The organism is Leucobacter faecis (assembly GCF_054456635.2).
On record NZ_JBTJEP020000006.1, the window covers coordinates 114577 to 172247 of the forward strand.

At 65.5% G+C, this 57671-nt stretch carries 49 protein-coding genes and 1 riboswitch (2 of these 50 only partly in view); of the genes, 36 read left to right on the forward strand and 13 right to left on the reverse strand.

Annotated elements, in window-relative coordinates:
• The 4 genes from ACXR2T_RS06990 to ACXR2T_RS07005 all read left to right on the forward strand — a co-directional run.
• On the forward strand, positions 1-452 hold the end of the coding sequence (locus tag ACXR2T_RS06990) for an RNA/DNA-binding domain-containing protein (protein ID WP_458838623.1). Its footprint begins 1150 nt before the window's first position; only the last 452 of its 1602 coding nucleotides appear in the window; its start codon lies off the left edge, out of view; the stop codon is at positions 450-452.
• Between the two features lie 137 nt (positions 453-589).
• Positions 590-1159, forward strand: coding sequence for a type IV toxin-antitoxin system AbiEi family antitoxin domain-containing protein (locus ACXR2T_RS06995; RefSeq protein WP_458838624.1), 570 nt, complete (start codon positions 590-592; stop codon positions 1157-1159).
• Complete coding sequence (locus tag ACXR2T_RS07000; RefSeq protein WP_458838625.1) at positions 1146-2084, forward strand: nucleotidyl transferase AbiEii/AbiGii toxin family protein; 939 nt, start codon at positions 1146-1148, stop codon at positions 2082-2084. Before ACXR2T_RS06995 ends, ACXR2T_RS07000 begins: the two co-directional genes overlap by 14 nt.
• 129 nt (positions 2085-2213) lie before the next feature.
• Positions 2214-3431, forward strand: a complete 1218-nt coding sequence (locus tag ACXR2T_RS07005) for a glycosyltransferase (protein ID WP_458838626.1) — start codon at positions 2214-2216, stop codon at positions 3429-3431.
• Here ACXR2T_RS07005 and ACXR2T_RS07010 read toward each other — a convergent pair.
• Positions 3428-4186: a GntR family transcriptional regulator gene (locus ACXR2T_RS07010; protein WP_458816857.1), complete on the reverse strand. Its 759-nt coding sequence runs from the start codon at positions 4184-4186 to the stop codon at positions 3428-3430. The two genes, ACXR2T_RS07005 and ACXR2T_RS07010, sit on opposite strands and share 4 nt — an antisense overlap.
• Positions 4187-4362: 176 nt before the next feature.
• Here ACXR2T_RS07010 and iolC point away from each other — a divergent pair, with 176 nt between their 5' ends.
• The 8 genes from iolC (at position 4363) to ACXR2T_RS07050 (ending at position 14358) form a co-directional block, all read left to right on the forward strand.
• Positions 4363-5322: a 5-dehydro-2-deoxygluconokinase gene (gene iolC / locus ACXR2T_RS07015; RefSeq protein ID WP_458838627.1), complete on the forward strand. Its 960-nt coding sequence runs from the start codon at positions 4363-4365 to the stop codon at positions 5320-5322.
• Entirely contained in the window at positions 5319-6218 is a 900-nt protein-coding gene (locus ACXR2T_RS07020; protein WP_458816853.1) for a class I fructose-bisphosphate aldolase, read from the forward strand. Before iolC ends, ACXR2T_RS07020 begins: the two co-directional genes overlap by 4 nt.
• 102 nt (positions 6219-6320) lie before the next feature.
• Entirely contained in the window at positions 6321-7850 is a 1530-nt protein-coding gene (locus ACXR2T_RS07025; RefSeq protein ID WP_458838628.1) for a CoA-acylating methylmalonate-semialdehyde dehydrogenase, read from the forward strand.
• A gap of 184 nt (positions 7851-8034) precedes the next feature.
• A complete protein-coding gene (gene iolB / locus ACXR2T_RS07030) occupies positions 8035-9030 on the forward strand; it encodes a 5-deoxy-glucuronate isomerase (protein ID WP_458838629.1) in 996 nt (331 codons plus the stop codon).
• Positions 9027-10967: a 3D-(3,5/4)-trihydroxycyclohexane-1,2-dione acylhydrolase (decyclizing) gene (gene iolD, locus ACXR2T_RS07035; protein WP_458838630.1), complete on the forward strand. Its 1941-nt coding sequence runs from the start codon at positions 9027-9029 to the stop codon at positions 10965-10967. The genes iolB and iolD (ACXR2T_RS07035) overlap by 4 nt, the downstream gene beginning before the upstream one ends.
• Positions 10968-11233: 266 nt before the next feature.
• A complete protein-coding gene (locus ACXR2T_RS07040; RefSeq protein ID WP_458816845.1) occupies positions 11234-12160 on the forward strand; it encodes a sugar phosphate isomerase/epimerase family protein in 927 nt (308 codons plus the stop codon).
• 150 nt (positions 12161-12310) lie between these two features.
• Entirely contained in the window at positions 12311-13327 is a 1017-nt protein-coding gene (locus tag ACXR2T_RS07045) for a Gfo/Idh/MocA family protein (protein WP_458816843.1), read from the forward strand.
• A 158-nt stretch (positions 13328-13485) separates the two neighbouring features.
• Positions 13486-14358, forward strand: coding sequence for a sugar phosphate isomerase/epimerase family protein (locus ACXR2T_RS07050; RefSeq protein WP_458838631.1), 873 nt, complete (start codon positions 13486-13488; stop codon positions 14356-14358).
• Between the two features lie 74 nt (positions 14359-14432).
• Here ACXR2T_RS07050 and ACXR2T_RS07055 read toward each other — a convergent pair whose 3' ends face one another.
• The 3 genes from ACXR2T_RS07055 to ACXR2T_RS07065 all read right to left on the reverse strand — a co-directional run bounded on the left by ACXR2T_RS07055 (position 14433) and on the right by ACXR2T_RS07065 (position 17164).
• Complete coding sequence (locus ACXR2T_RS07055) at positions 14433-14822, reverse strand: hypothetical protein (protein WP_458838632.1); 390 nt, start codon at positions 14820-14822, stop codon at positions 14433-14435.
• 82 nt (positions 14823-14904) lie between these two features.
• Complete coding sequence (locus ACXR2T_RS07060) at positions 14905-16368, reverse strand: SulP family inorganic anion transporter (RefSeq protein ID WP_458838633.1); 1464 nt, start codon at positions 16366-16368, stop codon at positions 14905-14907.
• Positions 16369-16402: 34 nt separating this feature from the next.
• On the reverse strand, positions 16403-17164 hold the full coding sequence (locus ACXR2T_RS07065) for a sulfite exporter TauE/SafE family protein (RefSeq protein ID WP_458838634.1): 762 nt from the start codon (positions 17162-17164) through the stop codon (positions 16403-16405).
• Between the two features lie 224 nt (positions 17165-17388).
• On the opposite strand from ACXR2T_RS07065, the gene ACXR2T_RS07070 reads away from it, so the two are divergent.
• Together ACXR2T_RS07070 and ACXR2T_RS07075 are read left to right on the forward strand one after the other, a co-directional pair.
• Positions 17389-18831, forward strand: a complete 1443-nt coding sequence (locus ACXR2T_RS07070; protein ID WP_458838635.1) for a sugar porter family MFS transporter — start codon at positions 17389-17391, stop codon at positions 18829-18831.
• A 163-nt stretch (positions 18832-18994) separates the two neighbouring features.
• Positions 18995-20467 (forward strand): sugar porter family MFS transporter, encoded by a 1473-nt coding sequence (locus ACXR2T_RS07075; protein WP_458838636.1) that lies wholly within the window; start codon positions 18995-18997, stop codon positions 20465-20467.
• Positions 20468-20485: 18 nt separating this feature from the next.
• On the opposite strand, the gene pnuC is transcribed toward ACXR2T_RS07075, so the two are convergent.
• The 4 genes from pnuC to ACXR2T_RS07095 all read right to left on the reverse strand — a co-directional run bounded on the left by pnuC (position 20486) and on the right by ACXR2T_RS07095 (position 24325).
• The gene (gene pnuC / locus ACXR2T_RS07080; protein ID WP_458838637.1) at positions 20486-21208 is read right to left on the reverse strand and encodes a nicotinamide riboside transporter PnuC; all 723 of its coding nucleotides are present in this window, start codon (positions 21206-21208) and stop codon (positions 20486-20488) included.
• Positions 21209-21284: 76 nt separating this feature from the next.
• Positions 21285-21413: riboswitch (FMN riboswitch) on the reverse strand.
• A gap of 79 nt (positions 21414-21492) precedes the next feature.
• Positions 21493-21861 (reverse strand): hypothetical protein, encoded by a 369-nt coding sequence (locus ACXR2T_RS07085; protein ID WP_458838638.1) that lies wholly within the window; start codon positions 21859-21861, stop codon positions 21493-21495.
• A gap of 140 nt (positions 21862-22001) precedes the next feature.
• Positions 22002-23009 carry a sugar phosphate isomerase/epimerase family protein gene (locus ACXR2T_RS07090; protein ID WP_458838639.1) on the reverse strand — a complete coding sequence of 336 codons (1008 nt, stop codon included), beginning with the start codon at positions 23007-23009 and terminating at the stop codon, positions 22002-22004.
• A gap of 128 nt (positions 23010-23137) precedes the next feature.
• The gene (locus ACXR2T_RS07095; protein ID WP_458838640.1) at positions 23138-24325 is read right to left on the reverse strand and encodes a Gfo/Idh/MocA family protein; all 1188 of its coding nucleotides are present in this window, start codon (positions 24323-24325) and stop codon (positions 23138-23140) included.
• 185 nt (positions 24326-24510) lie between these two features.
• Here ACXR2T_RS07095 and ACXR2T_RS07100 point away from each other — a divergent pair, with 185 nt between their 5' ends.
• The 4 genes from ACXR2T_RS07100 (at position 24511) to ACXR2T_RS07115 (ending at position 28846) form a co-directional block, all read left to right on the forward strand.
• Positions 24511-25542: a LacI family DNA-binding transcriptional regulator gene (locus ACXR2T_RS07100; protein WP_458838641.1), complete on the forward strand. Its 1032-nt coding sequence runs from the start codon at positions 24511-24513 to the stop codon at positions 25540-25542.
• A 301-nt stretch (positions 25543-25843) separates the two neighbouring features.
• Complete coding sequence (iolG, locus tag ACXR2T_RS07105; protein WP_458838642.1) at positions 25844-26851, forward strand: inositol 2-dehydrogenase; 1008 nt, start codon at positions 25844-25846, stop codon at positions 26849-26851.
• Between the two features lie 34 nt (positions 26852-26885).
• Positions 26886-27662: a TIM barrel protein gene (locus ACXR2T_RS07110; RefSeq protein ID WP_458838643.1), complete on the forward strand. Its 777-nt coding sequence runs from the start codon at positions 26886-26888 to the stop codon at positions 27660-27662.
• A gap of 77 nt (positions 27663-27739) precedes the next feature.
• Positions 27740-28846, forward strand: coding sequence for a LacI family DNA-binding transcriptional regulator (locus ACXR2T_RS07115; protein WP_458838644.1), 1107 nt, complete (start codon positions 27740-27742; stop codon positions 28844-28846).
• Here ACXR2T_RS07115 and ACXR2T_RS07120 read toward each other — a convergent pair.
• Positions 28830-29729 carry a sugar phosphate isomerase/epimerase family protein gene (locus tag ACXR2T_RS07120; protein ID WP_458838645.1) on the reverse strand — a complete coding sequence of 300 codons (900 nt, stop codon included), beginning with the start codon at positions 29727-29729 and terminating at the stop codon, positions 28830-28832. The genes ACXR2T_RS07115 and ACXR2T_RS07120 overlap by 17 nt on opposite strands.
• 194 nt (positions 29730-29923) lie before the next feature.
• Positions 29924-31069, reverse strand: a complete 1146-nt coding sequence (locus tag ACXR2T_RS07125) for a LacI family DNA-binding transcriptional regulator (protein ID WP_458838646.1) — start codon at positions 31067-31069, stop codon at positions 29924-29926.
• 142 nt (positions 31070-31211) lie between these two features.
• Between ACXR2T_RS07125 and ACXR2T_RS07130 the strand changes: the two genes are divergently transcribed.
• From ACXR2T_RS07130 to ACXR2T_RS07180, 11 genes are all read left to right on the forward strand, one after another.
• Positions 31212-32681 (forward strand): aldehyde dehydrogenase family protein, encoded by a 1470-nt coding sequence (locus ACXR2T_RS07130; RefSeq protein WP_458838647.1) that lies wholly within the window; start codon positions 31212-31214, stop codon positions 32679-32681.
• 109 nt (positions 32682-32790) lie between these two features.
• On the forward strand, positions 32791-34740 hold the full coding sequence (gene iolD / locus ACXR2T_RS07135) for a 3D-(3,5/4)-trihydroxycyclohexane-1,2-dione acylhydrolase (decyclizing) (protein WP_458838648.1): 1950 nt from the start codon (positions 32791-32793) through the stop codon (positions 34738-34740).
• A complete protein-coding gene (locus ACXR2T_RS07140; protein ID WP_458838649.1) occupies positions 34737-35582 on the forward strand; it encodes an HpcH/HpaI aldolase family protein in 846 nt (281 codons plus the stop codon). Before iolD (ACXR2T_RS07135) ends, ACXR2T_RS07140 begins: the two co-directional genes overlap by 4 nt.
• Positions 35579-36619 carry an NAD(P)-dependent oxidoreductase gene (locus tag ACXR2T_RS07145; RefSeq protein ID WP_458838650.1) on the forward strand — a complete coding sequence of 347 codons (1041 nt, stop codon included), beginning with the start codon at positions 35579-35581 and terminating at the stop codon, positions 36617-36619. The genes ACXR2T_RS07140 and ACXR2T_RS07145 overlap by 4 nt, the downstream gene beginning before the upstream one ends.
• Positions 36620-36713: 94 nt before the next feature.
• Positions 36714-37694 (forward strand): sugar ABC transporter substrate-binding protein, encoded by a 981-nt coding sequence (locus ACXR2T_RS07150; RefSeq protein WP_458838672.1) that lies wholly within the window; start codon positions 36714-36716, stop codon positions 37692-37694.
• A 22-nt stretch (positions 37695-37716) separates the two neighbouring features.
• Entirely contained in the window at positions 37717-38763 is a 1047-nt protein-coding gene (locus ACXR2T_RS07155) for an ABC transporter permease (protein ID WP_458816498.1), read from the forward strand.
• Complete coding sequence (locus ACXR2T_RS07160; RefSeq protein ID WP_458838651.1) at positions 38760-39677, forward strand: ATP-binding cassette domain-containing protein; 918 nt, start codon at positions 38760-38762, stop codon at positions 39675-39677. The genes ACXR2T_RS07155 and ACXR2T_RS07160 overlap by 4 nt, the downstream gene beginning before the upstream one ends.
• 426 nt (positions 39678-40103) lie before the next feature.
• A complete protein-coding gene (locus tag ACXR2T_RS07165) occupies positions 40104-41342 on the forward strand; it encodes a Gfo/Idh/MocA family protein (protein WP_458838652.1) in 1239 nt (412 codons plus the stop codon).
• Between the two features lie 37 nt (positions 41343-41379).
• Positions 41380-42264, forward strand: coding sequence for a sugar phosphate isomerase/epimerase family protein (locus ACXR2T_RS07170; protein ID WP_458838653.1), 885 nt, complete (start codon positions 41380-41382; stop codon positions 42262-42264).
• Positions 42261-43319, forward strand: a complete 1059-nt coding sequence (locus ACXR2T_RS07175) for a Gfo/Idh/MocA family protein (protein ID WP_458838654.1) — start codon at positions 42261-42263, stop codon at positions 43317-43319. Before ACXR2T_RS07170 ends, ACXR2T_RS07175 begins: the two co-directional genes overlap by 4 nt.
• Before the next feature lie 72 nt (positions 43320-43391).
• Positions 43392-44231 (forward strand): SDR family oxidoreductase, encoded by an 840-nt coding sequence (locus tag ACXR2T_RS07180; protein WP_458838655.1) that lies wholly within the window; start codon positions 43392-43394, stop codon positions 44229-44231.
• Between the two features lie 111 nt (positions 44232-44342).
• Here ACXR2T_RS07180 and ACXR2T_RS07185 read toward each other — a convergent pair whose 3' ends face one another.
• Positions 44343-44516, reverse strand: coding sequence for a hypothetical protein (locus ACXR2T_RS07185; protein ID WP_458838656.1), 174 nt, complete (start codon positions 44514-44516; stop codon positions 44343-44345).
• A 3-nt stretch (positions 44517-44519) separates the two neighbouring features.
• Complete coding sequence (locus ACXR2T_RS07190) at positions 44520-46106, reverse strand: helix-turn-helix domain-containing protein (protein WP_458838657.1); 1587 nt, start codon at positions 46104-46106, stop codon at positions 44520-44522.
• A gap of 236 nt (positions 46107-46342) precedes the next feature.
• Here ACXR2T_RS07190 and ACXR2T_RS07195 point away from each other — a divergent pair, with 236 nt between their 5' ends.
• The 7 genes from ACXR2T_RS07195 (at position 46343) to ACXR2T_RS07225 (ending at position 56536) form a co-directional block, all read left to right on the forward strand.
• Entirely contained in the window at positions 46343-46936 is a 594-nt protein-coding gene (locus tag ACXR2T_RS07195; RefSeq protein WP_458838658.1) for an RNA polymerase sigma factor, read from the forward strand.
• 271 nt (positions 46937-47207) lie between these two features.
• A complete protein-coding gene (locus ACXR2T_RS07200) occupies positions 47208-48491 on the forward strand; it encodes an RNA polymerase sigma factor (protein ID WP_489945504.1) in 1284 nt (427 codons plus the stop codon).
• Positions 48492-48590: 99 nt separating this feature from the next.
• Positions 48591-49916 (forward strand): Ig-like domain-containing protein, encoded by a 1326-nt coding sequence (locus ACXR2T_RS07205; RefSeq protein WP_458838660.1) that lies wholly within the window; start codon positions 48591-48593, stop codon positions 49914-49916.
• 318 nt (positions 49917-50234) lie between these two features.
• Complete coding sequence (locus ACXR2T_RS07210) at positions 50235-52841, forward strand: CshA/CshB family fibrillar adhesin-related protein (protein WP_458838661.1); 2607 nt, start codon at positions 50235-50237, stop codon at positions 52839-52841.
• A 72-nt stretch (positions 52842-52913) separates the two neighbouring features.
• Positions 52914-54401, forward strand: a complete 1488-nt coding sequence (locus ACXR2T_RS07215) for a SpaH/EbpB family LPXTG-anchored major pilin (RefSeq protein WP_458838662.1) — start codon at positions 52914-52916, stop codon at positions 54399-54401.
• Between the two features lie 104 nt (positions 54402-54505).
• On the forward strand, positions 54506-55462 hold the full coding sequence (locus ACXR2T_RS07220) for a class C sortase (protein ID WP_458838663.1): 957 nt from the start codon (positions 54506-54508) through the stop codon (positions 55460-55462).
• Between the two features lie 249 nt (positions 55463-55711).
• A complete protein-coding gene (locus ACXR2T_RS07225; protein ID WP_458838664.1) occupies positions 55712-56536 on the forward strand; it encodes an RNA polymerase sigma factor in 825 nt (274 codons plus the stop codon).
• Here ACXR2T_RS07225 and ACXR2T_RS07230 read toward each other — a convergent pair.
• Positions 56526-57671 carry the 3' portion of an amidase gene (locus ACXR2T_RS07230; RefSeq protein WP_458838665.1) on the reverse strand. The gene runs 306 nt beyond the window's last position, so only the last 1146 of its 1452 coding nucleotides appear in the window; its start codon lies off the right edge, out of view — the gene reads right to left on this strand; it ends in the stop codon at positions 56526-56528. The genes ACXR2T_RS07225 and ACXR2T_RS07230 overlap by 11 nt on opposite strands.

The following is a 57671-nucleotide window of genomic DNA, read 5'->3' on the forward strand; positions in this document are numbered from 1 at the left end:
TGTTTCGCGCAGCGAGTGAATACGGTCTGCCGACCCCCTCGCTCACCAACACCGGCGTGCAGTTTAAGGCCACCCTGTGGCTCCCCGTCGCAGGCGAGCTGCCCCGCGATGCGACCCCGCGCCCCAGTGGGGTCGCGGCCCATACGGCCGCAGAAACGACTGCTCAATCACCCGCGACCAAGGGCGCTCAAGAGCCTGGCCCCGCGGTGCAGCGGGTTGATCCGGATCGCCATGAGCCGCAGCGCCCCGCCATTCAGGGCGGTGGCAACGATGCCGCGGTGTTGGCGGCGATCGCACGCGCGGGCGAGGTGACCGTGAAGGAACTGCAGTTGGCGCTGGGGCTCACGGTGGGGCAGGTGCGGTACTCGCTCAACAAGGCGCTGCGCAGCGGCGAGGTCGAGATGGTCGGAGGCCAGGGCCGAAAGCGCACGGTGTATCGACTGGGGCGATAATGTCGGCGGCATAGGGCATTATGCGGTCACACTCCCCGTCAGAGTGAGGTGACGGGGCCGGTCGGCTCGATGCTCCTCCCGTTACGCCCTCGTACCGAAGTGGTGTCAAAACCTTTCCTTTTTGGTAAGGTTTTGACATGTCTACAGTGACTAAGCTCGATGTATTGCGCGAGATCGCGCTGGATCAGCATGGGTATGTCACGACGGCCGAGGCGCTTGGCGAAGGCATCACGCACGCCGATCTGTCGAAGATGGTGACGCGGGGGCGATTGTTCAGAGCAGGACACGGCGTGTATCGGGTGCCGCAGATTCCCGTAACCGAGTTCGACCAGTATCGCCTCGCACTGCTCTGGTCGGGCGTCGACGGTGCGGTGCTGAGTCACGATACGGCGCTGCAAGCCTGGGAAATCTCGGACATCAACCCGGCGCGCATCCATCTCACGGTCCCTCGGCGACGTCGATTGCGCCGCACTGGCGGCGACGGCTACGTCATCCATTACGAAGACATTGTGCCGGGGGAGGTCACGTGGTGGCAGGAATTGCCCGTTACTGACGTGCCGACGACGATTGCTCAGTGTATTCGGTCCGGTGTGCCCACCTATCTATTGAGACAAGCGATTGACCGTGCTGGGCGAGGCGGGCAGCTCGACCCCGAGCGGCAGATCGAACTCGTGCGCACAATGGAGGAGCGAGATGGACGCCGATGACGTGGAGAACCTTGCGGCTTCGTTGAAGAACTTGGACCCCAAGGATAAGGAACCCACCAACGCTCGTGTGCTCGACGGCTGGATTGCGCAAGCACGCGACCGTCTCGATTCATACGGGCCGCGACTCGGGTGGCTCGTTGCAGCCACCGTCGTGACCGCCGCGCTGCAACGTGCCGTTGATGAAGACGGGCGCTCACTGTTCCTACTCAAGGGTGGGACGATGCTGCAGTACCGCCTGCCAGGGATGTCCCGTACGACACAGGACATCGACGGCCTCGTACGTGGAGACCTCGACGACTTCCTGCAAAAGCTCGACGCTGCGCTGGCCCATCCCTGGGGTCCACTCGTGATGACGCGCGGTGAGGTGCTGGAAGAGATCCTGGTTCCTGCCCGGATTGTGAATCCTCGTCGCTTCGACATCAAGGTCACCTTCAAGGGTGTGACGTGGCGACGCGTGAAGGTTGAGATCTCGCACGACGAGGGCGGTGCTGGTGCTCGACCGGAAGAGATACCCTCACCATCACTCGCGGGGTTCGGCCTGCCGACCCCAGATCGACTCATCGGCCTGTCGATGGCGTACCAAATTGCCCAGAAGATCCACGCTAGCACTGACCCGCACGATCCGCCGCGCCTGGTTAATGACCGGGCTCGTGACGTTGTAGATCTGCTGTTGCTGCGCGACCTCACGACTCGCACCGGGCACCCTGCGCTGAGGGAGATCCGAAACGCGGTGATGGACATCTTCACTGCACGAGCGGTCGAAGCGGAAGTCGCAGGCATTCCGCCGAGGACATGGCCAACGATGTTGACAGCTCATCCCCATTGGCGCGAGAGCTATGCCGACGCCGCAGGGTCTGCGGGAGTCGCGCTTGATCTGGAAGACTCGGTTGTCGAACTCAACGAATGGCTGCTTACGCTGCACTGACCACTCAAACATGAGCGGGAATTGGGGTGTGCGTCTGCCGCTGGAAGTTGCACCCGGGCGGCGCCCCGCCCAATACGCCCACAGAGAGCGTCGCACCGGCACCGGCGCGCACCAGATACGCTGGAGGCTATGAACTCAGCAGCGTTGACGATCGGTTTTGTGATGCTGCACACGTCTCCGCTCGATATTCCGGGTACCAAAGACGCGGGCGGCATGAACGTGGTCGTGCGCGCTCAGGCCGAAGCGCTTGCCCGCGCGGGGCACGACGTGCGCATCTACACACGCCGCAGTGACGAAGAATCCCCCGCCCGCGTCGAAGTGGAGCCCGGGCTTGTGGTGATTCACCTCGACGCCGGCCCCGCCCGGCTGCTCGCGAAGGGCGAGCATGAAGGCGTGATGGACGACTTTGGGCACCAGCTCGACAAGGCTCTCGAGGGCGACAGAGTCGACCTGCTGCACGCCGAGCACTGGTTCTCAGGCATCGCCGCCCTGTCGGTCGCCCGCGGCCGCGGGATCCCGCTCGTGCAGAGCTATCACTCCATCGCCGCCGAGCCCGACTCGCCGCTCACCGACGGCGAGCGGCCCGAATCTCCCGGCCGTCTGGCCGGTGAGAAACTGCTCGCCCGCGAAGCCGATCTCGTGATCGCGGTGAGCGAGGCCGAACGCCAGACGGTGATCGAGCGGCTGGGAGGGGATCCGGATCGAGTACGCGTGGTCGCCCTGGGTGTCGACACCGAGCTTTTTTACCCGTGCGCCACCCGCGAGTGCGCCGAGCAGCGTGACTGGATCGGCCGCGGCGGCCGCCCCGAGGTAATCATGGTCGGTCGGTTGCACCCGCTCAAGGGTTTCGACCTGATCATCGAGGCGATGGCGCTGCTGCCTGCGGCTTCGCGGCCCGTGCTGCGCGTCGTCGGGGCACCACCGCCCGACGGTGACGACTACGCGCGCGGCCTGCACGAAGCGGCCGCCCGCCACGGCATGCTCGGCACGACCGCGTTTGATGGCGCGCTGCGACGCTCTGAGCTGTCAGAGCGCATTCGTTCGGCTGCGGTCATGGTCGTCCCGTCGCACTCTGAGACCTTTGGGCTCGTGGCGCTCGAGGCTGCTGCGTCGGGCGTGCCCGTGATCGCGCGTTCAACGGGAGGCCTGCGGGAGGCCGTGATCGACGGCGAGACGGGTGTGCTCGTCACCGGCGATGACCCGCAGATGTGGGCGACCGAGATCGCGCAGTTGCTGGGCGATGCCGACCGCCTCGCCCGTATGGGCCAGGCGGCGCGTGTGCACGCGCTCGAAAGTAGCTGGGCCGCGTCGGCCGAGCGGCTCATCGAGACGTACGCCGCGATCTAGCGAGCGACGAGGGTTGTCGAGAACGAGTAGAGGTCGGGGCGGTAGCAGTGGTGCCCCGCCTCGATGACCCGGCCACCCTGGTCAAACGCCACGCGATCCATCGTCAGTAGCGGGCTGCCCTTGGCGATATCGAGCAGTTCGTGCTCGTCGCCCTGGGTGCGTCGCGCACCGATCGTCTGGTTAGCGATCTTGATGGTCACACCGCGGGCGCGCAGCATCTCGTAGAGCCCCTGGCGCTCAAGCTGCTCGGCCGTAATGTCGGCAAACTCGGGCGGCAGTAGGTTCTCGAGCACCGCCATGGGGGTGCCGTCGGCGCTGCGCACTCGCCTGATGCGTGTGACCTCGGTGCCCACCTCTACGTTGAGGCGCTGCGCGGTCTCGGCGTCGGCCGCCACACGTTCAAGTGACAGCACGCGCGTGGTTGGCCGCATACCGGTGTGGCTGAGATCCTCATGCAGGCTCGTCAGCTCGACGGGCCTACTCACTCGCGCCTGCACCACCTGCGTTCCGATGCCACGGCGGCGCACCAGCAGCCCTTTGTCGACGAGTTCCTGGATCGCCCGCCGCACGGTGGGGCGTGATAGCCCCAGCTTCTCGCCAATCGAGATTTCGTTCTCGAGGCGTGCCCCCGACGGAATCGTGCCGTTGCGAATCGCCCGTTCGAGGCGACTCGAGATCTGGTAGTACAGCGGCACAGGGCCGGTGCGGTCAAGATCGGTGAATAGCTCTGCGGGCCACACTGGCTCGGTGCTCATAAGGTGCTCCTTGAGTGGACCAGCGCGACGTCGGGCGGCCCGTTTTCATGCATTGTACTGACAACATTACAGCGAATGTGCGCGATCTTCAGGCGTAACGCCTCATTCGTGCTATTGTTAGGACAAATGCAGCGACGCACCTGGCGTCGTAACGCGCAAGGAAAGGCGGCGGCTGAATGTCGGAACAACGACGTCCTGATGACGTGCTCGTAATGGGACGCCTCGGCGTCGATGTCTACCCTCTGCAGGGAGGTGTCGGCCTCGAAGACGTGACGAGCTTTGGCAAGTACCTCGGCGGCAGCGCGGCCAACGTGTCGGTGGCCGCGGCCAAGTACGGCCACAAGAGCGCGCTGATCTCGCGCGTCGGTGACGACCCCTTCGGCAAGTACCTGCTGCGCGAACTCGACCGCCTCGGCGTCGACCCCCGCGAGGTCAAGACCGACCCGCAGTACAAGACGCCCATCACGTTCTGCGAGATCTTTCCGCCCGACGACTTTCCGCTCTACTTCTACCGCGAGCCCAAGGCTCCGGATCTCGAAATCGCGCCCGAGGATCTCGACGCAGAAGCGATCCGGGCCGCGAAGATCCTGTGGCTCACCGTCACGGGCCTGAGCCAAGAGCCGAGCCGGGCGGCGCACCACGCGGCGCTCGCGGCGCGCGGCCGCCGCTCGCACACGATCCTCGATCTCGACTACCGCCCCATGTTCTGGGAGCACCCCGAGGAGGCGAGCGCCCAGGTCGCTCAGGCTCTCGAGGGCGTCACTGTTGCCGTGGGTAACAAGGAGGAGTGCGAGGTCGCTGTCGGCGAGACTGAACCAGATCGTGCGGCAGATGCGCTGCTCGAGCGCGGTGTCGAGCTGGCGATCGTGAAGCAGGGCCCCAAGGGCGTCATGGCCAAGACGCGCGACGAGCGCGTCGAGGTGCCGCCCTACTTCGTTGATGTGGTCAACGGGCTCGGCTCGGGCGACGCGTTTGGTGGCGCGCTGTGCCACGGCCTTCTCGAGGGCTGGGACCTCGAGCGCATCTTCAAGTTCGCCAACGTGGCCGGCGCGCTCGTCGCGACCCGCCTGGAGTGCTCGACGGCGATGCCCACCGCGCAAGAGATCGAAGAAATCCTGAAGGGATCGGCCGCATGACGCTCGAACGCTCACCGCTCGACTTTGCTTCGCTGCGCGAACTGCGCGCCGCACACCCCGCCGCGATCGCCGAGAAGCTTGCGACCCGCAAGCGTCGCGACGTGATTCAGGGCGACGGCAGGCTCTTCATCGTCGCCGCCGACCACCCGGCCCGCGGCGCGGTCGCGGTCGGTGCAAACCCGACCGCGATGGCTAACCGCTACGACCTGCTCGAGCGCATGGCGATCGCACTGTCACGCCCCGGCGTCGACGGCGTGCTCGGCACCCCCGACATCATCGACGACCTCGCGGCGATGGGCCTGCTCGACGACAAGATCGTCGTGGGTTCCATGAACCGCGGCGGCCTGCGCGGCGCGAGCTTCGAGCTCGACGACCGCTACACGGCCTACGACATCGACTCGATGGTGCGCGACCGGCTCGACTTCGCGAAGACGCTCATTCGCGTCGACCTGAACGATGCTGGCACCGCCTCGACTCTCGAGGCGACGGCCCGCGCCGTCGACGATGCCGCGGCCGCCGGGCTGCCCATTATGCTCGAGCCGTTCATGAGCCGCCGCCTCGACGGCAAGGTTGCGAACGACCTCACCGCCGACGCCGTGATCCTGTCGACCGCGATCGCGTCGGGCCTCGGCAACTCCAGCGCGTACACGTGGATGAAGCTGCCCGTCGTGCCCGAGATGGAGCGCGTCATGGAGGCCACCACGATGCCGACGCTGCTGCTCGGCGGCGACAACGGCGGTGACCCCGACGAGACGTTCGCGTCGTGGGAGGCGGCCCTCGCGCTGCCCGGCGTGCGCGGCCTGACGGTCGGGCGCACGCTGCTCTACCCCGCCACCGGCGACGTTGCACAGGCCGTCGACACCGCGGCCCGGCTCGTGCATACTGGCCTCGCGTAGGTCTCTTCCCAACAACTTCCGGATCGCGCTCACCCGGCGCCCCGCCCCCTGTAGGCGCGATCCGGCACCCACCAAAATTCACTCGACAGAGAGGCACAGATTATGAGCACCGAGAACGTCACCGTCGTTCCCCACTGGATCGATGGCGCGCGCAGCGAGTCGACGTCGGGCCGCACCGCGCCCGTGCACAACCCCGCGACCGGAGAGGTGGTGCGCGAGGTTGCGCTCGCAAACGACGATGAGATCGCAGCGGCGATCGCGTCGGCCCAGAAGGGCTTCGAGACCTGGAGCGCGCTGTCGATGGCGCGCCGCCAGGCCGTGATCTTCAAGTTCCGTGAGCTGCTGAACAACAAGAAGACCGAACTCGCCGCGATCGTCACCGAGGAGCACGGCAAGGTGCTCTCGGACGCGATGGGCGAGATCGCCCGCGGCCAGGAGGTCGTGGAGCTCGCAACCGGGTTTCCGCACCTCATCAAGGGCGGCTTCTCAGAGAACGTCTCGACCGGCATCGACGTCTACACGCTGAAGCAGCCGCTCGGCGTCGTGGGCATCATTTCGCCCTTCAACTTCCCTGTCATGGTGCCGATGTGGTTCTTCCCCATCGCGATCGCCGCGGGCAACGCTGTCATTCTGAAGCCCTCAGAGAAGGACCCCTCGGCCGCGATCTGGATGGCAGAGCTGTGGAAGGAAGCGGGCCTGCCCGACGGCGTCTTCACCGTGCTCAACGGCGACAAGCAGGCCGTCGATGGCCTGCTGAACGCCCCCGAGGTGCAGTCGATCTCGTTCGTCGGTTCGACCCCCATCGCGCAGTACATCTACGAGACCGCCGCCAAGAACGGCAAGCGCGTGCAGGCGCTCGGTGGCGCGAAGAACCACATGCTCGTGCTGCCCGACGCCGACCTCGACCTCGTCGCTGACCAGGCAATTAACGCCGGCTACGGCGCCGCGGGCGAGCGCTGCATGGCGCTGTCGGTCGTGCTCGCGGTCGAGCCCGTCGCTGACGAGCTGATCAGCAAGATCGAAGAGCGCATCGCGAATCTCGTCGTGGGCAACGGCGCGACCGGCGCTGACGGTTCGACGCGGGAGCCGGATCTGGGCCCGCTGATCACCGCCGAGCACCGCGCGAAGGTGTCGAACTACGTCGACATCGCCGAGGCCGACGGTGGCCGCATCGTCGTCGACGGCCGCAACTGCCAGGTGGACGGTCACGAGGACGGGTTCTTCTTCGGCCCGACCCTGATCGACAACCTGTCGACCGACTCGCGCGCCTACACCGAAGAGATCTTTGGGCCGGTGCTGCAGGTCGTACGCGTGGAGACGTTTGAAGAGGGCGTCGCGCTCATCAACTCGGGCCAGTTCGGCAACGGCACCGCGATCTTCACGAACGACGGTGGCGCTGCGCGCCGGTTCCAGCACGAGATCCACGTGGGCATGGTGGGCATCAACGTGCCGATTCCCGTGCCGGTCGCGTACCACTCGTTCGGTGGCTGGAAGGCGTCGCTGTTCGGTGACGCGAAGGCGTACGGCGTGCAGGGCTTCGACTTCTTCACCCGCGAGAAGGCGATCACGAGCCGCTGGCTCGACCCGGCCAAGCACGGCGGCATCAACCTGGGCTTCCCCCAGAACGACTAAGCATCACCCTGGATCCTGCGACTCGTGCCTCGCGCAGGATGACGTAGAAGTGGTCACCCCCTCCGTCATCCTGCGGGAGCGGCCCACCCCGTCATCCTGCGGGAGCAGCTCACTCCGTCATCCTGCGGGAGCGGAGCGAGTCGCAGGATCCAGACCAGCAAGCAGTAACGAGAGGTAGAAGCACATGACTGAGCAGGCAACGCAGGCCGAGCGCTGGTTTCATCGCCGCGGCGCACTCGCCGAGGCTGGTTGGGAGACCGTCGTCGACGAGCGCACCCCCGGCTGGGCGCACACGGGCCTGCGGGTCGCCCGCCTCGCCGAGGGCGAGTCGATCGAGCTTGCGGGCACCGGCGTAGAGCGGCTGGTCGTGCCGCTGTCGGGGTCGTTCGAGGTCACACACGGTGTCGCTGTCGCCGACTCGACTGTCGCTAGCGGGCAGGCTGGCGACACCACTGGTGCTCCCGAGACGACCGTGCTCGCGGGCCGCCGTTCGGTGTTTGATGGCCCCACCGATGTGCTTTACCTCTCGGCCGCAAGTGAGGCGACCGTCACCGCCCGCACCGCAGGCGAGACCCGCTTTCTCGTGGCGACCTCTCCCACCGACATCGTGCGCCCGTCGGCGTACATGCCGGTGGAAGAGGTGCCCGTCGAGCTGCGCGGCGCCGGCGCCTCGAGCCGCCAGGTGCACAACTTTGGCCGCAAGGAGTCGCTCGACGCAGCCCGGTTTATTGTCGTCGAGGTGATCACGCCGTCTGAAAACTGGTCGTCGTACCCGCCTCACAAGCACGACGAGCACCTGCCCGGCCACGAGTCAGAGCTTGAAGAGATCTACTACTTCGAGGTCGCGCCGACGAAGGGCGCCCCCGCCGAGGTGAGCGAGGAGCACGCCTTTGGCATGTTCAGCACCTACTCGTCTCCCGCGGGCCCCATCGACATTGACGCCCGGGTGTTCACCGGCGACGTCGCCCTCGTGCCCCACGGCTACCACGGCCCTGCTGTGGCAGCCCCCGGCTACGACATGTACTACTTGAACGTGATGGCCGGCCCCGACCCCGAGCGCAGCTGGCTGATTAGCGACGACCCGGCCCATGGCTGGGTACGCGACACGTGGGAGGGGCAAGAGTTTGACTCGCGCCTGCCCTACGGCACCACCCCCGAAACTTCCGAGGAGACCCGATGAACACCCGCCGCATGACGGTCAGCCAGGCGCTGGTCGAATTTCTCGCCAACCAGTGGACCGTGGACCGCGACGCCCAGGGCAACGAGATTCGTGAGCGCACGATTCCCGGCATGTTTGGCATCTTCGGTCACGGCAACGTCGCCGGCATCGGCCAGGCGCTGAAGCAGGCCAACGCCCTCAACCCCGAGGCAATGCCCTACTTTCAGGCCCGCAACGAGCAGGCGATGGTGCACCAGTCGGTCGGCTACGCCCGCATGCACCGCCGCCGCGGCACCTACGCCTCGGCCGCCTCGGTCGGCCCCGGCGCGACCAACCTGCTGACGGGTGCCGCGCTCGCGACCACCAACCGCCTGCCCGCATTGTTGCTGCCCAGCGACACGTTTGCGACCCGGGTTGCTGATCCGGTGCTGCAGCAGCTTGAGCAGCCCCACGACATTGGCCTCACGGTCAATGACGCGTTTCGGCCCGTGTCGAAGTTCTTCGATCGCGTGCAGCGCCCCGAGCAGCTGTTCTCGATCGCGCTCGCCGCGATGCGCGTGCTCACCGACCCGGCAGAGACGGGCGCCGTGACCATCGCGCTGCCCGAGGACGTGCAGGCCGAGGCGATGGACGTGCCCGAAGAGTTCTTGCAGCCGCGCGAGTGGCGCATCAGGCGGCCGCGGCCCGACCGCGACGCGTTCGCGCAGGCGCTCGAGGCGATTCGCGGCGCGAAGCGGCCCATGATCATCGCGGGCGGCGGCGTGCTGTACTCCGACGCCGAAGAGCAGTTGCGTGAGTTCGTCGAGGCGACCGGAATTCCGGTGGCCACCTCGCAGGCGGGCGGCGGCGTGCTCGCGTGGGATCACCCGCAGTACCTCGGCGGCGTGGGCGCGACCGGCACCCTCGCGGCGAACCGCATGGCGGCAGAAGCCGACGTGATCATCGGTATTGGCACCCGCTACAGCGACTTCACCACGTCTTCGCGCACCGCGTTTCAGCACCCGGGCGTGAAGTTCGTGAACATCAACGTCGCGTCGTTTGACGCGTACAAGCACGGCACGCAGATCGCTGTCGTGGCCGACGCCCGCGAGATGCTCGTCGAGCTGATCGGTGCCCAGGGTGAAGGCTCCGAGAGCGACCTGCGTGTCGAACCTGCCTACGCCGAGCGCATTGCCGCGCTGAAGGCGGAGTGGGACGCGCTCGTCGATCAGGCGTTCGAGCCTTCGGGTCTCGACCTGCCCGGCCAGCCCGAGATCATCGGGGCGGTGCAGCGCTCGTCTGACCCGCAAGACGTGATCGTGCAGGCGGCCGGATCACTGCCCGGCGACCTACACAAACTGTGGCGCGTGCGCGACCCGCTCGGCTACCACGTCGAATACGCGTTCTCGTGCATGGGGTACGAGATCGCGGGCGGCATGGGTGCCAAGCGCGGGCTCACGGCGGCTGGCGATGACCGCGACGTGATCGTGATGGTGGGTGACGGCTCGTACCTGATGCTCAACACCGAGCTCGTGACCGCGGTCGCCGAGGGCATCAAGATCATCGTCGTGCTCATTCAGAACCACGGCTACGCGTCGATCGGGCACCTGTCTGAGACGGTGGGCTCCGAGCGCTTTGGCACCTGGTACCGCGCCTACGACCCCGAGACGAAGAACTTTCAGGGCGACGACATTCTGCCCGTCGACCTCGCCATGAACGCCCGCAGCTACGGCATGGACGTCATCGAGGTCGAGCCCGGCGCGAACGCGATCACCGATCTCGAGGCGGCCATGGCGGTGGCGAAGGCGTCAGATCGTTCGACGTTCATTCACATCAACAGCGACCCGCTGCTCTACGCGCCCGACGGCGCGGGCTGGTGGGACGTGCCGGTGCCGCAGGTGTCTGAGCTCGAATCGACGCAGCGCGCTCGCGGTGAATACGAGGAGCAGGTCGCGGCTCAGAAGCCGCTGCTGGGCTAGGCCCGCGTTCGTACGCTCCGGATCAGTGCCGTGCGGCCAAAAGTGGGTGTTATCAGGACCGATAACACCCACTTTTGGCCGCACGGTGTCTTGGTGTCACCAGACAACCACGCGGGGGCGCACGGCATTTTGCACCCAAATGCACGAGCGCAGCGTGCTGCGGGCGTGTGGGGGTGGCACGATCCGGCCTTTTGGCCTATTGTCATATCAAAGGTGCGACCGCAGGGGCCGCGCCACGTATGAGCGCAAACGATGGAGTTTAAATCGTGAATGATCAACTGGCCAAAAACTCGGGCCTGCGCATTGGCACCGCCCCCGACTCGTGGGGAGTCTGGTTCGCAGACGACCCGAAGCAGGTGCCGTGGCAGCGGTTTCTCGACGAGGTCGTCGAGGCGGGCTACGAGTGGATCGAGCTGGGCCCCTACGGCTACCTGCCCACCGACCCCCACCAGCTGGAGGATGAGCTCGGCAAGCGCGGGCTGAAGCTGTCGGCTGGCACCGTGTTCACCGGGTTTCACAAGGGCGAAGACGAGTGGCAGCGCGCCTGGGACCAGGCACTCAACGTGGCGGGTCTCGCCTCAAAGCTCGGCGCCGAACACCTCGTCGTGATCCCCGACCTGTGGCGCAGCGACGCGACGAGCGAGGTACTCGAGTCGCGCACGCTCACCGACGAGCAGTGGAAGAAGCTGGGCGCGGGCCACGACCGCCTCGGTAAGGCACTGCTCGAAGAGTTTGGCATGAAGCAGCAGTTCCACTCGCACGCCGACAGCCACATCGGCACCACCCGTGAGGTCGTGCGGTTTCTCGACGAGACCGACGAGCGCTACACGAACCTGTGCCTCGACACGGGCCACTTCGCGTACTACGGCGGCGACAACGTGAAGCTGATCGAAGAGCGCCCCGAGCGCATCGGCTACCTGCACCTCAAGCAGGTCGACCCGACCCTGCTGTTTGACGTGCTGAAGAACGACACCCCGTTCGCCGACGCGGTCAGCCAGGGCATCATGATCGAGCCGCCGCACGGCATCCCCGATCTGGCGCCCGTGATCGAGGCCGTCGCCAAGATCGACTCCGAGATCTTCGCGATCGTCGAGCAAGACATGTACGGCTGCTCTGTCGACACCCCCGCACCCATCGCCAAGCGCACCCGCGAGCACATCTTCGGCTGCACGCACCTCGCGCGCATCAGCTAACCACCCGGTCACTCCGCGCGAGCGGGTTACTGAAACTGTCATCCTGCGCGAGCGGGTTACTGAAACTGTCATCCTGCGCGAGCGGGTTACTGAAACTGTCATCCTGCGCGAGCGAAGCGAGTCGCAGGATCCATACCAAAGGAACTACCTATGACTAACGAACTGCGCGTCGCCGTCGTCGGCGCTGGCATGATGGGCGCCGACCACATTAAGCGCATCACGCACCGGATCGCCGGGGCCCGTGTCTCGGCCGTCGTTGAGCCCGATGCTGGCCGCGCTGCTGCGGCCGCCGCAAACGCTCCCGGTGCCCTCGTGTTTGCGAGTGTCGAAGAGGCCATCGCCGCCGATGCGCTCGACGCCGTGCTCATCGCGGTGCCCGGCCAGTTTCACGCGCCAGTGCTGCGCCCCGCGCTTGAGGCGCGGCTGCCGATCCTGTGCGAGAAGCCGCTGACGCAGGATTCAGCGAGCTCCTGGGAGGTGCTCGAGCTCGAGCAGCAGCTCGACAAGCCGCACATTCAGGTGGGCTTTATGCGTCGCTTTGACGCGGAGTACCAGCAGCTGCGCGAGCTCGTTGAAGCGGGCACGAGCGGCGACCTGCTGATGGTGCGTGCGCTGCACCGCAACCCGTCGGTGCCCGACAGCTACACGAACGACATGCTCATCACCGACTCGGTGGTGCACGAGTTTGACGTGGTGCCGTGGCTCGCGGGCTCGCGCGTGGTGAGCGTCGAGGTGAAGTACCCACGACGCAACTCGCACGCCCCCGAGCGACTCAAGGAGCCGATCCTCGTGATCATGGAGCTCGAGAACGGCGTGCTCGTCGACGTCGAGATGAACGTCAGTGTCGCTTTCGGTTACCAGGTTGCCACCGAGGCAGTCTTCGAGCAGGGTGTCGCCCGGATCGGCCAGCCGGCTGGCATGCAGCGCTGGGAGGCTGGCAACTTCATCGTGAAGGAACACGAGAGCTTCGTCACGCGCTTCGCGGCCGCCTACGACGCACAGATTCAGCGCTGGGTCGATGCGGTGCGCCGCGGCGACCTGGTCGACGGCCCGAACGCGTGGGACGGCTACCTGGTTGCGCTGTCGTGCGAGGCAGGCGTGAAGGCCATGCACGAGGGCGGCGTCGTGCCGGTCGAGGCACCCGAGCGCCCCGCGTTCTACGCCTAAACAGCCGGCTCACCCGCCTCCCCGTCATTCTGCCTTCCCTCCCCGTCATTCTGCGTGCGCGGATTGCATAGGAAAACGCGTCAGCGTTTTTCGCAATCCGCGCTGGCGCTACAGCGCCAGGCGAGTCGCAGAATCCAACCCCTTCCTAAGGAGTCACGATGGTACGCATTGCACTTGACCCAACGCCGTACAACAACACGGTGCACCTGCTCGACTTCCCTGACCTTGTTGCCCGCCTGGGCTATGAGTACTTGCAGCTCACCCCCAACCCCGACTTTGGGCGTCACTTTCACTACCCGAAGGTCGACACCGGAATGCTGCAGACACTCAAGAAGAGGGCGGCAGACGCCGGCGTGACGATCACGTCGGTGCTACCCGTGCAGCGCTTCTCGTGGCCCGAGGAGCCGCAGCGTGAAGCCGCAGTGCGCAACATGAAGCGCTACATTGAGGTCGCGTCAGAGCTCGAGGTGCCGATGGTCAACACCGAGTTTTCGGGTCGGCCCGAGCGCTCGGAAGACTCCGAGGCTGGCTTCTACAAGTCCATGGAGGAGCTGATTCCCGTGCTTGAGCGCGCGGGGGTCCAGCTCAACATTGACCCGCACCCCGACGATTTCGTCGAGGACGGCCTTGAAGCGTGGCGCATTATTCGTGGGCTTGACTCGACGCAGGTGGGTTTTGTTTACGTTGCCTCGCACTCATTCCATATGGGCGACCGGGCTACGACGCTCATTCCCGAGCTGGGGGATCGCCTGGGCGCGGTCTACGCCGCAGACACGTTTGACCACAATCGTTCGAACGGGCTGCGCTACATCACGAATCCGCCCGGTAACGCGGTGCGCGTGCACCAGCACCTCGCGATCGGCGACGGCGACGTGAACTGGGACGAGCTGTTCGGCACGCTCAAAGCGAGCGGCTACCTCGACCGCGAGGACGCGCTGATCGTGTCGAACGTTTTTGCAGAGGACGAGCGCGCCGACGAGTACTCACGCTCGCAGCTGGTGAAGCTACGCGAGCTGATCGCGGGCGCGTAACGGCACCCAGCGCCACTCGCGGGCGGTGCTGATGTGGGTGTACTTGAGGGCCTGCCCCGTTACGGGGTGGGCCCTTAGTATTTCCAGCCGCGCTCGGCGGTGCCTGCCATCGCGGCGACCGCGAAGGACTCTTCGGTGCAGTCGCCACACGCTGGCGTGAATATGCGCACGGGGGCATCTAAGCCGTGGTGGGCGGCAGCCCAGGCGCGATGGTTCCCATCGATGAGCTCTAGACCTTGTGGGCCGTGGGTGGCGAGGATCGGCTCGAGGATCCCGTCAGCAAGCACAGAAGCGATCACTCGCTGAAACCAGCCCGACGGTTCGAGTGGCTTGTGCGCACCCACCTCCGCGTACTGAACGTCTGACACGGGCCGCAAGTCATAGTCGCGTGAGCGCAGGGTGGCAACGGCGTGCGCAGGCAGCACGCGCTCGGTTACGCACTCGCTGCACGAAGCCTGTGGCATGATGGCAGGCCCCCCTTTGATTAAGTCTGTGTGTTGGTCGATCGAGAACACTACGCGACGATGCCTGTGGCTTCCTGAAAAGTCACCCGAGAAATCCGCTGAGGCGATCGCGCAAACCGCTTGAGCGCGCGTCAAGTCCAACGAAAGTCACCTGAATGCCGTGCTCTGCATACTTCGACTGCACCGAATCCAGAGCCGCAACGGTGGAGGCGTCCCAGATCTGCGCCGCCGAAAAGTCGATGGTGACCGGCAACGCGTCGTCCGTGTAGGTGAACTGTTCAACCAGGTCGTTGCTGCTGCCAAAGAAGAGCGGGCCGCGCACCGCATATATAACCGCATCGGCATGTGCGACGCGCGTGACCGTAACGACGTGGGCCACCCGGCGCGCAAACAGTACCATCGCGATCAGCACCCCGGCACCCACGCCGATTGCGAGATTGCCCGTGGCGACGACGATGGCCACGGTGGCCAGCATCACGAACGTCTCCGAACGCGGCATGCGTTTGAGGGTCGCGGGCCGCACACTGTGAAAGTCGATGGTCGTTACGGCGACCACCATCATGATCGCCGCGAGCGCGACCATCGGAATCCGCTCCATCACATCGCTGAACACGGTGATGAGCGCGAGCAAGAATACTCCCGCCACAAACGTTGAAATTCTGGTGCGCGCCCGCCCCAGTTTGACGTTCACCATGGTCTGCCCGATCATGGCACAGCCCGCGATGCCGCCCCAAAAGCCCGCCAGAATGTTGGCGATGCCGAGGGCCCACGACTCGCGGCCCTTGTGTGAGCGGGTGCCCGTCATGTCGTCGACGAGCTTCGCGGTGAGGAGCGTCTCCATGAGGCCCACGAACGCGATACTCAAGGCGGTCGGCCACACGATCGACAGGGTCTCAAGGTTGAGCGGTGCAAGCCACGGCGTGATCCCGGGGAGACCGCCAGAGACGGCGCCCTGGTCACCGACCGTCGGCACGGTCAGGTGGGCAACCATTACGATGGCGGTCACGACCACGATCGCGACGAGCGGCGCCGGCACGGCCGAGGTGACACGAGGCAGCACGATCACAATGAGCAGGGTGAGCGCAAACAGGGGGTACACGAGCCATGGCACGCCAATCACGTGCGGCAGCTGCGCGGTAAAGATCAAGATGCCCAGTGCGTTCACGAAGCCGATCATCACCGAGCGTGGAATGAACCGCATGAGGCGTGCGAGCCCCAGCACGCCAAACAAGATCTGCACGAGGCCCGCCAGCACGACGGCGGGCAGTAGGTACTCGACCCCGTGTTCACGGGTGAGTGGGGCGACGACGAGCGCAACGGCGCCTGCGGCGGCCGTGATCATGGCGGGCCTGCCGCCCAGGATCGACATCGAGACGGCGAGCACGACTGAGGCGATGAGGCTCACTTTGGGGTCGACGCCGGCGATTACCGAGAACGAGATCACCTCGGGAATCAGGGCGAGCGTCGTCACAACGCCCGCGAGCACCTCGGTGGTGAGGAGCCGCGGCTTGCGCAGGGCTTGGAGCGTCGAGGGGGTTGAGGTCACCGCTCCACCCTACGCGCGATCCTCGTCTCGCGGTCTACGCGACCAGCAGGTACACCGCCCCGAGTACTGTGCACACGATGACGGCCCAGTCAAAGGTCTGCTGCTTCATGCGCGCCGCGATCCGGCGCCCGGCGAGTGCTCCCACGATCACGGCCGGGACGAGTACGGCGTCAAGCACGAGTGCGCTCGGGGTGATGAGCCCCAGGCCGATCGAGACGGGCACCTTCGCGAGGTTGATGACGGCGAAGAACCAGGCCGCGGTGCCCAAAAATGCCTTCACGGGAAACCGCGCCGCAAGAAAGTACATCGACATCACGGGGCCCCCGGCGTTCGCGACCATGGTCGTGAACCCGCCCAGCGCGCCGTAGCCACTGCGCGCGACAGGCCCTGATCCGGTGCCTGAAGCGCCGGATCCACGCGCCGATCTTGCCCGCTGCCAAAGCGTGACTGTGATCACGAGCAGCAAGATCACGCCGATGACGCGGCGCACTGAGCCGTCGTCGGCGAACGCGAGAAAGACGGCGCCGAGTGCGACGCCCGCGACGACCGCGGGGATCAGCCGCACGAGCGTGCCCCAGTCGGCGTGGCGGCGGTAGGTGATGAGGGCGAACACGTCGCCGACGATCAAGAGCAGCAGAAGCGCGCCCGTCGACGCGCGGGCGGGCAGCACCGCCGCAAAGATCGCGATCGAGATCGTGTTGATGCCGGGCACCGCGGTTTTCGAGAAGCCGACGAGCAGCGCGGCGACGGCGAGCAGGGCCCACGCGACGGCGGGAAGGGTGGGCAGCATCGTCATCACCCGTACAGCCTAGAGCTGCCGACAACTTTGTTCAATTGTGTGAACAAATCAGCTAAGGGTCAAGGGTCGCCGTGGCGCGAGCGTGTCGCCCCATTTTGTTCGTTTGACAGGACATTGTTATGCTGCGGGAAAGCGCTACGAAATAAGCTCGTCGGCGTGAGTACGACGAAGCGCGGCCCGGCAGTTCTCCTGCGGCGCCGGGCACGACGAAGGAGTCAGTAATGGCCGCCCACACCCAGCCCCAGGGGGGTCCGCTGCCCGCGCTCACGAATGGGCCGCACAAGAAGCGACTCGGAGTGGTCGCACTGATCGCGACGTTCGGCGGCTTGCTGTTTGGTTATGACACGGGCGTGATTAACGGCGCACTGCGCCCGATGGCGGCCGAGCTGGGGCTCACCCCGTTCACCGAAGGCGTCGCCACGAGCGCTCTCGTGTTCGCCGCGGCGATCGGCGCAATGCTGTGCGGTCGACTGTCAGACGGGTGGGGTCGTCGCAAAGCCATCATCTTGCTGGCGGTCATTTTCTTCGTCGGCACGATCTTCGTGGTTGCCGCGCCGGGCCTCGGCATGCTCGTGCTCGGACGCGTCTTCTTGGGTCTTGCGGTCGGCGGCGCCTCGACCGTGGTGCCCGTTTTTCTCGCAGAGATGGCGCCCTATGAGATTCGCGGCTCCCTCTCGGGGCGCAATGAGCTCATGATCGTTGTGGGCCAGCTGGCGGCCTTCATTATTAACGCCATCATCGGTAACACGCTGGGGCACATCGAGGGCGTGTGGCGCATCATGTTCGCAATCTGCGCGCTCCCGGCGATTGTGCTCTTCTTCGGCATGCTGCGCATGCCCGAGTCGCCCCGGTGGCTCGTCGACAAGGGTCGAGTCGATGACGCTCTTGCGGTACTCAAAACCGTACGCCCTGAAGACCGGGCGGTCGCCGAGTTCACCGAGCTTACGAGTGTCACGGTGGCCGAGAACGGCGGCTCGCAGCTGGGCTGGCGAGCAATCTTTGCGAACAAGAACCTGTTGAAAATCGTGCTCATCGGCATTGGGGTGGGCATTGCGCAGCAGCTCACCGGTATCAACTCGATCATGTACTTCGGCCAGACGGTGCTGGTTGAATCTGGCTTTGATGAGAGCGCGGCGCTCATCGCCAACATTGCACCGGGGGCCATTGCGGTGATCGGTGCTGTCATCGCGCTTGCGATGATGGATCGCTTCGACCGGCGCAAGACATTCATAGCGGGCTTCTCTCTGACGACCGTGAGCCACCTGCTGATTGGGGTCGCGTCGATGACGCTCGCGATTGATAACCCAGCTCGGCCCTGGGTGATTCTCACCCTCGTGGTCATCTTCGTTGGGTCTATGCAGACGTTCTTGAATGTCGCGACCTGGGTGTACCTCTCAGAGATCTTCCCACTGCACATGCGCGGGTTTGGCATGGGGGTCTCGGTGTTTGCCCTCTGGGTTACGAACGGCTTCTTGTCGCTCTACTTCTTGTCGCTCGTCGCCGCAGTTGGCATCACTGGCACCTTCTTTCTCTTTGCCGCCGTCGGCGCGCTCGCCCTGCTGTTTGTGTGGCGCTGCCTGCCAGAGACGCGCGGCCGCACGCTTGAGGCGCTCGAGGAAGACGTGCGCACCGGTGCGATCTATGTCGCCAGACCCAAACGATAAATTTGAGGCCGTTCGCGTGCGCTAGAACACAAGACCCACCCGTGTGCGCGGCCGATTCGCAAAATAATGCGCGACTGGCTATTTTGTCCTTTTGACATGACATTGTTAGGGTGGGGGTGCCCGTGCGTAACCCGCTGGGCGCAACAGACAAAGGAGTCCCCTCATGTCAGCAGGTGCACCTAGCGCATCCCGCAAGACGCTGCCGCCACTCAGTACCGGTCCACACAGCAGGCGCCTGGGCGTCATTTCCATCATCGCCTGCTTCGGCGGGTTGCTCTTCGGTTACGACACCGGGGTGGCAAATGGTGCAGAAGGACCCATGCAGCTCGAGCTGGGGCTCTCAAACATTCAGCTCGGCCTGGTGATCAGTTCGCTCGTATTTGCCGCAGCCGTGGGTGGGCTCGTCGGCGGCCGCCTCTCTGACAGTGTGGGGCGACGCAAGACCATTATTCTGTTGGCCGTGCTGTTCTTCCTCGGCACCATGCTCGTCATCTTCTCGCCGGGCGGGCCCGAGCACGGCTCCCACACCACGCTTGGGTTTTCGATGCTGGTGGGCGGGCGCATCATGCTCGGGCTTGCCGTGGGCGGCGCCTCAACCGTGGTGCCCGTGTATCTTGCCGAGCTCGCCCCCTTTGAAATTCGCGGCTCGATCACTGGGCGCAACGAACTAGCGATCGTCTCGGGCCAGCTCGCCGCCTTTGTGATCAACGCCATCATTGCCACGACGCTCGGCGGCCACCTCGACGGAGTGTGGCGCATCATGTTCGCGGTGTGCGCGGTGCCCGCCGTCTTCTTGTTCTTCGGAATGCTGCGCATGCCCGAGTCGCCGCGCTGGCTGGTCGAGAAAGGCCGCCACGCTGAGGCGCTCGCGGTGCTCAAGACTGTGCGCCCCGCCGATCGCGCAGCCGCAGAGCTCGCCGAGGTGAAGGCGATCGGCGAAGCCGAGAAGACTGCCGCTCACACGGGGCTCAAGGCGATCCTGACGAACAAGTGGCTGTTTCGAATCGTGCTGATCGGCATCGGCGTGAGCATGATGCAGCAGCTCACCGGCATCAACTCGATCATGTACTACGGCACCCGCGTGCTCGAACAGTCGGGCATGTCTGAGCAGCAGGCCGTGCTCGCCAACATCGCGTTCGGTGTGGTCGCTGTGATCGGCGGCATCATCGCGCTGCGCAACATGGACCGGATCGACCGCCGCAAGACCTTCCTCATCGGCCTGTCACTCACGACCACGTTCCACTGCCTCGTCGGCGTTGCCTCCATGCTGCTCGCCGACGACAACCCGGCACGCCCCTACGTGATCCTCGTGCTCGTGGTCGGCTTCGTCGCTTCGATGCAGACGTTCTTGAACGTCGCCGTGTGGGTGTGGCTCGCCGAGATCTTCCCGCTGCACATGCGCGGCATGGGCATCGGCATCTCGGTGTTCTTTGGCTGGGCGACGAACGGATTTCTCGCGCTCTACTTCCCGTCACTCGTGGCCGGCATTGGCATCACCGGATCGTTCTTCATCTTCGCCGCGATCGGCCTCGTGGCGCTCACGTTCGTATGGCGCTTCGTGCCCGAAAGCCGCGGCGTGAGCCTCGAGAAGCTCGAGGAAGACGTCACCACGGGCGCAATCTACGTGCAGTCGTAGGCTGCTTCGCGATCCGGATCAGTGGGCCCGGGCGTCTTCGCGCGCCGGGCTCACCCTGGGGTCGGGCATGACCCGGTCGATGCGGGGCTTCGCGCCCTGTTGGGCGCGGGCCCACACGACGAAGCCGACCGCGGTGAACGCGCCGTAGAAGACATACATGAGACCGGTCGCGTAGTAGCCCGAGCTAAACAGCAGGGGCACACCGACGATGTCGACGGCGATCCAGATCAGCCAAAACTCCGTCCACCCCTTCGCCATGCCGTAGGTGGCGAGCAGCGAGCCCACGAAGGTCCACGCGTCGGCCCACACCGGATCCCATGACCCGAGCGCGCGAAACAGCGGGGTCAGCGCGACCGTACCCAACACGAGCGCGAGCACGAGCCCCACGCGGGTGCCGTTCGACGCCCAGCGCGGTGTCACCTGGCCGCCACCGCTACTGTCGCGGGCGGCCTGGCGCCAGCGCACCCAACCGTAGATCGCGACCGTGATGAACATGACCTGCCTGCCAGCCTGGCCGAGCAGGCTCGGTAGGGCATGATCCGGGGCCAGAATTGAGCCGAGAAACACGGTGAGCAACAGCAGATTGCCCACGATGCCCACGGGCCACGCCCAGATCTTGCGGCGCATCCCGCCGAACGCGCTCGCGAGCCCGAACGCGTTGCCGACCACCTCGCGCACGAGCAGGGTCTGCCCGCCGGGCAGCACCCAATGGGAGTTGAAGGCGTCGATCAGCCAGTGCAATGTTTCTCCTCTCGTCGATGCAGCCGAGGAGAACGCGGGTGCGCGCAGGGTCGTGCCTACGCCAATTGCTCCCACGCCCGTGCTTCTCTCATCCAGACTGTAACTGTCGGTACCGGAGTTTCACCGGTTCAACCTCGGCCCTTGCGGGCCTCGGGTCGCGGACTATCACCGCCGGTTCGGAATTTCACCGACCCCGGAGCACGTTTGTGTATCAAGTAGAACTGTAGCCCACGGGTTCTATTCCCGGGCCGTTGCAGGCGCGAGGCGAGGTGAGCGAGACCGCGCTACTCCGCGGTAGCGTCGACGACGCCTGTGAAGCGTGAGCCAACGCCGTAGGTGAACTCGCGGTGCGCGCCAGCATCCGCGGGCTTTGGCAGCTCACTGAGGTCGTGGTCGAAGCATGCGAGCATGGTGAACTCGGGCCACCACTTCTTGGGGCGAGCTTGCTCGGCGTAACCGCAGATCGCGCACTCGAGTGTCACCCAGACGGGCTTCTTGCCGGTGCGGTTGGCGCGCGACTGCGCGAGCCAGGCGGGCGGGTTTTGGTCGATCTCGTCGAGCTCGGCCTGAGTTAGGTGCGCGGGCAGGCCGTGACGCTTCGCCATTTCGAGCGAGATGTCGAGCTTGAGGGCAGCGTCGTAGAGGGAAGGCATCCCTCAAGGGTACGCGGGTTGCCTGCGGCCCGTGAGCGGGGGTCTGCGGTGTGGCCCGGGTGCTTCGTGCTTGCTGCGTGTGCTCCGGATCGCAAGAGCTGATCCGGAGCACACGTCGGCTGCAACCTGGCCGAGGCCGGTTACAGCGAGGCCGTGAGCGCGGCGTCGGCGTCGCGCAGCACCTGCGCGGCGACCTCGAGGCCCTCAATGCGGCCGAGCGAGACGTCTTCGTGCTCGATGTTGACCCACATCTCGGGGTCGACCTCGCGCAGCGCGCGCAAGAACTCGGTCCAGAACGCGGTGTCGTGGCCGCGGCCGAGCGCCACGAAGTCCCACGCCGAGTTCTTGGGCCACTCGTTGGCCCACTCGTCGCCACCCAGGTTGGTGCGCGGCTCGTTCGGCGCAAGCCGGCGGAACGAGTTGTCGAGCACGCCGTTGATGCTCGCCCACTCGGGGTTCACGCGCACGTCTTTGGCTGCGGCGTGGAACACGAGCTCGCCGAGGTGGCGCACCACCGCGACGGGATCCATCTGCTGCCAGAACAGGTGCGAGGCGTCGAGCTCAACGCCCACGTGTGTGGCGCCGGTGAGCTCGATCAGCTTGTGCACGTCGGCCGAGTTGAACACGAGGTTCTGCGGGTGCAGCTCGAGCGCGACCTTCACGCCGTGCTCGGCGGCGAACCGGTCGGTCTCGCGCCAAAACTTTGCCGCGACGTCCCACTGGTAGTCGAGCACGTCGAGCGCAGCCGAGTTCCAGGCGTTGACCACCCAGTTCACGGTCGTGGACCCGGGCTCGCCGCCGGGCAGCCCCGACATCGTAACGACCCGATCCTGCCCGAGCCGCTGGGCAAGCTGGATCGAGCGACGCACGTCGTGGGCGTGCACGTCGCCAATCGCGGCCTTGGGGTGCAGCGGGTTGCCGTTGCAGTTGAGGCCCGCGGGGCTCACGCCCGTGCCCTCGAACAGGCTGAGAAAGTCGTCGCGCGCGGTGTCAGAGACGAGAATCTCGTCGAGGGTGGGAATGTGCTGGGCGGGCAGAAATCCGCCCGAGTTCAGCTCGATGCCGGTGAGGCCGAGGCGCTGCACGACCGCGATTGCCTCGGGGAGGCTGCGGTCATGCAGGATCGCGTTGTAGACGCCAAGTTTCATGGTGTGTGCTGCTTTCGATTCGTAAGTGTATAGAGCCGTCATCCTGCGCGACCCGCTTTGTGGTCATCCTGCGCGACGCGTTCTACTGTCATCCTGCGCGACGAAGGAGTCGCAGGATCCAGGAGGTCTTAGACTGCGACGGCCTGGCCGTTCTGTGCAGCCGACTCGGCGACCGCCGCGAGAAACTCCATGTTGTGCACGCCGTCGTCGAAGGTGCGGCAGCGCGGCAGCGACTCGGCCTCGGGCAGCCCCGCGACCTCCTCGAGAAACGCGCGTGCCTGGTGCACGAACAGGTCGTTCTGGCCGATGCCGACGCCGGGGGCGTCCATCGCCCAGCCGCCCGCGTAGCCGGGGTGGGCCGGGCCGAGCGGCACGGTGCGGTAGCCAGCGAGGTCGCCCTGCTCGTCGTGCAGCATGACCTCCACCTGTGACGGGTTTGTCTGCGCCCAGCGCGCGGCACCCTTTGAGCCAAATACCTCGAGGGTGAGGGTGTTGGGGTGGCCGGCAGCAACGCGCGACACCTCGAGGGTGCCCACGCAGCGCTCAAACTTTGCGTTGAAGGTGGCGTAGTCATCGTTGGTGACAGGCTCGGTCTCGTCGCTGACGTTGCCGCGCGTGTGCCCCACGACCTGCCCCAGCGGTTTCGGCCGCTCGGTGATGGACGTGTGGAACCGGCCACCCGAGACCTCTTGCACCTCACCGCACAGGTACTCGGCGATGTAGCTGAGGTGGCTGCCCACGTCGCCCAGCGCGCCCGACCCCGCGGGGCCCTGGTAACGCCAGCTGATGGGGGCGTCGGGGCGGCAGCCGTAGTCTGTCCAGTAGCGGCCCGATAAGTGCAGCACCTCACCGAGTCGGCCGTCGTCAATGAGCTGGCGCATGAACGCGATGCCGGGGGAGCGCAGGTAACTGAACCCGATGCGGGCGACGATGCCGCGCTCGGCAGCCGCGCGAGCGTCTGCCGCCATGGCACGGGCGTCTTCGATGGTGTCACTCAGCGGCTTCTCGCAGAGCACATGCTTGCCCGCGGCGAGCAGGCCCGCCACGATCTCGCGGTGCAGGGAATTGGCAACGACGACGCTCACCACGTCGATGTCGTCGGCGGCTGCGATGGCGCGCCAGTCGCTCTCGTGGCGTTCGAAGCCAAACCGCTTCGCCGCTTCTTGGCCGAGCGGGGCGTACACGTCGCCGATCGCGACGAGGCGAATCTCGGGCAGGGTGGGGCTGTAGACGGTGGAGGCTGCGCGGTAGGCGGCGGCGTGTGCCTTGCCCGCCATGCCGGCGCCGATGACGGCTACGCCGATTGATGAGGTCACGGGTGGTCCTTTCGATTGCGTCGTTGCGACGAAGGGGGCGCAGGCGATAGCGTTTAACCAATCGTTGGAGCGCTCCAATGGAGATTACGGTAACCCGAATCGAATTGTTCTGTCAATATGAATTCAGCGTGTCTTGAGGGCGCGCCCAACACACGTATTCACAACGCGCGAGAGGAGAAGCCGACATGACCACCGCAAAACGAGCCACAATCTACGATGTCGCCGAGCATGCGGGCGTCTCAAAGTCCCTCGTTTCGCTCGTGCTGCGCGGCTCACCCCGGGTGAGCGAAGAAAAGCGCGAAGCCGTGCTGGCCGCCGCTGCCGCGCTGAACTACACGCCGAGTCGCCTCGCCGCCGGCCTCGCGGGCACCCGCACCCGCAGCGTCGGCGTGGTGATCGATGACTTCGCCAACCTCTGGTTCGTCGAGGCGCTGGCTGGGCTGCGCCAGGCGCTCGCCGCGGGCGGCTACACGCTCAGCGTCGCCGACGCGCACCTCAACGCCCACCTGGGCGTCGATCCGCTCGAGGCGTTTGCCTCGCTGCGTGTCGACGGCCTCGTGCTCGCGGGCGAGGCTGCGGCCGCCGCGGTCGCGCGCAGCGGCATTCCGGCCGTCGTGCTCGGCGTGCGCGCGCTCGAGAGTGAGCTGCCGCAGCTGCCCGTGGTGCGCAGCGACGAAGTTGAGGGCGGCCGCATCGCGACGCGGCACCTTGCGCAGCTCGGCCACCGCGCCATCGCGTGCGTGTCTGGCCCGGGGGCGAGCGCGGCGCAGCGCGAGCGCGGCTACACCGAGGCCATGCGCGAGCTCGGCCTCACCCCCACCGTACTGCGCGCCCCCGACACGGGCGAGGCCGCCGCCCGCGAGGTCGCGCGCGGGCTACTCGCGACGAGTGCTCCGCGGGGTGCGGCGCCGGTCGGAGCGCCACCGACCGCAGTTCTTGCCGTAAACGACCCGATGGCGGCGGGCGTCATTGGGGCCGCGCGCGAGCTGGGGCTCGCGGTACCGCAGGATCTCTCGGTCGTGGGGTACGACGACTCGCCGCTCGCGAGCTACGGGCTCGTCTCGCTCACCACGGTGAGCGGTGACCCGCGCGAGCTGGGCGAGGCCGCGGGGCGCGCGCTCGCCGCGAAGCTCGAGGGTGACACGAGCCGGATCGAGTCACGCAGCTTCACGCCGCGGTTGGTGCGACGTGATTCGACGGCCGTGCCTAGGGCGTAAACCGCGTCACCAAACCCAATTGCAGGCGCTTGTGCCTGACTCGTGGCTGTCCAACCGTGACGAACATAAAATATGCGCGACGAATTCCGCTTCTGGGTCAGTTATTAGCGGAATTCGTCGCGCATATTTTTAGGAGACCAAGCCAAGCTTCATGGCGAAGGCGCGGATAGAAGTTGTTGGCGCGCAAAATTGGGTGGTCGCTTGTATTGGCGCAGCCCCGTTTGGGCCCTACAATGATTCCATTGTCCTATCAATTTAGATCGTGCTAAATCGGCGTGATCGAGACCCCAAGGGGATCGCAATGACGCAGCAGCCCGTACGTTTTGGACTCATCGGCACCGGTCGAATCGGCCAGGTTCACGCGGCCACCATCGCCGCCATGCCCGAGGCCACCCTGTCGTGGGTCGCAGACCCGTTCATCGCTGGCGCCGAGAGTGTCGTCGCTCGCTTCGGTGGCACCGCGACCGCCTCACCCGAAGAGCTCATCGCATCGGGCGAGATCGACGCCGTGCTCATCGCATCGCCGACCCCCACCCACGTCGACCTCATCGAGGCTTCGATTAAGGCGGGCCTGCCCGTGCTGTGCGAGAAGCCCATCGACCTCGACATTGCGCGGGTCGACGCGCTGCGCCCGCTCGTGGCCGACTCGGGTGTGCCCGTCGCGCTCGGGTTTAACCGCCGCTTTGATCCGGATTTTGCGAGCGCACGTGCCCGCGTGGCCGCTGGAGAAATTGGCGACCTCGAGCAGCTCATCATCATTAGCCGCGACCCCGCGGCGCCGCCGGCAGACTACGTGAAGGTGTCGGGCGGCATCTTCCGTGACATGACGATTCACGACTTCGACATGGCGCGCTTCTTCTTGGACGGCATTGTCGAGGTGCAGGCGACGGGCACGCAGGCGTTCGACGACGGTGCGAAGCAGCACGGCGACTTTGACACCGCGGTCACCACGCTGCGCGCCGAGTCGGGGGCGGTCGTCACGATCGTCAACTCGCGCCACAGCGCGATCGGCTACGACCAGCGCATCGAGGCGTTTGGTGCGAAGGGCATGCTGCAGGTCGCGAACGCGCCGACGAGCCTCGTGAGCCTGTCGACCGCAGACGCCGTCGAAGCGAAGCCCGCCTACGGCGAGTTCTTCCTCGAGCGTTACAAAGACGCGTACGCGCTCGAGCTCGTCGAGTTCGTGAAGCTGGTGCGCGGTGAGGCGTCGACGAGCCCCACATTTGAAGACGGCCGCGCCGCCCTCATTCTCGCCGATGCCGCGCAGCGCTCGGCTACCGAGGGCGTCGCCGTCAAGGTTGAGCTCTAGCCGCGCGCTGGCGTCTGAGACAGGGAGCATATTCATGACGAAGTACCGGTTGGCGGCCTGCGCCGAGATGCTGTTTCTGGACCTGCCATTCGAGGAGCGCGTGGCGCGCATTCACGAGCGCGGGTTCCTTGTTGAGATTTGGGACTGGAGCAATAAGGACCTCGTGGCGCTGAAGGCGACCGGGGCCGAGTTCTCGTCGATGACCGGGTATCTGCGCGGTGACCTCACGACGGCTGCGGGCCGGGCCGAGCTGCTCGCCACGGCCCGTGAATCACTCGCGGCCGCAGAGATCATCGACTCGCCCCGCCTCAACCTCCACGGCACAGGCCTGGGCGAAGGCGGCATTCCCGTCGTCGCGCACTCCGACGTGAGCGGCGAGGACTGGGTGCACGCCGCCGAGACGCTGCGCCAGGTGGCTGAGCTTGGGGCGGCAGCCGGCCGCACGTTTGTGCTCGAGAACCTCAACCTCGCGGTCGATCACCCGGGTACCCCGTTTGCGCGTGCCGCTGACACGCTCGCGCTCGTGCGCGGGGTCAACCACTCCAACCTGCGGCTCAACCTCGACCTGTACCACGCGCAGATCGGGGAGGGGAACCTCGTGTCGCTTGTCACCGAAGCGCTGCCCTGGATCGGCGAGATTCAGGTGGCCGACGTGCCGGGCCGGTGCGAGCCGGGCACGGGCGAGATTCGCTACGAAGCCGTCGCGCGGGCACTGCGCGAGCTGGGCTACGACGGCGTGATCGGCATGGAGGCGTGGGCGAGCGGCGACCCCGAGGCCGCGCTCGACGCGTTCAAGGCGGCGTTCGCGTAGTTCGCCGGGCGGGCGGGGCTCGCGGGGCGGGTTGGCGGGCCGTGCTCCCGTAAGATGATCGGGTGCAAGGAGGTGCCATGACTGACCCAACGAAGGCCGCAGCCGCGCCCCGCAGCGCGCCCCAGCGCCCGCCCACCATTCGCGATGTGGCCCGCGAGGCCGACGTGTCGAAGTCGCTCGTGTCGCTGGTCTTCAATGGCGGCGAGAACGTGAGCGAAGAGCGTCGACTGCGAGTGCTGCACGCCGCCGAACGCCTCGGCTACCGCCCCAACCTGGTCGCACAGTCGCTGTCGGCCGGCAAGCGAGACTTCGTCGCGATTCTCGTCTCAAACCTGCATAACCCGCTGTTCGCCGAGATCGTGGGGGCAGCGCGGGCGCAGCTGGCCGACGCTGGCCGGCGCACCATGATCGTGAGCGCCCAGGTCGATGACGGCGACGGCGCCGCGATGCTCGATCAAGACAATATTGCGATGCTGCGCGACCTGCGCCCCTCGGGGTTGATCACGGTCGGCACGATCCCCGGATTCGCTGAGCTCACCGACTTTGCGGCCACGATTCCCACCGTCGTTGCTAGCGCGATCGATGCGACGCCCGACGTCGTCGCCACCGTGCGTAGCGACGACAACGCGGGCGTCGACCTCGTCGTCGCGCACCTCGCGCACCAGGGCGTCACGCGCATCGCGCTCGTCGGCGGCCGCGGTGGCACTGTGTCGGCCTCGCGTGCTGCGGCGTTCACCGCGTCAATCGAGCGCCGCGGCCTCGCCGCCGACTCGTGGGTCGAGACCGCCGACTTTACCGAGGCTGGCGCGCACCGCGCGGTCGAGCGCATGCTCGCCGATGGCCGCCTACCCGAGGCCATCATCGCCGTCAACGACCTCGCTGCGATCGGCGCGATCACCGCACTCGAGGCGGCCGGCATCGCGGTGCCCGGCGGCTGCCGCGTCGCGGGCTACGACGACACGACGCTCGCCGCGATCCCGCGCATCTCGCTCACGAGCGTCGACCCCGGCAATCGCCGCATCGGCCGCGACGCCGCGACCGCGCTGCTCACCGCGCTCACGGAGCTCGATGGCCCCGCCGCTCATTCGGCTCCGGATCAGGCCGTGCCGCCCACCCCGCAGCGCGGCCTCGAGGTGCTCATCGAGCCGCGGCTCGTGGTGCGCGGGTCTACCACCGCGGGCTAGCTCCGCCGAGGCGGCGGTCTGCCTCGGCGAAGCAGGCGAGTGCGGCGTCGCGGGCCTGCGTGAGCCCGTCTGTCAGCGGCAGCGTGCGGTGGTGGTCAGACAGTATTTCGACACCCCACGGGCCCGAGAATCCCGTCGCGCGCACCGCATTAATGAACGAGGGCACGTCGAAGCTTCCCTCGCCGGGCAGTAGGCGGCGGTGAATCGTGTCTTCAAATAGCGTGCCCACCACCTCGGGGTGGGCGTCGTTCAGCTCGACCGAGAAGACGTACTCGCCGGGCAGGCGTTCGGCGATGACGGCATAGTCGGTGCCGGGCCTGGCGACGTGCCAAATGTCGAGGCACAGCCCGCCCGCCGGGTGCGCCACCTGCGTCACGAGCTCGATGCCCATCTCGAGCGAATCGCCGTAGCTGGCGAACGGCAAGAACTCGAGGGCGACGCGCGTGCCGTGCTCGGCCGCCTCGACTGCGAGGGCTTCAAAGCTCTCGGCGAACTGTGCCGGGTCAACGGGGCGCCCCGACGTTTCGGGGCCGATCTTGATGGTTTGCGCGCCCAGCGCCTCGGCGGCGGTAAAGATGTCGCGTCGCACCCGGTCAGATTCGGCCCGGCGGTCGTCGTTCGCCCACCAGTGCTCGATGAGTTCGAGTTCTAGGTGCTTGATGCCGTGGTCGGCGAGCATGCTGCCAAGGTCGGCGAGCGTGCCCGGGCCCGCAAGATACGCCTCGAGGTCTGCGTGCACGAGGCCGAACCCCTGCCAGCCACCCTGCGCGGTGGCGGCGATGCGTTCTTCGAGGGCGATCGGGCTGCGCGAGTGGCCGGGGAGCGGCAGGGCGGTGCCCGCGGTGGTCCAGCAGGTTGCGAGTAGTTCGGGTGTGGCAGGCATGGTGCTCCTTTGCGGGTCAAGCATTGGGCCACCCTAGCAAACCTCCGCTGGCACGTGCCAGCGCGGCTGGGAATTGGGTCTAATGCCTCGCCGGGGGTGCGGCCCTCGCTGCGACCTTGCTTGTGGCATCGATCCAGCTTCAAGCATCAGTTTTCTCCAAAAATTGATGTTTGACGCTGGGTTGGTGGGCCTGGCTAGACCCGGGTCGCGGCAGGTGCGGCAGGTGCGGCGGGCGGGGCAGTGCTCGCGCGCAGGGTGAGCGTGGGGGTCACGCGCAGCGTGGTGGCGGCCGTGTCGGGGTGCTCGAGCCTCGCATGCACGGTCTCGATGGCGAGCTGCGCCATGCGGTCGGGGTCTGGTCGCACACTTGTGAGCTGCACGAACGGCAGCGCCGCCGCGCTGCTGTCGTCAAAGCCGATGATCGACACGTCTTCGGGCACGCGCACCCCCGCGCGCACCAGCGTCTGCAGCGCACCAATCGCACAGTGGTCATTCACGCAGATCAGCGCGGTGGGTGCCGACTGGCTGCTCGATATCGCCCGCCCGGCGTGCGCCGCAGCGGAGCGCTCAGTGGGCCCCGCAACGGAGCGCACGGGTAGGGCGGGGCGAAGCTCGGCGAGGAGCGCGGTGGCGGCCAGGTGCCCGCCCTCCTCGGTGAAGGCGCTCGGGACGATCCGGCTCGAAAAACCCAGCGAGCGCATGGCGTCGCGGTACCCCGTGAGGCGCTCGGCGGCGTTGGGGCCCGCCTCGGGCCCTACGTACGCGATGCGCTCGTGGCCGAGCGCGGCGAGGTGCTCGACAGCGAGGGCGATGCCCGAGCGGTTCTCGACATCGACGCTGTCGTGCGGCTCGGGGGAGGCGGGGCCGCCGAGCAGCAGCGTGGGGATCCCCGCGGGGAGGCCGATGAACTCTTCGTTGCCCTCGTGCGCGTCGAGCACGATGAGCGCTTCGATGCGCTGCCGCATGAGCTCGGCGAGAGCGGTTTCTTGTGAGCGAGACGCGCTCATCGTGCTCAGGGCGAGCGCGAATCCGCGTTCGGCGGCGCGACGGTACAGGGCTTCGACGAGGTCGACCTCGAAGGGCTGTCGCATGGTGAAGAGCACGCCGATCTGGCCGCTGCGGCGCCGGCGCAGCATGCGCGCCGAGTCGTCGGGGTGGTAGCCGAGCTCGCGTGCCGCGGCCAGAATGCGCTCGCGTGAGGCCTCGCTCGCGCCGGGGGCGCCGCGCAGCACGATCGACACGAGCTGCCGCGAGAGACCGACGCGCTCGGCCACGTCGCGCATGGTGGGGCGGGCGTGGGGAGCGGCTGAGGCGGGGGGCGCGTCGTCACGGGAGGTCACGCGTCTATCGTGCCACGGCGGGGCGCCCGCGTGCGAGGTTGACGAACCAGGCACCATGTGCTTACAATTTGGACCGGTCCAAACGATCGCTGAATCACATCAGCTGCGATCTACATCAACGACGACGGGCAAGGGCGCACCAATGAGCAATCACACCAGCGCAGGGCAGGGCACGAGCGAACACGGCAGCTACGGGCTGCTCATTGGCGGCGAATGGCGCGAAGCCGCCACGGGCAACCGCGCCGAAGTGCGCTCACCGTTTGACGGCCGCGCCGTCGGCGAGGTCGCGCTCGCCAGCCCGGCGGACGCGCTCGCCGCCCTCGACGCCGCCGAGCGCGGGGCGGCCATCTGGCGCCGCACCCCCGCCCACGAGCGCGCCGTGATCTTGCAGCGCGCCGCAGATCTTGCCGACGCGCGGGCAGACCAGCTTGGTGCCACGATCTCGGCCGAGAACGGCAAGCCGCTCGCCGAAGCCCTCGGTGAAGCGCGCCGCTCGGGCGCCATCATTCGCCTCGCCGCACACGAAGGCACACAGCTCTACGGCGACTCGCTGCCCCTCGACGCGAACCCCGGCACCGGTCAAGACAAGGTCGGATTCACCCTGCGACAGCCCGTCGGCATCGTCGTCGCGATCACCCCTTTCAACTACCCGGCACTGCTCGTGCTGCACAAGCTCGCCCCCGCGCTCGCCGCAGGCAACGCGGTTGTGCTCAAGCCCGCGGGCGCCACCCCGCTCACCGCGCTCGCGCTCGCGCAGCTGTTCATCGAGGCCGGCCTCCCCGAGGGCGTCCTCTCGGTGATCACCGGCGCGGGCGGCTCGATCGGCGACACGCTCGTGAGCGACCCTCGCGTGCGCAAAATCTCATTCACCGGATCAACGGGCGTGGGAGAGCACATCGCACGTATCGCGGGTATCAAGAAGCTGTCGCTCGAGCTCGGGGCGTCGTCACCGACCTTGATCTTGCCCGGCGCCGACCTCGAGAAGGCGGCCGCGGCGGTGGCGGCGGGCGGTTACGTCAACGGTGGCCAGGTGTGCATCTCGGTGCAGCGCGTGATCGTGCACCGCGATATCGAGCGCGACTTTCTCGACGCACTCGTGCCCAAGGTCGAGGCGATTCGCATGGGCGACCCGTCGGCCCAGGGCACGACGCTCGGCCCGCTCATTACCGAGCGCGAGGCTGAGCGCGTCGAGCGCAGCATCGCGCAGGCGGTCACCGAGGGTGCGCGGCTTCTGACCGGCGGCGCACGCGACGGTGCGTTCGTGTCACCCGCGATTGTGGCGGGCGTCGATACGCGCCAGGCGCTCGCGCAAGAAGAACTCTTTGGGCCCGCCGTCGCGGTCACCACCGTCGACTCGTTTGACGCGGCGATCGATGCGGCCAACGGCACCCCGTATGGCCTCGCCGCAGGTGTCTTCGGTGGCACCCTCTCCGAGGGGGTGCGCGCGATGCGCGAAATCGACGCGGGCAGCGTGCACCTCGGGTGGACGCCGCTGTGGCGTGCAGACCTGATGCCGTATGGCGGCTTCAAGGCCAGCGGGTACGGCAAGGAGGGCGTGCGCGCCACGGTCGAGGAGATGACCGAGGTGAAGACCGTGATTCTGCACAGCTAGGGGTGGATCCTGCGACTCGTTCCTCGCGCAGGATGACGGGGAGGGCGCTCGCGCAGGACCCGCACAAGAACTACAACAACATAACCAGCAAGCAATAAGGAGCACAGCAATGGTGCAAGGACTCTCGGGCAAGACCGTACGTCTTACGGTCTCCCAGGCGATCGTGAAGTACACGGCCGCCCAGTACACGGTCGCAGACGGCGTCCGACGCCGCTTCGTCCCCGCGGCGCTCGGCATCTTCGGCCACGGCAACGTCGCCGGGCTCGGCCAGGCGTTTGCCGAGTATGCAGACAGCCTCCCGTTTGTGCAGGGCCGCAACGAGCAGGCCATCGCGCATCTCGCCACTGGCTTCGCGAAAGCCACCAAGCGCCGACAGACCCTCGCGGTTACCGCGTCGGTTGGCCCGGGTGCCACGAACCTCGTGACCGCGGCGGCGCTCGCGACCGTGAACCGGATCCCGCTGCTGCTCTTCCCCGGCGACACCTACGCCACGCGCCGCCAGGGCCCCGTGCTGCAGCAGATCGACCTGCCGGGCACCCCAGATGTGACCGTCAACGACGCGTTTCGCCCCATCTCGCGGTTCTTCGACCGCATCAACCGCCCCGAGCAGCTGCTCACGGCGCTGCCGCAGGCGTTTCGGGTGCTCGCGAACCCCGAGGAGACCGGCGCCGTCGTGCTCGCACTGCCACAAGACGTGCAGTCGCACGCCTACGACTTTCCCGTCGAGTTCTTCGACGAGAAAGACTGGGTGATTCGGCGCCGTGTGCCCGACGCGGCCGAGATTGCCGAGATCGCGCGCCTGCTGCGTGCGGCCAAGCGCCCGCTCGTGATCGCGGGCGGCGGTGTGATCTACTCCGACGCGCAAGAGCGCCTCACCGAGCTCGGCCGCCGCACCGGCCTGCCGATCAGCGAGACGTTCGCGGGTAAGGGCGCGGTTACGAGCGACGGCCCGTTCCGCGTTGACGGCATCGGGCTCGAGGGCTCGCCCGAGACGAACCGGCTCGCAGAGCGCGCCGACCTCGTGCTGCACATCGGCACCCGCCTCACCGACTTTGCGACCGCCTCGCAGTCCATCTTCCAGGGCGAGAACGTCAAGTTCGCGTCGATCAATGTTGTCGAGCACGATGCCGTGAAGCAGGGCGCGTACGCCGCGCTCGCCGACGCGGGTCTCGCGCTCGACGCGCTCACCGAGGCGCTCGGCGACTACCGCGTCGCGGCCGACTGGGCCGCCGATGTCGAGGCCGCGCGCGCCAAGTGGGCCCCGGCGCGGGCGCGGGCGCTTGACGCAGACCAGGTATTCGACAAGGCCACTCGGCCCGAGGTGCCCGACACCGATGCGATCCTCACGCAGGGCCAGCTCATCGGCCTGCTGCAGGAGCACGCGCAGCCCGGCGACACGATCGTCGCCGCGGCCGGCGGCCCTCCCGGCGATCTACAGAAGGTGTGGGACGCCACGAACGGGCGCCACGCGCACCTCGAGTTTGGGTTCTCATGCATGGGCTACGAGCTGCCCGCGGCGATGGGCGTGCGCCTCGCCGACCCCGACCCCAGCCACCGCGTCACCGCGTTTATTGGCGACGGCACCTTCGTGATGGCACCCACCGAGATCGTGACCGCGGCGCAAGAGCGCATTCCGTTCACGCTCGTGGTGTCAGAAAACCACGGGTACCAGGTGATTCGTCGGCTGCAGATGTGGCGCACGGGCGAGCACTTTGGCAACGAGTTTCGTTACCGCGAAGCGGGCGGATCGCTCGCGGGCTCCGATGCGGGCCGGCTCGAGGGTGACTACCTCAACATCGACCTGACCCAGATCGCGGCCGGCCTCGGCGCGGTGGTGCGCAAGCCGTACACCGCCGACGAGGTGCGCCAGGCGCTCGCCGAGACGCGCGAGGTCAAGGGCCCGGTCGTCATCGTTGTGCCCACCATTCCTCACGTGGACCTGCCCAGTTCAGAGGTGTGGTGGGACGTTTCTCCCGCCGAGGTGTCGCAGGCGCCCGATACGAGCGTCGAGCTCGCCGACTACCTCGAGGGTCGCGCGAACCAGCGGTGGCACGGATGAGCGCGGCAGAATCTGGTGCGGCAGCTGTGAGCGCGGCAGCTGTGAGCGCCGGATCGTTCCAAGCTGCCGGCCCGCTGGCCGCGGGCCGCGCCCTGCGCGCCCGGTTTCTCGCGGGCGAGCCCACGGTCGGCACGTTCTTGGGGCTCGGCTCGGTCGCCGCGGCCGAGGTGTGTGCCTCGGCCGGGCTCGACTGGGTGCTCGCAGACCTTGAGCACGGTGGCGGTGACGAGGCCGAGGTCGGTTCGATCGTTGCCGCGGCAGGCGGTTACGGCACCGCGACGCTCGTGCGCGTGGAGCAGCCCGACCGCATACGGGTCGGGCGGGTGCTCGACGCGGGGGCGGCGGGCGTGATGCTGCCGCGCATCTCGAGTGCGGCAGAGGCGGCGGCCGCGCTGAGGCACCGACTGTACCCGCCCGAGGGAGACCGCGGTGTCGCAACCTATAACCGTGCTGCCCGCTGGGGTGGCGAGGTGGAGGCGCTCGACGCCGCGAACGACCGCGCCGCGGGCATCGTGCAGATCGAGACGGCCGGAGCGATGGCCGAGCTCGACGCGATCGCTGCGACACCCGGCGCCGACGTCTTGTTCGTGGGCCCGCAGGACCTGAGCTACGCGCTCGGCGTGCCGCGCCAGTTTGACGCCCCCGTGTTTCAGGAGGCGCTCGACCGGGTGGTTGCCGCCTGCCGTGCACACGGCAAGGTCGCGGGCATTCTCACGAACGACCGGGCGGGGGCCGAGGCGTACCTTGCACGCGGCTTCAAGTTCATCGCGATCGGGTCTGATGCGACGCTGCTCGCTGCGACCGTGCGCGGCGCGCTCCCCGACCTCGGGGCAGCGTCATGACGGCCACGCCTGCGGCGGCGTCTTCATCTTCCGGTCTTCCTGCGGCGGCGTCTTCATCTTCCGGTCTTCCTGCGGCGGCGTCTTCATCTTCCGGTCTTCCTGCGGCGGCGAAGCCGATCGCAGGATCCAGCCCGCTCGTCGTGGGGCTCGGGCCCGTTGATCCGGCGCTGGTGCTGCCGCACTTGGGCGCCGGGGTGCGATTTGAGCCCGAGCCCGATGCGGGCGACCTCGCGGCCGCCGAGGGCGCGATCGTGCGGGCAGCGTACGACGTCGACCGGGCACTGCTTGCGCACATGCCCGCGCTGCGCGTCGTCGCGCGTACCGGCGTGGGCGTCGAGCGCGTCGATGTCGGCGCGTGCCACGAGCGCGGCATCGCCGTCGCGGTGACGCCGGGCAGCAACGCCCGCGCGGTCGCAGAGGGGGCGTTTGCGATGCTGCTCGCGCTCATTAAGCGGGTGCCGCAGTCGCACGCGTTCGTCGCAGGGGACCGCTGGGGCAGCGACGCGGTGCCCGTGCCAGGCGACGCGCACGGCAAGACGCTCGCGGTGATCGGGTTCGGCCGCATCGGCCGTGTGATCGCGGGGTTTGCCACCGCGTTTGGTATGCGCGTGCTCGTGCACGACCCGTTCGTGCAGGCCGAAGAGTTTGAGAACGTGACACTCGCAGAAGCCGTGCGGCGGGCCGACGCGATTACGCTGCACCTGCCGGGCGGTGACGGTGAGTTGCTGCCGCGTGAGTTGCTGGCGACGGCGCAGCCGGGTCTCGTGCTCGTGAACTGCGCCCGCGCCGAACTCGTATCAACCGATACACTCGCGTGGGGGCTCGGCTCGGGGACTCTCGCGGGCGTCGGCCTCGACGTGTTTGCGGCGGAGCCGATGCGCGGGCACCCGCTCGCGCACGACCCCCGCGTGCTTCTCAGCCCGCACACCTCTGGGCTTTCTGAGGCGGCCATGGCCGCTACATTTCAGATGGCGGCAGAGGCGGTGCGCGAGAGTCTCGCGGGTCGTTATCCAACCTTTATCGTAAAGGTCGCCTGACGCGAAAACTTGCTGTACTGTACAGAGCAGAGCTAAAGCTTTGTAACGACATTAGTTCAATTAACACGATGGAGTGAAGACAATGAAGTCACAAATGAAGCGCTGGACCCGAGTCGGTTTCGCCGGCATCGCAGCAACCGGAGCCCTGCTCCTCGCCGCTTGTGGCAGCCCCGCGGGCGCCGGTGGTGGCGCGGCTGGCGGCGACGATGGCAACGCTATTAAAGAAGACAAGCTCAAGGTCGCGATGATCACGCACGCGGCCCCCGGCGACACGTTCTGGGACACGATCCGGGCCGGTGCCGAGAAGGCCGAGTCGCGCAACAACATCGAGCTGCTGTACACCTCGGATCCCGATGGTGCGCGCCAGGCGCAGCTCGTGCAGCAGGCGGTAGACCAGGGTGTCGACGGCATCGTTGTCACCCTCGCGAAGGCCGACGCCATGTCAGGCGAGGTGAAGAAGGCTGTTGAAGCGGGGATCCCCGTGTTTAGCATCAACGCGGGCGAGAACGAGTACAAGGACATGGGCGTACTCGCCCACTTCGGCCAGAACGAGTTCATCGCGGGCCAGGCAGCGGGCGAACAGTTCAACGAGGCTGGCCTGAAGAAGGTCGTCTGCGTGATCCAGGAGCAGGGCCACGTCGGCCTCGAGTCGCGCTGCGAAGGCCTCGCCGACACTCTCGAAGGCACCTCGGAGGTGCTGTACGTGCAGGGCACCGACATGACAAACGTTGCTTCGACAATCACGTCCAAGCTGCAGACCAACAAAGACATCGACGCCGTGCTGACCCTCGGTGCGCCCTTCGCCATGACCGCTGTTGACGCGATCAAGGACGCCGGTAGCTCAGCCACGCTCGCCACGACCGACCTGAACTCTGACGTGTACGCAGCGATCAAGGACGGCACGATGCTCTTCGGTATCGACCAGCAGCCGTTCATGCAGGGCTACGAGTCGGTAGAAGCGGTGCGCCTGTTCCACGAGGGTGGCTACGTGCTCGGCGGCGGCCAGGCAGTGCTCACCGGCCCCGCTGTTGTGAACGCCGACAACGCTGAGAGCGTTGCCGCGCAGTTCAAGTAAAGCTGCGAGAGAGTTGAAATCTATGTCTACAGCCACTGCGCCAAAATTTGATGAGCGTATTGCCACCGGCAACCTCTTCACGCGCTTCTTCTCGAAGCCTGAGGCGGGCGCCAGCACAGCAGCACTCGTCTTGGCCATCATGTTTGCGGTCGTCGCACCGCAGTTCACCAAGCCTGACTCGATCGCCACGATTCTCTACGGTGCATCCACCGTGGGCATCATGGCGGTCGGTGTCTCGCTCTTGATGATCGGCGGCGAGGTCGACCTGTCGGCCGGTGTCGGCGTCATCTCAGCCGCACTGTCATCGTCCCTGTTCATGTACTGGTTCGGCGGCAACGTCTGGGTCGGGGCCACGATCGGTCTCGTGTTCTCGCTGCTCGTTGGGTTGCTCAACGGCTGGCTGTTGACGAAGACGAAACTCTCGAGCTTTATCATCACCCTGGCCACGTTCTTCATGCTGACGGGCCTCAACCTGGGTGTAACGCGACTGATCACGGGCGGGGTCGCTGCCCCGTCGATCGCGGGGTGGCCGGGCTTCGAGTCGGCCGCCGCCGTGTTCGCATCAGATGTTCCGGTGTTCGGGGTGAAGGTGAAGATCACGGTCTTCTACTGGATCCTGCTCGTGGCAGTCGCAACCTGGATCTTGAAGCGCACCCGCATTGGCAACTGGATCTTTGCGTCGGGTGGCGCGCCCGACGCGGCACGCGCTGTCGGCGTGCCGGTCGTGAAGACCAAGATCGGCCTCTACATGGGCGTGAGCTTCTGTGCGTGGCTGCTGGGCATGCACCAGCTGTTCGCGTTCAAGACCGTGCAGTCGGGCGAGGGCATCGGCAACGAGTTCCTCTACATCATCGCCGCGGTCGTCGGCGGCTGCCTCATGACGGGCGGCTACGGCTCGGCGCTCGGCGGCGCCATCGGTGCGCTGATCTACGGCATGGCACTCAAGGGCGTCGTGTACGCCGAGTGGAACCCCGACTGGCTCAAGTTCTTCCTCGGCGCCATGCTGCTGGGAGCGACCGTGCTCAACTTCACGCTGCAGCGCCGCGCAGCGCAGGGAGGTAAAAAGTGAACGCCACAACAGCAACGGCCACGCCGCTCGTAGAGTTACGTGACGCCGAGAAGCGCTACGGCAACATCATCGCCCTGCGCGATGTCAGCCTCAAGGTGAGCCCCGGCGAGGTGATGTGCGTGCTCGGCGATAACGGCGCCGGCAAGTCCACCCTCATTAAAATTATTGCTGGCCTGCACCAGCACACCGGCGGCGAGTTTCTCATCGAAGGCGAGGCGGTCAAGCTTGATTCGCCCCGTGAAGCGCTCAACAAGGGGATCGCAACGGTCTACCAGGATCTCGCGGTCGCACCGCTGATGCCGGTGTGGCGCAACTTCTTCTTGGGCTCCGAGAAAACGATTGGTTGGGGCCCGTTCAAACGCCTCGACATCGAGTTCATGCGCGAGACGGCGAAGAAGGAACTGCTCGACATGGGCATCGACCTGCGCGACGTCGACCAGCCGATTGGCACCCTCTCGGGCGGCGAACGGCAGTGTGTAGCGATCGCGCGCGCCGTGTACTTCGGCGCGAAGGTGCTCATCCTCGACGAGCCGACCGCCGCCCTCGGCGTGAAGCAGTCGGGTGTCGTGCTGCGCTACATCATTCAGGCGCGCGACCGCGGTCTCGGCGTGATCTTCATCACGCACAACCCGCACCACGCCTATCCCGTCGGTGACCGGTTTCTGCTGCTCAAGCGCGGCCAGAGCATCGGCTACCACGAGAAGGCAGACATTTCACTTGAAGAGCTCACGGGCCTCATGGCTGGCGGGGCCGAGCTCGAGCAGCTCGTGCACGAGCTGCGCCAGGTGGGCACGAGCACCGACACGGTGCGCACGATTCGTGACGAGATTGAAGAGGACGAGGCTGCAGGAGTGGGCCGGGTCACCGTCACCGAGGTCGTAAACGTCGTGATTCCTGAGGAAGACGAGCGCTAGCGTTCGGCTCGCGGCCTAGCTAGACGAGAGGGGGTGCCCAGCAGGGCGCCCCCTCTTTCTGCGCTCCCCTGAGTTCACTGCCCACCTCAGCCCAGCCGGAGTCCCTGTGACCGCACCCCGCTGCATCCTCGTTGCGGCGCTCACCCACGCGAGCTTCACTGGTGTGGGCGCAATGGCCGTCGCGCGTCGCGCGTCGAGCGTCGCTAGCCGCACCGATCCGGCGTCAAGCATCAGTTTTTCGGGTAACGAGATGCTTGACGCGAGACTGGTGCGCGAAGCGACGCGCCGAGCAGCAATCCCGCAACGGCTTGACACAAAACTCATTATGTACTTACAATTTGGACCGGTCCATATTTCACGTTTGGGCCCCTGCAACGGCGCACCCGGTGACAGGCATCTCAGCCCACCTCGACGAAAGAATCTCAGATGCAGACGAACGAAGACGGCACCATCACCATCGGCGTGGGCCTCATTAGCGTGGGCTGGATGGGCCAGCTGCACAGCCGCGCATACTCGAACTTGCGCTACGCGTACCCCGACCTGGGCATCAAGACACGGCTCGTGCACGCGGCCGACACCGCACCCGCGCGGGCGCAGGAGGCTGTCGAGGTGCTCGGCTACGAGCGTGCCTCGGCCGACTACCACGCGGTCTTGAACGACCCCGAGGTTGACGTTGTGTCGATCTGCGCCCCCAACTTTTTGCACGCCGAGATCTCGATTGCAGCCGCGAAGGCGGGCAAGCACTTCTGGGTCGAAAAGCCCGTGGGCCGCGGCGAAGACGAAACCCGCGCGGTCTCTGAAGCGGCGGCCGAGGCCGGCGTAGTCAGCACGATCGGATTCAACTACCGCCACGCGCCCGCGATCGAGCACCTGAAGCAGCTCATCGCGAGCGGCGAGCTCGGCCGCATCACGAACGTGCGCGGACACATGTTCGCCGACTACTCGGCTGACCCCCGCGGTGCGCTGTCGTGGCGCTTCATTCGCAACCTGGCGGGCTCAGGCGTACTGGGCGACCTGATGGGTCACCTCGTCGACCTCGTGCAGTACTCGCTCGGCCCGATCGCCGAGGTTAGTGCCGTCACCTCTACCGTCTACACCGAACGGCCCGAGCTGCCCATGGGCACCGGCACTCACTTCGCGGTGATCGAAGACGGCGACATGAAATCGGTCGAGAACGAGGACTATGCGGCGATGCTCGTGAAGCTCTCGGGCGACGCAGTCGCACACGGCGCCGTCGGCACGCTCGAAGCGTCACGCGTGGCCGTGGGCCCGCGCGCCAGCTACGGTATCGAGGTCTACGGCACCAACGGCTCGGCCCACTGGGATTTCGAGCGCATGAACGAGCTGCACATCTCGAGCGGCCTGGGCGCCGCTCACCAGGGGTACACGCGCGTCATGGCGAGCCCCGGCATGGGTGACTTCGGCAGGTTCCAGCCCGGCGCGGGCACCTCGATGGGGTACGACGACCTAAAGGTCATCGAGGCGAAGAAGTTCCTGGAGGCCGTCGCAGGCCGCACCGCCGTGAACTCCAACATTCAAGACGCGCTGTCTGCCGCACAGGTCATCTCGGCGGCCGAACGCTCGGCGGCAGATCGCCGCTGGGAGGCCAGCGCACCCGTAGCGGGCACCACCGCGGCGACCACCCCAACGGGCGCCACCGACTAGCGCCCAGCCACCACACTTACGACGAAGGAGTCACGACATGAACGCACGCATCGCATCAGCCCCCATTAGCTGGGGTGTCATCGAAGTGCCCGGCTGGGGCGAGCAGCTCGGCCGCGACCGGGTGCTCGGCGAGATGGTGTCACTCGGCATCACCGCAACCGAGTTTGGCCCCGAGGGCTTTCTGCCCGACGCGCCCGCCGAGCGTGCGCGCGTGCTCGCCGACGCGGGCCTGAGCGCGGTGGGTGGCTTCTACCCCGCGGTGCTGCACAAGTCGGCAGAGGCCGGGTCGGCCGAGGACCCGCTCCCCGCGATCGAACGCGAACTCGAGGCCTACGTCGCAGCGGGCGCATCCACCCTCGTGCTCGCAGCGGTCACGGGAGCCGACGGCTACGACGAGGCGCCGCAGCTCAGCGATGTCGAATGGCAGACGCTCCTCACCAACCTCGATCGCGTGCAGCGCGCGGCCGCCGCGGTGGGCGTGGTGGCTACGCTGCACCCGCACATGGGCACACTGATCGAAACCCCAGAGGCGGTAGGCCGTGTCGTGGAGGGGTCAACGATTGGTCTGTGCCTCGACACCGGCCACTTCACGCTCGGCGGTGGTGACCCGGTGGAGCTGGTGCGCCAGCACGGCGACCGCATCGTGCACGCGCACCTGAAAGACGTGAGCGTGGCCGTGGCGAAGCGCGTGCGCGCGGGCGAGATCGACTACCGCGAGGGCGTGCGGCAGGGCATGTATCAAGCGCTGGGTGAGGGCGACGCGCGCGTCGGCGAGATCGTCGAGGCACTCGCGAGCGCAGGGTTCGACGGCTGGTACGTGCTCGAGCAAGACACCGTCGTCGAGAACGAAGACGACGCCGCCCGCGCGCTCGAGAACGCGCGCAAGAGCGTGGCGTTCATTCGACAGGCGGTCGCATCATGACCTCGCAGTCGCAGACTCCGCAGTCGCAGACTCCACAGCCGCTGCGCATCGGCATGCTTGGGGCCTCCCGCATCGCCGAGCTCGCGATCCTCGAAGCGACCGCGCACACGGGCGATGAGCGGGCCGCCGTCGCCGCGCGCGACCCGCAGCGCGCCACCGCATACGCGGCCGAGCACGGCTTCGCCGCCACCCACGACGACTACGCGGCCCTCATCGCCGACGACTCGCTCGATGTCGTCTACATCGGTCTGCCCAACGGGCTTCACGCCGACTGGACGGCGCGCGCGCTCGAGGCGGGCCGCTCAGTTCTCGCAGAGAAGCCGTTCGCCGCAAACCTCGCAGAGTTTGACCGGGTCGTGCAGCGCCTCGACACCTCGCCCGGCTGGGCGTGGGAGGCGTTTCACTACGCCGATCACCCGCTCATCGCCCGCATACTCGAGCTGCTTCAAGCGCGCGAGATCGGCGACCTGCGCGAGGTGCGGGTGCACATGCGCATGCCCGATCCGGGGGCGCATGACCCGCGGTGGAGCTACGACCTCGCCGGCGGCGCGATGATGGACCTGGGCTGCTACGCGTTGCACGCGCTGCTCACGATCGGCGACGCGACGGGCAAGTCGCTCACGCTCGACGGCGCGCAGACCACCCCCTACGCACCCGACCCGCGAGTCGATGCGGCCGTCGACGCCGAGTTCACGCTCGGTGACGCGCAGGTCACCATGCGCACCAACATGCAGCACAGCGAGTTCGACTTCGCGCTTGAACTTGTGGGCACCGTGGGCTCGCTCCTCACACCCAACTTTGTGAAGCCGCAAGAGGACGACCGGCTCATCGTGCGCACTGGCGCTGCAGGGGCCGGCGCAGAGGCAACCGAGCGCACCGAGCGCGTCGGCACGACTTCTTCGTACGTGTACCAGCTCGAGCGTGTGCGCCGCGAGCTGCGCGCGGGGGTGCGAGACAGCGAGCGCCTCGCCCGCTCGCGCAACACGATGGCACTCATCGACGAGATTTACACGGCGACGGGGCTGCCGCTGCGCCCGGCCCGCCTCGAAGACTAACGTCGACCTCAATGGCTCGCACCGAGGTGCGGCACCCACGAAACCACCACTGAAGTGAAAACAGGGAGCGTCATGCAGGCACTCATGCAGGGCAAGATCGTACTCGTCACCGGCGGCACGCAGGGCCTCGGGCTCGCGGTCGCCTGCGCTGCCGCGCGCGAGGGCGCCGCGGGCGTCGTGATCGTGGGCCGCAGCGCCGCGAAGGCCGAGGTCGCGCTCGAGGCGATCCGTGCGGCGGGATCCGGATCGACACCCGGCGCCGCAGCGGGCACCGGCGCCGCAGCCAGCGCAGGAGTTGAAGCTCACGCGGTGATTGCCGACCTGAGCGTCGACGGTGAGGCCGAGCGCGCGGTCGCCGAGACGATCGCGCGGTTTGGCCGCGTCGACAGCCTCGTGAACGCGGCTGGCGCGACGAGCCGGGGCACGCTGCTCGACACGAGCCGCGAGCTGTTGAACGAACACCTCACCCTGAACCTCGCGGTGCCGTTCATGACGATGCAGGGCGCCGTCGCCGACATGGTGCGGCGCGGCGAGCCCGGCACGATCGTGAACATCGTGTCAATGGCGATGCACGGCGGGCAGCCGTACCTCGCGCCCTACGTGGCCGCGAAGGCGGGGCTCGCGGGGCTCACCCGCAACGCGGCGTTTGCGCACCGCTTCGACCGGGTGCGCATTAACGGCCTCAACATCGGCTGGACCGCGACGCCAGGTGAGGCACAGACGCAGAAGAACTTTCACGGCGCCGCTGATGACTGGCTGGCGGCGGCCTCGGCCGCGCAGCCGATGGGCAAGCTGGGCCAGCCCGACGAGATTGCCGACGCGATCGTGTTCTTGCTGAGTGATCGCAGCGGCGTGGTGACCGGGTCGATTATCGACTGGGATCAGAACGTTCCGGGGGCGTACGACCAGTAGTTTTGAGGGGTTTCGCCGTGCCTGTCGCGCTCCGTTGCCGTGAGGTTGCTGCCCAACCACTCGACGCAGTGGTCCGCAAAAACTACCTCCGCGTGGTCTTGCAGTAGCTTCTTATTCTGCTGCAAGAAGCGACTCCCGGGCCTCGTCAGCAGACACCATGCGTGACCTGTCGGCAGCCAGCGTGGTGGCGATCGCAAGAATGCGCAGTTCAGCTTCCTTGAGCGCCCTACGCTGCTCATCACGCTCAGCCGGGGACATCACGACAGCGACAGGTTTGCCAGACACGCTCTAAGGGCCAAGTGCGTCCTCGACGATGACGCTGATCGCCTCTTTGCGTGACTTGACTCCGAGTTTGCGGTAGATGGATCCAGCCTGTGTTTTTACGGTGTTGGGAGAGACTCCGAGCGCTTCAGCAATCTCGGCGAGCGTGCGAGTGGTGCGTAGCTGCGCGAGAACGAGGCGTTCGCGCTTTGAGAGTTCGTGCAGCGGGTGCGATTCGGTCTTTTGCGAGAAGCAGCCGGTGATGAACTCGGAGTACCGGGTGCCCCACGCGAGATGCTCGGTCAGGAGTTTGCGTAGCTCAAGGTCCCACTCGCAGAACGGACGGCAGATGCCCTCCTCTTCGGCCGCCTCTAACGCCAGCTCGAGTAGCTCGTGCGCGGCCGCGGGGTTGCCGCTGAGTGACGAACTAATGGCACCCGTCGACAGCGTAGCCACGCGCACGTACGACATCTGTTGGTATTTGCGTAGGTTCTGAAGCATGCCCAAAGCTTCGTTCACTTGCCCCGCGCGTCGCAGAATCCCCGCGAGCACCACGATCACGAGCGGCATGTCCTCAGTGCCCGAGAATTTGCGGGCGATCGCGAGCGCCCGGTCGCGGCCGCCGGTGGCCTCCGACAATACGGCCTGGCACATTCTGTGGAATGCCTCCCACGAGACCCCCCGTGAGTCCTGCCGAGGAATGTGCTGTAGTTCGAGGGCCGCGCGTCGCATGAGCGAGGGATCCCGAGACGCGGCCGCCGTGAGTATGAAGAGGAACCTGGCCGTTCCGGTGAAGGAGACGACCTGCGTGTCGCTACCTTTGATGTTCGAGATGCTCTTCTTTGCGAGCTCGAGGTCGTTGTTGAGATAGGCGATATAGGCCTCTGCTGCCTGCACATCACCGACGCTATTGAGCTGCCAGGAGGTCACGGGTTCGGGGAGGTCGTCAACCCGGCTGAGAGCTTGCTGCGCCGCACGAATCTTGCCGACCCAGGCGAGAATGAAAGCTAGGTGGCGCGTTGCGCGATTGCGCAGCACTGTGTCGCCAAGTGCAGTGGACTCGCGCACGGCGAAGGTGAGGGCCTGGATGCCGCGTTCGGGTGAGCCTCTGTGGCGCAGGTAAGCCCAACCGATGTGGTGAAACGCGGCGGCGCGGCTGTGTGATTCGATCTGTACACCCTCGCCGAGCAAACTCCACACACGGTCGGTAACGGCGATCACGCGAGCGCGGTCATCGAGAAGAACCATTTCTGCAAAACCGAGATGCCACTCGAGGTCAGGGTGCTGCCGGAGCTCAGTTGGCGACGTCAGCGCTGCAGCCAACGTTTGCGCTCGGGCAAGAAGAATCTGGGCGAGCTTGTCAGAGCCCAGAGCGTCTTGCGAGCAGGCCTTAATCGCCAGAATGCGGGGATCTTCAGCGACTTCGTGCGGTAGGCGCGCACACAGGGCGTCGAGTTCACGATGCCTAGGGCCGGTGAGTAACCCGATCCAATTCTTCAGCAGTATCTGCACAGCCTCGTTGGTGTCTCCTGCCGTCAGAGCCTGGTGCGCAAGGGCAATTTGTGCGTCTGCAAAAGCGTCGTCAATTGGCGGGGTAGAAGGCGCAAAAGGCAACGTACTATCTCTTTTCCACCGATGTCGCCCGACCGCAAAAATCTGCCTACGGTCGTAGAACACGACTGGTGCGCTAAGAGTATATAGCCCGGCCACAAGAATGTAGTCTTTTTCAGCAAGTTCATTCATTTGGTTCGCAATTCACCCCCGCAGGGTGAGCATTGGGTGTATAGCGCGACGGCGCCACCTACGGTCAACCTGCGATCAGCCGCATGGCTGTGCAGGGGAGGCCAAACATGCCATGGAGAACAAAGCGGCGCGAGTACATTGAGCGGCTGGAAGAATTATCGCGGCTCGCTAATGCAGGGGACCGCGCAGCTGCGACAGAGTTTCTGGCTGCGAACAATACATATTGGATTGCAGCAACCAGAAAGCTCGTCTACGCCTGTCATCAGCGCATGGCTGAAGACCTCGTGCAAGACGCAGTCTTGAAACTGCTCGAACTGTGGAAAGGCGGGCGGGGGCCTGCTCGCAATGTTCGTGCGTACGTCATGGTCACAATTCGGCATGCATACATCGATCTCTTGCGCTCTCCTCGCTCTCGAGTGGGGTCATTGGACGAAGCGGAGGAGCCGGGATTAGACCTCGCGGTGGCGCCAGTGGAAATTGATGACCTATACGAGCGCGAACAGGTGAGACGCACGCTCACCAAGTTGTGTGATGACCACAGGGCCGTGCTTGAGGCGGTCCTGATGGACGGGCTGAAGCCAGCATCTTTAGTGGAGCAGCTGGGGCGCAGTGCGCCGGCAATTTCGAACCTCTTGTCTCGCGCAAAACGCGCATTCCGCGAAGAGTGGAGCAGAAATGCATACGTCGAGCTTCGTCGGTAAACGAACATCGAAAATGCGCGACTCGCCGCTGTAGGCCGCCGCCGACAGATTCGGTGCGCAGACTCGTCCCCTCCATGCGCACTTGTGTAAGTAGCCCCTGCGGGGCAGGCGATGCTGCTTCTTCGGTGCGTGAAGACTGCGGACAACATGGGGGCATAGTTTGGGAGCAACGAGAGAATCAGCGGAGCAACTTGAAGAACTCGCAACGCGTGCGAACTCGGGTGATCTTGAAGCTGGAAGCAGGTTCATTGCTGGCTGCGTAAGCTACTGGATGGCTGCGACGAGAAAACTTGTGCAGGCTCAGCATCAGTCTGACGCGGAAGACCTGGTGCAAGACGCAATTGTTCGGCTCGTTGAGCTGTGGCAGGCTGGCAAGGGGCCCGATCGCAATGCCAGAGCCTACGTGGTCGTGAGTATCCGTCACGCCTACATTGACAGGTTGCGATCACCGCGGTCCAGGGTTCGATCGTTAGACGATCTTGAAGCCACCCCGCAGGAGCCGGCGCAAGAGGAATCCTTTAGCCCGGATCTGATCTTCGAGTGTGAGGCGGTGCAGCACGCTTTTCTGACGTTGAGTGATGACCACAGGGTCGTGCTCGCAGAGGTGCTCGTGAACGGCGCTAAACCAGCGGATCTGGTTGAGTGTTTGGGGCGCCCGGCACCAGCGATCTCAAACCTCCTTGCACGAGCTAAAGTTTCGTTGCGGCGTGCGCTGCTCATCGAATACCTGTCGAGCGGCAGCCTGGAGTGCGCGGAGTTCGCGCACAAGCTACCCACTCAGATCCATGATTCGCTGGAACAGCACGAAAAGCAGGGGCCCGCGCTAGAGCACGCCCACGATTGCGAAGACTGCACGTCGAACTGGCGCAGGTTTGCGGCCGTCGGCGCGCTGCTCGGCGTTGTGCCACTGTTTGTCGTTGCTCAGTTTTCACAGCGGGCGTCTGCAGGCTTGGCGCTTCTGCCAGAGGCCAGCGCTGCTCTGCCTCAACCGATCACAGATGTCAGTGCGCAATCGCAAACGTTGACGCCGTCAACGCGTACCGCCGTCACTGCGCCGGTCGCGGGTGCCATGATTCGGCAGTTCGGATCGAAGAAAGCCTTGGCGGGCGGGCTCGTGCTGCTTGCCACTGGTGTTGTCGTGCTTGCCGGGTCGCTTCTGACGCAGCCGAGCGGCCCTGAAACGATGCGGTTACAGGGGAATCAGCTCGAACAGAGCCCGCTGGGTGAAGCGTTCAATGCTGACCTGAGCGGAGGGCCAGGTGAGAGCAGTAGAACCTTGACCGCCAGTTTTGATGCAGGGGGATCTGGCCAATCGCATGTAGACAGCGTGCGGCTGGAGGTGTCGGCGGGCAATGAGATAGTGACCTGGCCTTCCCACCTCGATTGCAGTGCTGCGTCGACTGCGGTCAAATGTAAGGTTCCGCCGGGCGCATCGGGTGGGACATCGCTCGTCTTTGACCTGCACACGGCAGATACGGGCACGCTGACGCTGGAGTTAAGCGGGGGAGCTGGCCGCGACGCGTTTCGCGCCAGTGCCACTGGGGAATGGAACTGACTGGTGTTGAGCGCTTTGAGCAATGGTTCGGTCAAAGAGAAGCGAGCCGAACGTGCTCTGCGGCATAAAGCATTGGCTACTCGCACGGTAACCCTGGCTATGGGGTTGATCGCTACGTTAATTTCGGGGGTGTGGTTGGCGGCCCCTGCGCTGGGAGCGACAGGGGCTCAAGTTGCCGTATACGAGAACTCAGAGTTGCTTTCAGGTGAGCTCATCGTCAATGGCGGCGCGGAGGCAGGGAACTCGACAGGCTGGACGGCAGGACTGGACGTGTTTCAGCATGGCGTCAACGGTTACCCAGAGTCGGTCATTGTTGACACGAACGGTCTCACGGGTGAAACGTTTGATGGCGGCGCCAACCTGTTTGTTGGAGCGGGAGCTGCATCTAACTCAACGCAGGTCGTCGATGTGAGCCCGGCCGCCGACGCGATTGATAACGGCGCGACGAGGGCAGCGATCTCTGCGTTCGTAGGGGGTTTCGCGGCTCAAGATGACAGCGCCACCGTCGTTTTCGAGTTCTTTGATGCGCTCGGAAGCAGCGTTCACAGTGTGCAGTTTGGTCCGGTCTATGCCGCTGCTCGTGGCGGGGTGTCTGGGTTTGTTGGCTTCGATGAAGTCGTAGCGCTAGCGCCAGGTGTACGCAGCGTTGAAGTTACGGTCAGCACGATCGCGACCTTTGGCGCGAACGACGGTGCCGTCGACAATTTGTCGATGCGGCTAGAAACTCCCGCGTTGGCGTTGCAACCAGATCAAGCTCAGGCGATGCCAGGAGAAGCGGTTACGCTCACTCCGCTTGCGAACGATCAAGCGGGTGAGGGCGCATCAATGATGCCTCAATCGCTCAGGTTCGTGGTGAATGGGCAGGAAATGACTGAGGTCAATACCGGCGTTGGAGTTTGGCAAGTCAACGCGCAAACCGGATCGGCCGCGTTCACCCCTGTGGCTGGAATAACTGAGGCAACCGACGTGATCGCCTATCGAGTGCGTGACAGTAGTGGGCAGAGCGCCGAAAGCTCCATGACGATCGAAGTTCTTGCCACGCAAAGGCCAGAAGAGCCGGGCCTGCCGCCTACAGAGACGCCGAAGTCGCCGCCGGTTGCAGAGAAGGAAGAAGCGCGGCCCGAGAGCGCTGCACAGGTTGATGTGGTTGAGCGAGTGCGCCCCCAAAGAGCAAACTTGCAGCAAAGCCCTGCGCCCATAGAGGCGGTGCTCCCGGAAGCTGCCGTGCTCACTTCATCGACTGGGGCGGCTGGGCCAGTGCCGCAGGAGGCTCGAGGAGTGTCTGTGGCCAAGACCTTAGAACTTGATGCTCCGTACTCACTTGACATTGGGGGCCTTCTGCTCAGCGCAGGAGCCTTGCTACTTGGCGGTGTATTGGTAACCGCGAACTGTCGGATTGCAAGGGCACACAAGGCACGTAGCTGACCGCATCGCCCACGTTCCCGCCCGCGACACGCCGGTGAAATCAGCTCAGCGACAGATTCCCAGCCGTCACCACGTCCTCTCTGCAGCTCACCAGAACTGCGTGCAACTGCGCGGGCCAGAGCGCGTGTGAATGAGGAAGCAAAAGAAGGGGAGTCGATGTTGAATCGATTGCGAAGTAGATCTCGCGGGGGACGTGAAGCTGAACGCGGGCAGTCAAACGTCGAGCTCGCTCTGACGAAGGTCGGCGCTGAGCAGACCATTCGTACGAGGGGCGCGGCACGTCCAACGTTGCGGCCTGTTGCGCGAAAGCTTGGCGTCATGGCTATTGCAGCTGCATTGATCGGATCAGGCATCGTTGCTTTTGGTCAAGACAGTTCTCCGTCGCATGCAGATTTTGCGACTGGAGGAACTGGCTTGTATAAAGACTCCATCGACTGGATCAACTGGGAGACAGCTGGTCAGCGGCTCTCCAACGGGATGACGCGCTCATCTACCCGGCTCATTGATGGGAGATCGCTCGTCGTTGAATGCACAGTCTCCTCTGTGAGCGGTGCGATCCAAACATATCGACCAGGAGGGTATGCAGGGGATGGGCTCGACGACCTTTACAACATAGGTGGGACCGGAAACCAGAACCAACTTGTGGCTGGTCTAGCCAATGTTGTTCAAGGGGCGACCGTTGGATTCGATATTCAATGTGCTGCGACTTTTGATGGGATTCCCGTCCCACTACAAGGGTTGGTCATCGCTGATGCCGAAGCGAGCACAAACCAGGCAGGCGGTGAATATATCAAATTTGCTCCCAGTAACGGCGAGAATGACGCTTGGCGAATCATTGACAGACATCGGGTTGGGTGTACGACATCGACAGTTGCTGGGCTTTCGCAAAATCGAGAACTTACACTTTCCCCCAACGGTCCGAACTGCAATGGTTCGGGCCCAATGGCGGTGGCTTTTGCTGAAGGTTCAACGAGCGGTCGAGTGACCACTAAAGGCGTCGGCGTTAGCGCTGTCGCGATCGGTGTTGTACTCATGACTGATTTCGGTGATGCACCTTCTAGCTATGGTGTGGCCGGGGCACTCATGCAACCACTTTGGAGTGGTGGCGAAGTGCCCGTCGGTAATACGCCGGTTTCAAACTCTTCATTTGCTTTGGGCGTTCCTGTTAATCCTGGGTTAATGCTTGGTACTTCGATCACGGCCGACAGCCAGCCGCACATTAGCGCAGACGCCTTGGCTGATGGTGGAGATGACGCAGTTTCCATGCCAGGAACTCTTCCAGTCACTCCGGGTGGCGAGTACACGTTGAGTGACGTTGCTTGTACTGGAACGGGATTCATCGCCGGGTGGATCGATTGGAACAGTAACGGTGTTTTCGACGCAGGTGAGAAGTCAAACACGGTTGAGTGCGCTGATGAGTCCGTGAGCCTCGAGTGGGAGGTTCCTGCAGACTCGAAGGAAGGCTCGACTTTCCTTCGGCTAAGGATTGCTAGCAATCCTGCAGAAATTGGCTCGCCTGTGGGGATGTCCATGGACGGTGAAATTGAAGACTATCCGCTAGAAATAGAGTTCCCTTCGCTTGCAGTGCAGAAAACGTCGGATGCTACTGCCGATACCCGAGTTGGTGATACGGTCAGCTATTCGATAACTGCCAAGAACGATAGCGCCGCTTCTTTTTCCGCCTCTTATATGGCGAGTATTGTTGACGACTTGACTGGCGTGTTGGATGACGCTGATCTTGATGTAACGACTATTGCAGTTGCTTCCACTGATCCAGATTCAGTACCCGACCCTGCCATGTTTGATCCCGCAACCAAACGTATTACCTGGAATGGTCCTCTTGCGGCCGGAGAGTCCGTCACTCTCACATACACGTTGAAAGTGAAGGACGGCGGCGATCGCATCGCAAAGAACATTGCGTTCGTCGGGGATCCCGAGGATCCTGATATGTCGACACCCGATCCTGATGATTGTGTGCCTGGTGAAACGACCGGTGACGTATCGTGTACCGAGTTCAAGCTGCCCAAACTCACCGTCACAAAGAGTGCTGACAAGACCGAAGGTGTTGTCGCCGGTGATGTTGTTACCTACACGGTGACAGCAAAGAACTCAGGCCCGGGCGTCTTCACCGAAGACAACCCGGCGGTCGTCACCGATGACCTCTCAGACGTGATTGATAACGGTACTTATGCTGACGACGCGACAGCAAGTGTTGCAGGTGGCACGCTCGACTACACCGAGCCTCGCCTCAGCTGGACCGGCCCGCTCGCGAAAGATGGAGAAGTCACTCTCACTTACTCGGTCACGATGGGCGTCAGTGGAAACGAGAACGCGCGAAATGTTGCGTTTGTCGGTGACGGAACCACGCCTGTTTGCACGGCCGATGAGAAAGCCGCAGAGACCTGCGCCGAGGTCACGGTTCCCGTTCTGAAGCCGGGCCTTACCTGGCAGAAGGTAGACGGTAGCGACGCAACGCTGTCGGGTTCAGCGTGGCGCCTCGTGCCGCTCGACGAGAACGGTGCAGAGCTTAATAACAAAGAGATCCCCGTTGTCGACTGTGACGAAGCCGATGCTATTGACTGTGATGCGGCCGGCGCAGACGTCAACCCTGCGGCGGGCGAACTCCACGTGAAGAAGCTCATGCCCGGGGCCTACAAGCTCTACGAGACTAAGGCTCCGATTGGCTACAAGCTGCTCGAGGATCCCATCGACGTGACAATCTCTGCCGCCGAATGGGACGAGGACGGCATCGTCGACCTCGGCACCATCGTCAACGACCAGCAAGAAGTGCCCGCGATCCCCCTAACGGGTGGACTGGGTGAACATGCCTTCCTGCTCGGCGCAGGCGGCGCGACGTTGATCGCAGCCACGCTGATCTTGATTCGACTGCGCAAGAAGCGCGGCGACTTCGAGCTCATCTCTTAAGTCCCAACAGTTACGACTTACCCACTAATTTCCACACCCCCGAACTGTGGATACCACCGAAAGGAACACACCATGACTGTGCGTAAAAATCGCGGCACGCGAGTGCTCGCGGCAGGCGGTGCGATTGCACTCGGCCTCGCCGGAATGCTCGCCGCGACCACTACTGCAAACGCTACGGATGCTGCAGCCGGAGACATCGACACGTCGGTGACTGACGGTTCGATCATCATCCACAAGCACGAAACCATCGATCCCGCCAACGAGGGCAACCCCAAGACTGGCGCGTTCAACGGCGGTGCTGCAATCGATGGCGCAGGCTTCACCGCCTGGCCCATCACCAGCGTCGACCTAACCGACGCAGGAGACTGGGATGACGTCAGTGCGCTGGCCGGCCAGGTCAACGCCAGCGGTGTTTGCGAAGTTCCCGGCGAAACCCTGGGTGCTTCACTCGGCGAGAAGACCACCGCAGGCGGCGGCCTCGCCACCTTCGACGGACTGACCATCGGCGCATACCTGGTGTGCGAGACCACGCTGCCCGACGGAGCCACAGTTGGTTCGGCCCCGTTCATTGTGACCGTGCCGTCACCGTACGCGGGTGAGTGGCTGTACGACGTGAACGTGTTCCCCAAGAACACGCTCAACAAGGTTGAGAAGACCGTGAGCGCACCTGACGGCTACGGCCTGGGCGCGACCGTGAAGTTCCCGGTTTCGACGACGATCAACCCGCTGCCCGACGGGGCGCCGTACACCTCGTTTATCATCTCGGATACGCTCGACGCGCGCCTCGGTAGCGCAACGGTCGAGTCGGTGAAGATCGACGGCGTAGATGTTCCTTTCACTGTCACGGGTACGGGCAACGCGCTCGCCGCGGTTGTTGACGTGGCGCAGATCAACGCAAACATCGGCAAGACGATTGAAGTTGTCTTCTCGGGTGTTGTTGAAAGCCTCGGCACCGCTCCCGGCAACGACGGCGTCATCAAGAACACGGCTAACCTGTTCGTCAACGATCCGAACCAGGACGGCGAAGGCGTGCCCTCGAACGAGGTCACCTCGTCATGGGGCGACCTGAACATCAGCAAGGTCGACGCAGACGACACCACCAAGGGTCTCGAAGGCGCAACCTTCGAGGTGTACGAGTCAAGCGACCCGTACGCAGCCGATTGCTCGACCACCACGCCCGGCGCAGGCCCGGTCGACGTTGCTGGCAAAACCGAGTTCACGACGATCGCCGGTGGCATCGCCAACGTTGCAGGTCTCTACGTCACCGACACCAGCAACACCCCCAACGACAAGGCAGAACAGCGCTGCTACTTCGTGAAGGAGACGAAGGCCCCGACCGGCTTCGTAACCCCGACTGGTGACGACGCGTTCACGGCAGTCGCCGTGGCTCCCGGCACCTCGACCGGCGCTGACATCGTTGTCGAGAACACCAAGCAGTCCGTGCCCAACCTGCCCCTCACCGGTGGTGCAGGCCAGACGGCACTGATCATGGGCGGCCTCGCCCTCGTAGCTGGCGGTATCGCTGTAGCTGCAACCCGTCGCCGCAAGGCTTCGGTCTAGTAGCTGCACCTTGGTGCAGGCGGGCGAGTGGGCCTCTTCGACGCTCACTCGCCCGCTTGCACCGGGCCAGCCCCCAGCCCCCTTCCCATCACAACGGAGATCACGTGAGCATCGACGGCAGCCTTATGACTCGCCCTGAGGCCCAAGCTGCGCCTACGGCTACGGCGACTCAGGCTGGTCACACACGCTGGCGGCCTTCGCTCATCACCTGGTTTATCGCCGTAGTAGTTCTTATTGGCCTCGGTGTGGCGCTCTACCCGAGCACCGCGCAGTGGTTCTCGTCATACAACCAATCAAAGATCGTGCGCAGCTACGCAGAAGAAGTTGATCTCGTGAACCCCGACGCGGGGACGCAGCTGGGGCAGGCGCAGATGTACAACGAGGCACTCACCGCCGGAGTAGATCTACTGGCGGGTGCCCGTGTTCCGACCGGCTCTGGCAACACCACAACCGAAATTGACTACAACCAAACCCTCGTCGCGAACGGAGAAGGCATGATGGCACGCATTCGCTTTCCCGCGGCCGAGGTAGACCTGCCGATCTTTCACGGCACGTCAGACGCCACGCTACTCAACGGGGCTGGTCACCTCGAGGGCTCGCACCTACCCATCGGTGGCGAAAGCACCCGGTCCGTGATCACCGCGCATCGCGGGCTCGCAACGTCGACCATGTTTAGCCACCTTGACCTCGTCAAAAATGGCGACAGGTTCACCATCGAAACCTTTGGTGAAGTGCTCACCTACGAGGTACGTGAAACCAGGGTGATTGCGCCAGAAGAGACAGACTCGTTGCGTGCAGAACCTGGCCGTGACCTCGTGACACTCGTTACCTGCACGCCATTGGGCATCAATACTCACCGTATTCTTGTCACGGGTGAGCGGGTCACGCCGACTCCGCCAGCAGACCTCGCGAGTCTCGGCCGCGCATCCATCCTCCCAGGGTTTCCCTGGTGGGCTGTTGGTTTTGGCGCGGGGGTGTTGCTCGCGGCCGCATTTGTGTGGCGCGCAGGCTACACCGACCCTCGAAACCGGGCACCACAGACCTCAGCCAACGAAGGCTGACCTAGGCTGCCACCGGTATAGGACTCTTCGCCCCCCTGGAAGGTCCTATCCGTGTGGCCCGATTGGCGCGCACTCTTATGCCGCCGATCTCAAGAGTGCCGCTTGTCCCCAATGCAAGAAATCAACTCTCCCCCCCCTGATTTCTCGCGCCACGATTGGGTTCTGACAAGCGGCACTTTTCCAACGGACCAGGCATGTAAACCCCAAGGTGTCACTCAAGTTCTGGTGTTCATGTAGATGAGGTACGCAATGAACTTCGTAATGAATGCGCTGCCCGCCGCAGGCTTGAATATGGCGGCAGACCGGTGGCTCGTGCGGCGTGCGCGAGCTGGCGCCGAGCCCGCATTTGATGAACTGTGGCAGCGACACCTCGAAGCGGTGTCAGTGACCCTGGACGCTGCTGACGTTGCAGACGCAGACGAGACGCTTGGGCGCGTACGTGCGCTCCAGTGGCAGCTCCTCCAAGCGGGTGTGACGCCTCGCATCTCGGTGCGCAGCCACTTCGTGCTGGTAGCGCAGTCGGTAGCGTGCGACGAAACGCCGACCGGGCCAGAAGGCGTCAGCGAAGCGGCAGGGTGTGAAACTCAGCTCATGGCCGAGGCTGCAACGACCGCGCTGGGTGCGGCGTTCCTCGCCCTGCCACCCCAGCAACAAGAACTGCTCTGGTATCGCGATGTTGATGCACTGCCGCACGCAGAGTGCGCGCTCTTCACCGGCATTAGCGAGTCGGCGCTCGACAGCAAGATCGCTGCTGCGCGCACACTGCTGCGCCGCACCTGGGTGTCAAAGCTTTTGGGCAGCGGCGGGGCCTTGCCCGATGAATGCCGCTCCTTCACAAAGCACATCGGCCAGCACGTGCAAGGGGTACTGCCGCTGCGAAGCTATTCCGCTGCGCTGCAGCACGCCGGAACCTGCACCCGTTGCCTCGTCCTCGCTGGCAGCTACGAGCGCGTGCACGAGTACCTGCCCGACGTTCTGCTCACGCCCCTATTTGGTCACGCGGCCACAGCGTATCGACAACTAGCCGCAGCCCGCCCAGAAGGCCAAACCCCAGCCGACCGTACTACCCCATAATCTGCGCGGCGAGCTGCAGCAGCCGCGGCTCGCGGCCCATCTCGCCGATCATCTGCACGCCCACCGACAGGCCCGATGCCAGCGTCTGCACGGGCGCCGCGATCGCGGGCAGCCCCGCGACGTTCACCATCGACGTGAACGGCGTCCACTCGCACTGCATTTGGTAGTCGGCGTCGGCATCGAGGGCCATGAATTCACCGATCCGGGGCGGCGCGAACGCGAGACCCGGGGTAAGAATGATGTCGTACTCACCCCACGCGGCGCGCATGCCCGCCGCGATCTCGGTGAGCTCGGCCGCTGCCTCCTGGTGCTCGGCGAGCGTGCGCTCGAGTGCCCGCGTGCGAAACGCGCGCGACAGCGCCGTGAGCTTCTCCTCACCCTCGGCGCCCAGCCGCAAGAGCGACATGCTCGCGGTCCACGCGCGCCCAAACACCTCGGGATACCGCGGATCGTACGCGATTTCGGCGAGCTCGACGTCGTGGCCGCGGGCCGCGAGCACGACGGCCGCGGTCTCGACGGCGGCCTGCTCCTCGGGCGAAATGGGGGTGGGGTGTGCGCTCTCAAACGGCGACGCGAAGCTTACGCCAATGCGCAGCCCCAGCAGTCCGTCGGCCGCGTGCACCGCCGCCACCGACGGCTCGGCGCGCTTGCCGCGCATCGCATCAAACAGCATCGCGGCGTCACGCGCATCACGCGCGATCGGCCCCGACACCGCGAGACGCGGCGCACCAAACTCGTCAACCTCGCCCTGCACGACGTCGGTTTCGATCGCGCCGAGGCCCGGCTTCAGGCCCACGAGCCCGCAGGCCAGGGCTGGGATCCGGATCGAGCCGCCGCCGTCACTGCCGGGCGCCACCGGCACGAGGCCTGCGGCCACCGCGGCCGCGATGCCGCCCGACGAGCCGCCCGGGGTGCGGGTGGGGTCGAGCGGGTTGCGCGCGGGCGGCGCGATCAGGTTCTCTGAGTAGGCGTTGAGACCAAACTCGGGAATCTGGGTTTTGCCGACCGAGATCGCGCCAGCGCTGCGCAGCGCCGCGACGCCGGGGGAGTCGCGGCCCGCGACGGGGTGCGCGACCGCGGCGGAGCCCCAGGTGGTCGGCACGCCCTCGACGTCGACGAGGTCTTTGTGGGCGAT

Excerpts from the sequence above, each read along its gene's own strand:
- ACXR2T_RS07115 (WP_458838644.1), top strand. The coding sequence starts at position 27,740 with ATGACTGACCCAACGAAGGCCGCAGCCGCGCCCCGCAGCGCGCCCCAG.
- ACXR2T_RS07145 (WP_458838650.1), top strand. The coding sequence starts at position 35,579 with ATGACGGCCACGCCTGCGGCGGCGTCTTCATCTTCCGGTCTTCCTGCG.
- ACXR2T_RS07055 (WP_458838632.1), bottom strand. The coding sequence starts at position 14,822 with ATGCCACAGGCTTCGTGCAGCGAGTGCGTAACCGAGCGCGTGCTGCCT.
- ACXR2T_RS07075 (WP_458838636.1), top strand. The coding sequence starts at position 18,995 with ATGTCAGCAGGTGCACCTAGCGCATCCCGCAAGACGCTGCCGCCACTC.
- ACXR2T_RS07225 (WP_458838664.1), top strand. The coding sequence starts at position 55,712 with ATGAACTTCGTAATGAATGCGCTGCCCGCCGCAGGCTTGAATATGGCG.
- ACXR2T_RS07000 (WP_458838625.1), top strand. The coding sequence starts at position 1,146 with ATGGACGCCGATGACGTGGAGAACCTTGCGGCTTCGTTGAAGAACTTG.
- ACXR2T_RS07110 (WP_458838643.1), top strand. The coding sequence starts at position 26,886 with ATGACGAAGTACCGGTTGGCGGCCTGCGCCGAGATGCTGTTTCTGGAC.
- ACXR2T_RS07180 (WP_458838655.1), top strand. The coding sequence starts at position 43,392 with ATGCAGGCACTCATGCAGGGCAAGATCGTACTCGTCACCGGCGGCACG.
- iolD (WP_458838630.1), top strand. The coding sequence starts at position 9,027 with ATGAACACCCGCCGCATGACGGTCAGCCAGGCGCTGGTCGAATTTCTC.
- iolB (WP_458838629.1), top strand. The coding sequence starts at position 8,035 with ATGACTGAGCAGGCAACGCAGGCCGAGCGCTGGTTTCATCGCCGCGGC.
- ACXR2T_RS07025 (WP_458838628.1), top strand. The coding sequence starts at position 6,321 with ATGAGCACCGAGAACGTCACCGTCGTTCCCCACTGGATCGATGGCGCG.
- ACXR2T_RS07175 (WP_458838654.1), top strand. The coding sequence starts at position 42,261 with ATGACCTCGCAGTCGCAGACTCCGCAGTCGCAGACTCCACAGCCGCTG.
- iolG (WP_458838642.1), top strand. The coding sequence starts at position 25,844 with ATGACGCAGCAGCCCGTACGTTTTGGACTCATCGGCACCGGTCGAATC.
- ACXR2T_RS07100 (WP_458838641.1), top strand. The coding sequence starts at position 24,511 with ATGACCACCGCAAAACGAGCCACAATCTACGATGTCGCCGAGCATGCG.
- ACXR2T_RS07070 (WP_458838635.1), top strand. The coding sequence starts at position 17,389 with ATGGCCGCCCACACCCAGCCCCAGGGGGGTCCGCTGCCCGCGCTCACG.
- ACXR2T_RS07140 (WP_458838649.1), top strand. The coding sequence starts at position 34,737 with ATGAGCGCGGCAGAATCTGGTGCGGCAGCTGTGAGCGCGGCAGCTGTG.
- ACXR2T_RS07045 (WP_458816843.1), top strand. The coding sequence starts at position 12,311 with ATGACTAACGAACTGCGCGTCGCCGTCGTCGGCGCTGGCATGATGGGC.
- ACXR2T_RS07210 (WP_458838661.1), top strand. The coding sequence starts at position 50,235 with ATGGCTATTGCAGCTGCATTGATCGGATCAGGCATCGTTGCTTTTGGT.
- ACXR2T_RS06995 (WP_458838624.1), top strand. The coding sequence starts at position 590 with ATGTCTACAGTGACTAAGCTCGATGTATTGCGCGAGATCGCGCTGGAT.
- ACXR2T_RS07130 (WP_458838647.1), top strand. The coding sequence starts at position 31,212 with ATGAGCAATCACACCAGCGCAGGGCAGGGCACGAGCGAACACGGCAGC.
- ACXR2T_RS07215 (WP_458838662.1), top strand. The coding sequence starts at position 52,914 with ATGACTGTGCGTAAAAATCGCGGCACGCGAGTGCTCGCGGCAGGCGGT.
- ACXR2T_RS07170 (WP_458838653.1), top strand. The coding sequence starts at position 41,380 with ATGAACGCACGCATCGCATCAGCCCCCATTAGCTGGGGTGTCATCGAA.
- ACXR2T_RS07010 (WP_458816857.1), bottom strand. The coding sequence starts at position 4,186 with ATGAGCACCGAGCCAGTGTGGCCCGCAGAGCTATTCACCGATCTTGAC.
- ACXR2T_RS07150 (WP_458838672.1), top strand. The coding sequence starts at position 36,714 with ATGAAGCGCTGGACCCGAGTCGGTTTCGCCGGCATCGCAGCAACCGGA.
- ACXR2T_RS07065 (WP_458838634.1), bottom strand. The coding sequence starts at position 17,164 with ATGACGATGCTGCCCACCCTTCCCGCCGTCGCGTGGGCCCTGCTCGCC.
- ACXR2T_RS07090 (WP_458838639.1), bottom strand. The coding sequence starts at position 23,009 with ATGAAACTTGGCGTCTACAACGCGATCCTGCATGACCGCAGCCTCCCC.
- ACXR2T_RS07020 (WP_458816853.1), top strand. The coding sequence starts at position 5,319 with ATGACGCTCGAACGCTCACCGCTCGACTTTGCTTCGCTGCGCGAACTG.
- ACXR2T_RS07195 (WP_458838658.1), top strand. The coding sequence starts at position 46,343 with ATGCCATGGAGAACAAAGCGGCGCGAGTACATTGAGCGGCTGGAAGAA.
- ACXR2T_RS07085 (WP_458838638.1), bottom strand. The coding sequence starts at position 21,861 with ATGCCTTCCCTCTACGACGCTGCCCTCAAGCTCGACATCTCGCTCGAA.
- ACXR2T_RS07165 (WP_458838652.1), top strand. The coding sequence starts at position 40,104 with ATGCAGACGAACGAAGACGGCACCATCACCATCGGCGTGGGCCTCATT.
- iolD (WP_458838648.1), top strand. The coding sequence starts at position 32,791 with ATGGTGCAAGGACTCTCGGGCAAGACCGTACGTCTTACGGTCTCCCAG.
- iolC (WP_458838627.1), top strand. The coding sequence starts at position 4,363 with ATGTCGGAACAACGACGTCCTGATGACGTGCTCGTAATGGGACGCCTC.
- ACXR2T_RS07120 (WP_458838645.1), bottom strand. The coding sequence starts at position 29,729 with ATGCCTGCCACACCCGAACTACTCGCAACCTGCTGGACCACCGCGGGC.
- ACXR2T_RS07005 (WP_458838626.1), top strand. The coding sequence starts at position 2,214 with ATGAACTCAGCAGCGTTGACGATCGGTTTTGTGATGCTGCACACGTCT.
- ACXR2T_RS07205 (WP_458838660.1), top strand. The coding sequence starts at position 48,591 with ATGGGGTTGATCGCTACGTTAATTTCGGGGGTGTGGTTGGCGGCCCCT.
- ACXR2T_RS07155 (WP_458816498.1), top strand. The coding sequence starts at position 37,717 with ATGTCTACAGCCACTGCGCCAAAATTTGATGAGCGTATTGCCACCGGC.
- ACXR2T_RS07050 (WP_458838631.1), top strand. The coding sequence starts at position 13,486 with ATGGTACGCATTGCACTTGACCCAACGCCGTACAACAACACGGTGCAC.
- ACXR2T_RS07200 (WP_489945504.1), top strand. The coding sequence starts at position 47,208 with ATGGCTGCGACGAGAAAACTTGTGCAGGCTCAGCATCAGTCTGACGCG.